The organism is Bacteroides faecium (assembly GCF_012113595.1).
Taxonomy (GTDB): domain Bacteria; phylum Bacteroidota; class Bacteroidia; order Bacteroidales; family Bacteroidaceae; genus Bacteroides; species Bacteroides faecium.
This window is the reverse complement of sequence record NZ_CP050831.1, coordinates 2,768,225-2,825,895: the sequence shown is the minus strand read 5'-3', so window position 1 is coordinate 2,825,895 and position 57,671 is coordinate 2,768,225. Positions and strand designations below refer to the sequence as shown.

At 44.6% G+C, this 57,671-nt stretch carries 42 protein-coding genes, 1 tRNA gene and 1 pseudogene (2 of these 44 running past the window's edge); 19 read left to right on the top strand and 25 right to left on the bottom strand.

Annotated features, from left to right (window positions below; all coding sequences use genetic code 11):
* The 12 genes from BacF7301_RS10100 to BacF7301_RS10045 all read left to right on the top strand — a co-directional run.
* On the top strand, nucleotides 1-585 hold the end of the coding sequence (locus BacF7301_RS10100; protein ID WP_209319520.1) for a TrkH family potassium uptake protein. Its footprint begins 867 nt before the window's first position; the window shows 585 of its 1,452 coding nt (coding positions 868-1,452); the start codon falls outside the window, past its left edge; its stop codon occupies nucleotides 583-585.
* 111 nt (nucleotides 586-696) lie between these two features.
* The gene (locus BacF7301_RS10095) at nucleotides 697-1,074 is read left to right on the top strand and encodes a hypothetical protein (RefSeq protein WP_167962433.1); all 378 of its coding nucleotides are present in this window, start codon (nucleotides 697-699) and stop codon (nucleotides 1,072-1,074) included.
* A gap of 118 nt (nucleotides 1,075-1,192) precedes the next feature.
* On the top strand, nucleotides 1,193-1,543 hold the full coding sequence (locus tag BacF7301_RS10090; RefSeq protein ID WP_167962431.1) for an NADH-quinone oxidoreductase subunit A: 351 nt from the start codon (nucleotides 1,193-1,195) through the stop codon (nucleotides 1,541-1,543).
* Nucleotides 1,534-2,136 (top strand): NADH-quinone oxidoreductase subunit B, encoded by a 603-nt coding sequence (locus BacF7301_RS10085; RefSeq protein ID WP_005677205.1) that lies wholly within the window; start codon nucleotides 1,534-1,536, stop codon nucleotides 2,134-2,136. The genes BacF7301_RS10090 and BacF7301_RS10085 overlap by 10 nt, the downstream gene beginning before the upstream one ends.
* A 27-nt stretch (nucleotides 2,137-2,163) precedes the next feature.
* Nucleotides 2,164-3,756, top strand: coding sequence for an NADH-quinone oxidoreductase subunit D (locus BacF7301_RS10080; RefSeq protein WP_167962429.1), 1,593 nt, complete (start codon nucleotides 2,164-2,166; stop codon nucleotides 3,754-3,756).
* Nucleotides 3,757-3,849: 93 nt separating this feature from the next.
* Nucleotides 3,850-4,926 (top strand): NADH-quinone oxidoreductase subunit NuoH, encoded by a 1,077-nt coding sequence (gene nuoH, locus BacF7301_RS10075; protein ID WP_167962427.1) that lies wholly within the window; start codon nucleotides 3,850-3,852, stop codon nucleotides 4,924-4,926.
* 84 nt (nucleotides 4,927-5,010) lie between these two features.
* Nucleotides 5,011-5,499, top strand: a complete 489-nt coding sequence (locus BacF7301_RS10070; RefSeq protein ID WP_167962425.1) for a 4Fe-4S binding protein — start codon at nucleotides 5,011-5,013, stop codon at nucleotides 5,497-5,499.
* Nucleotides 5,500-5,501: 2 nt separating this feature from the next.
* The gene (locus BacF7301_RS10065; RefSeq protein WP_024986401.1) at nucleotides 5,502-6,014 is read left to right on the top strand and encodes an NADH-quinone oxidoreductase subunit J family protein; all 513 of its coding nucleotides are present in this window, start codon (nucleotides 5,502-5,504) and stop codon (nucleotides 6,012-6,014) included.
* A 36-nt stretch (nucleotides 6,015-6,050) separates the two neighbouring features.
* On the top strand, nucleotides 6,051-6,359 hold the full coding sequence (gene nuoK / locus BacF7301_RS10060; RefSeq protein WP_007764713.1) for an NADH-quinone oxidoreductase subunit NuoK: 309 nt from the start codon (nucleotides 6,051-6,053) through the stop codon (nucleotides 6,357-6,359).
* A 108-nt stretch (nucleotides 6,360-6,467) separates the two neighbouring features.
* Nucleotides 6,468-8,357, top strand: coding sequence for an NADH-quinone oxidoreductase subunit L (nuoL, locus tag BacF7301_RS10055; protein ID WP_167962423.1), 1,890 nt, complete (start codon nucleotides 6,468-6,470; stop codon nucleotides 8,355-8,357).
* Between the two features lie 13 nt (nucleotides 8,358-8,370).
* Entirely contained in the window at nucleotides 8,371-9,855 is a 1,485-nt protein-coding gene (locus tag BacF7301_RS10050) for a complex I subunit 4 family protein (RefSeq protein ID WP_167962421.1), read from the top strand.
* A 38-nt stretch (nucleotides 9,856-9,893) separates the two neighbouring features.
* Nucleotides 9,894-11,333 carry an NADH-quinone oxidoreductase subunit N gene (locus BacF7301_RS10045; protein WP_167962419.1) on the top strand — a complete coding sequence of 480 codons (1,440 nt, stop codon included), beginning with the start codon at nucleotides 9,894-9,896 and terminating at the stop codon, nucleotides 11,331-11,333.
* A gap of 142 nt (nucleotides 11,334-11,475) precedes the next feature.
* Here the strand turns inward: BacF7301_RS10045 and BacF7301_RS10040 are convergent, their stop codons facing one another.
* The 16 genes from BacF7301_RS10040 to BacF7301_RS09960 form a co-directional block, all read right to left on the bottom strand.
* Complete coding sequence (locus tag BacF7301_RS10040) at nucleotides 11,476-14,268, bottom strand: sensor histidine kinase (RefSeq protein ID WP_167962417.1); 2,793 nt, start codon at nucleotides 14,266-14,268, stop codon at nucleotides 11,476-11,478.
* 190 nt (nucleotides 14,269-14,458) lie between these two features.
* Nucleotides 14,459-15,670 (bottom strand): beta-helix domain-containing protein, encoded by a 1,212-nt coding sequence (locus BacF7301_RS10035; protein ID WP_167962415.1) that lies wholly within the window; start codon nucleotides 15,668-15,670, stop codon nucleotides 14,459-14,461.
* 93 nt (nucleotides 15,671-15,763) lie between these two features.
* Nucleotides 15,764-18,478: a TonB-dependent receptor gene (locus tag BacF7301_RS10030; RefSeq protein ID WP_167962413.1), complete on the bottom strand. Its 2,715-nt coding sequence runs from the start codon at nucleotides 18,476-18,478 to the stop codon at nucleotides 15,764-15,766.
* 122 nt (nucleotides 18,479-18,600) lie between these two features.
* On the bottom strand, nucleotides 18,601-18,780 hold the full coding sequence (locus BacF7301_RS10025) for a hypothetical protein (protein ID WP_167962411.1): 180 nt from the start codon (nucleotides 18,778-18,780) through the stop codon (nucleotides 18,601-18,603).
* Between the two features lie 158 nt (nucleotides 18,781-18,938).
* On the bottom strand, nucleotides 18,939-19,835 hold the full coding sequence (locus BacF7301_RS10020; RefSeq protein WP_167962409.1) for an AraC family transcriptional regulator: 897 nt from the start codon (nucleotides 19,833-19,835) through the stop codon (nucleotides 18,939-18,941).
* Between the two features lie 55 nt (nucleotides 19,836-19,890).
* Nucleotides 19,891-21,231, bottom strand: a complete 1,341-nt coding sequence (locus tag BacF7301_RS10015) for a mechanosensitive ion channel family protein (RefSeq protein ID WP_209319519.1) — start codon at nucleotides 21,229-21,231, stop codon at nucleotides 19,891-19,893.
* A 30-nt stretch (nucleotides 21,232-21,261) separates the two neighbouring features.
* The gene (locus BacF7301_RS10010) at nucleotides 21,262-22,263 is read right to left on the bottom strand and encodes a DUF4435 domain-containing protein (RefSeq protein WP_167962407.1); all 1,002 of its coding nucleotides are present in this window, start codon (nucleotides 22,261-22,263) and stop codon (nucleotides 21,262-21,264) included.
* 55 nt (nucleotides 22,264-22,318) lie between these two features.
* Nucleotides 22,319-23,170, bottom strand: coding sequence for an AAA family ATPase (locus BacF7301_RS10005; protein ID WP_167962405.1), 852 nt, complete (start codon nucleotides 23,168-23,170; stop codon nucleotides 22,319-22,321).
* Nucleotides 23,171-23,371: 201 nt separating this feature from the next.
* A complete protein-coding gene (locus tag BacF7301_RS10000) occupies nucleotides 23,372-24,223 on the bottom strand; it encodes a hypothetical protein (protein WP_167962403.1) in 852 nt (283 codons plus the stop codon).
* A 39-nt stretch (nucleotides 24,224-24,262) separates the two neighbouring features.
* The gene (locus tag BacF7301_RS09995) at nucleotides 24,263-25,636 is read right to left on the bottom strand and encodes a hypothetical protein (RefSeq protein ID WP_245208428.1); all 1,374 of its coding nucleotides are present in this window, start codon (nucleotides 25,634-25,636) and stop codon (nucleotides 24,263-24,265) included.
* A 14-nt stretch (nucleotides 25,637-25,650) separates the two neighbouring features.
* Nucleotides 25,651-26,652 (bottom strand): hypothetical protein, encoded by a 1,002-nt coding sequence (locus BacF7301_RS09990; protein WP_167962401.1) that lies wholly within the window; start codon nucleotides 26,650-26,652, stop codon nucleotides 25,651-25,653.
* A gap of 25 nt (nucleotides 26,653-26,677) precedes the next feature.
* The gene (locus BacF7301_RS09985) at nucleotides 26,678-27,442 is read right to left on the bottom strand and encodes a hypothetical protein (protein WP_167962399.1); all 765 of its coding nucleotides are present in this window, start codon (nucleotides 27,440-27,442) and stop codon (nucleotides 26,678-26,680) included.
* Nucleotides 27,439-28,443, bottom strand: a complete 1,005-nt coding sequence (locus BacF7301_RS09980) for a hypothetical protein (protein WP_167962397.1) — start codon at nucleotides 28,441-28,443, stop codon at nucleotides 27,439-27,441. Before BacF7301_RS09980 ends, BacF7301_RS09985 begins: the two co-directional genes overlap by 4 nt.
* Nucleotides 28,443-29,339, bottom strand: coding sequence for an Ig-like domain-containing protein (locus BacF7301_RS09975; protein ID WP_245208427.1), 897 nt, complete (start codon nucleotides 29,337-29,339; stop codon nucleotides 28,443-28,445). The genes BacF7301_RS09980 and BacF7301_RS09975 overlap by 1 nt, the downstream gene beginning before the upstream one ends.
* A gap of 7 nt (nucleotides 29,340-29,346) precedes the next feature.
* Nucleotides 29,347-32,424, bottom strand: a complete 3,078-nt coding sequence (locus tag BacF7301_RS09965; RefSeq protein WP_167962395.1) for a tubulin-like doman-containing protein — start codon at nucleotides 32,422-32,424, stop codon at nucleotides 29,347-29,349.
* 35 nt (nucleotides 32,425-32,459) lie between these two features.
* Nucleotides 32,460-33,008: a hypothetical protein gene (locus BacF7301_RS09960; protein ID WP_167962393.1), complete on the bottom strand. Its 549-nt coding sequence runs from the start codon at nucleotides 33,006-33,008 to the stop codon at nucleotides 32,460-32,462.
* A gap of 355 nt (nucleotides 33,009-33,363) precedes the next feature.
* Here BacF7301_RS09960 and BacF7301_RS09955 point away from each other — a divergent pair, with 355 nt between their 5' ends.
* Complete coding sequence (locus BacF7301_RS09955) at nucleotides 33,364-34,281, top strand: DMT family transporter (RefSeq protein WP_167962391.1); 918 nt, start codon at nucleotides 33,364-33,366, stop codon at nucleotides 34,279-34,281.
* 104 nt (nucleotides 34,282-34,385) lie between these two features.
* Here the strand turns inward: BacF7301_RS09955 and BacF7301_RS09950 are convergent.
* The 5 genes and pseudogenes from BacF7301_RS09950 to BacF7301_RS09930 all read right to left on the bottom strand — a co-directional run.
* Nucleotides 34,386-38,345: pseudogene (locus tag BacF7301_RS09950) on the bottom strand (glycoside hydrolase family 2 TIM barrel-domain containing protein); the annotation flags it as partial.
* 193 nt (nucleotides 38,346-38,538) lie between these two features.
* Nucleotides 38,539-39,636 (bottom strand): methylmalonyl Co-A mutase-associated GTPase MeaB, encoded by a 1,098-nt coding sequence (gene meaB, locus BacF7301_RS09945; protein WP_167962387.1) that lies wholly within the window; start codon nucleotides 39,634-39,636, stop codon nucleotides 38,539-38,541.
* Nucleotides 39,637-39,647: 11 nt separating this feature from the next.
* On the bottom strand, nucleotides 39,648-40,715 hold the full coding sequence (locus BacF7301_RS09940) for a DUF1573 domain-containing protein (RefSeq protein WP_167962385.1): 1,068 nt from the start codon (nucleotides 40,713-40,715) through the stop codon (nucleotides 39,648-39,650).
* 108 nt (nucleotides 40,716-40,823) lie between these two features.
* On the bottom strand, nucleotides 40,824-46,556 hold the full coding sequence (locus tag BacF7301_RS09935; protein ID WP_167962383.1) for an alpha-2-macroglobulin family protein: 5,733 nt from the start codon (nucleotides 46,554-46,556) through the stop codon (nucleotides 40,824-40,826).
* Between the two features lie 976 nt (nucleotides 46,557-47,532).
* On the bottom strand, nucleotides 47,533-47,730 hold the full coding sequence (locus tag BacF7301_RS09930; protein WP_167962381.1) for a hypothetical protein: 198 nt from the start codon (nucleotides 47,728-47,730) through the stop codon (nucleotides 47,533-47,535).
* Nucleotides 47,731-47,881: 151 nt separating this feature from the next.
* On the opposite strand from BacF7301_RS09930, the gene BacF7301_RS09925 reads away from it, so the two are divergent.
* On the top strand, nucleotides 47,882-48,313 hold the full coding sequence (locus BacF7301_RS09925; RefSeq protein WP_167962379.1) for a hypothetical protein: 432 nt from the start codon (nucleotides 47,882-47,884) through the stop codon (nucleotides 48,311-48,313).
* 651 nt (nucleotides 48,314-48,964) lie between these two features.
* Here the strand turns inward: BacF7301_RS09925 and BacF7301_RS09920 are convergent.
* The 3 genes from BacF7301_RS09920 to BacF7301_RS09910 all read right to left on the bottom strand — a co-directional run bounded on the left by BacF7301_RS09920 (nucleotide 48,965) and on the right by BacF7301_RS09910 (nucleotide 52,298).
* The gene (locus tag BacF7301_RS09920) at nucleotides 48,965-50,422 is read right to left on the bottom strand and encodes an aminoacyl-histidine dipeptidase (protein WP_167962377.1); all 1,458 of its coding nucleotides are present in this window, start codon (nucleotides 50,420-50,422) and stop codon (nucleotides 48,965-48,967) included.
* A 93-nt stretch (nucleotides 50,423-50,515) separates the two neighbouring features.
* On the bottom strand, nucleotides 50,516-51,205 hold the full coding sequence (locus tag BacF7301_RS09915) for a DUF1349 domain-containing protein (protein ID WP_167962375.1): 690 nt from the start codon (nucleotides 51,203-51,205) through the stop codon (nucleotides 50,516-50,518).
* A gap of 106 nt (nucleotides 51,206-51,311) precedes the next feature.
* A complete protein-coding gene (locus tag BacF7301_RS09910) occupies nucleotides 51,312-52,298 on the bottom strand; it encodes a lysylphosphatidylglycerol synthase transmembrane domain-containing protein (RefSeq protein ID WP_167962373.1) in 987 nt (328 codons plus the stop codon).
* A gap of 114 nt (nucleotides 52,299-52,412) precedes the next feature.
* Here BacF7301_RS09910 and rsmA point away from each other — a divergent pair, with 114 nt between their 5' ends.
* From rsmA to BacF7301_RS09895, 3 genes are all read left to right on the top strand, one after another.
* A complete protein-coding gene (gene rsmA / locus BacF7301_RS09905) occupies nucleotides 52,413-53,201 on the top strand; it encodes a 16S rRNA (adenine(1518)-N(6)/adenine(1519)-N(6))-dimethyltransferase RsmA (RefSeq protein ID WP_167962371.1) in 789 nt (262 codons plus the stop codon).
* Between the two features lie 9 nt (nucleotides 53,202-53,210).
* Nucleotides 53,211-54,551: a magnesium transporter gene (gene mgtE, locus BacF7301_RS09900; RefSeq protein WP_167962369.1), complete on the top strand. Its 1,341-nt coding sequence runs from the start codon at nucleotides 53,211-53,213 to the stop codon at nucleotides 54,549-54,551.
* 85 nt (nucleotides 54,552-54,636) lie between these two features.
* On the top strand, nucleotides 54,637-56,490 hold the full coding sequence (locus tag BacF7301_RS09895; protein WP_167962367.1) for a DUF349 domain-containing protein: 1,854 nt from the start codon (nucleotides 54,637-54,639) through the stop codon (nucleotides 56,488-56,490).
* A 214-nt stretch (nucleotides 56,491-56,704) separates the two neighbouring features.
* Here the strand turns inward: BacF7301_RS09895 and BacF7301_RS09890 are convergent.
* A tRNA-Gln gene (locus BacF7301_RS09890) sits at nucleotides 56,705-56,775 on the bottom strand.
* A gap of 262 nt (nucleotides 56,776-57,037) precedes the next feature.
* Here BacF7301_RS09890 and rsfS point away from each other — a divergent pair.
* Both rsfS and ftsH read left to right on the top strand, forming a co-directional pair.
* Nucleotides 57,038-57,397 carry a ribosome silencing factor gene (gene rsfS, locus BacF7301_RS09885; protein WP_167962365.1) on the top strand — a complete coding sequence of 120 codons (360 nt, stop codon included), beginning with the start codon at nucleotides 57,038-57,040 and terminating at the stop codon, nucleotides 57,395-57,397.
* Between the two features lie 9 nt (nucleotides 57,398-57,406).
* Nucleotides 57,407-57,671, top strand: the start of a protein-coding gene (ftsH, locus tag BacF7301_RS09880; RefSeq protein WP_167962363.1) for an ATP-dependent zinc metalloprotease FtsH. It continues 1,871 nt past the right edge of the window; the window shows 265 of its 2,136 coding nt (coding positions 1-265); the start codon lies at nucleotides 57,407-57,409; its stop codon lies off the right edge, out of view.

Genomic DNA, 57,671 nt, shown 5'->3' with positions numbered 1-57,671 from the left:
CTCCACCTGACTTCTACAGTGGGTGTGGAAGAAGCATTCCGCAAATCACTCTTCCAAGTGATTTCGTTGCAGACTTCCACCGGATTCGCCACAGCCGACTATATGCTTTGGCCTTCCATCCTTTGGGGCTGCCTTCTCATTGTAATGATTATCGGAGCTTGTGCCGGTAGTACGACAGGTGGTATCAAGTGTATCCGTATGGTGATCTTATTTAAGGTAGTGAAAAATGAATTCAAACATATCCTGCATCCTAATGCCGTGCTTCCGGTACGGGTTAACAAGCAGGTTATCTCCCCTTCCATCCAGTCTACGGTATTGGCTTTCACCTTTTTGTATGCGGTGATTGCCCTTATCAGTATACTTATTATGATGGGACTTGGGGTAGGTTTTCTGGAATCAATCGGAACAGTTATCTCAAGTATGGGTAATATGGGACCGGGACTCGGCACATGCGGTCCTGCTTTCTCCTGGAGCGAATTACCGATTCTTGCCAAATGGCTGCTTTCTTTCTTAATGCTTCTGGGACGTTTGGAATTGTTTACGGTACTGTTGCTCTTTACTTCCGATTTTTGGAAGAAAAACTAGGCGAAGAGTTGACACAAATCAAGTCGAGTGCTAAAAAAACCTTTTTTGCTACCCGGAGTTTGCAAAAAGTATAAATATTAGTCCTATATTTGCAGCCGTTAAAAGGAAAAGATGAAACAAAGCTTAAAATTCGGACTACTTTTGGTACTGACCTTGCTTATTCATTGCACTACAAACGGAGCAATGGAAAATATTTGCAAGGTTTCTTCCCCGGCTTACCGGCAGGAGAAGTGCTATGTATCCCAAGACCATCCGGTACACAATGCTTTGGAACGCCTTTATAACTTCTATTCTACCCAATCCTGCGATATGAGTCATACGGAAGTTGCACATGTTCCGGCAGATAAAAGTATGCTATTGCTGATAGCCTATTTCTGCGAGCATTACAAACTTCAAAGTCCGCCTTACCCTATATCGCTTCACACTCCTACCTATTTCTACGATCCGATCTCCTATTATATATATGGGTTAAGAAAGATTGTGGTTTAGACGACAGTACAGTCGACTTTTTTGCTCGTCACTTATATTACAGTTGGTTTCATCCCCCAGAGGGTGGAAAAGCCAGTTGTTTATTTCTATAATATTCAATCTAAACAGCTATTGAATTATGAATTTTACATTTTTAGTTGTTGTTTTACTGACAGCGCTTGCTTTTGTCGGTGTAGTGATAGCCCTTTCACGTGCTATTTCACCCCGTTCGTACAATGTGCAAAAGTTTGAAGCTTACGAATGTGGTATCCCGACACGTGGTAAATCATGGATGCAGTTCCGTGTAGGTTATTACTTGTTTGCTATCTTGTTCCTAATGTTCGACGTTGAAACAGCTTTTCTGTTTCCGTGGGCGGTGGTCATGCGTGAAATGGGACCGCAGGGACTTATCAGTATTCTCTTCTTCTTTATTATTCTAGTTCTGGGTCTTGCTTATGCCTGGAGGAAAGGAGCTTTGGAATGGAAATAACCAAAAAGCCAAAAATAAAATCAATTCCGTATGAGGAGTTCATCGACAATGAATCATTGGAAAAGTTGGTCAGGGAACTTAATGCAGGAGGGGCAAACGTCGCTCTCGGAGTTCTCGATGACTTTATCAACTGGGGACGCAGCAATTCGCTGTGGCCGCTTACTTTCGCTACCAGTTGTTGCGGTATCGAATTCATGGCACTGGGTGCCGCGCGTTATGACATGGCCCGCTTCGGGTTTGAAGTAGCCCGTGCCAGTCCGCGCCAGGCCGATATGATTATGGTATGCGGAACTATCACTAATAAAATGGCTCCGGTATTAAAGCGGCTTTACGACCAAATGCCCGACCCGAAATATGTGGTTGCCGTAGGCGGATGTGCTGTCAGCGGCGGTCCTTTCAAGAAGTCCTACCATGTGGTGAACGGAGTGGACAAGATTCTTCCGGTAGATGTATATATTCCCGGATGCCCGCCGCGTCCCGAAGCTTTCTATTATGGCATGATGCAGTTGCAACGCAAAGTGAAAATAGAAAAGTTCTTTGGTGGAGTGAACAGGAAAGAGAAGAAACCGGATTATATAAAAAATGAAGAATGACTCTACGTTCTTAATTTAATTTGATTTATGCAAGAAATACAATTTATAGCCCCTGCAGCATTACACGACGAGATGCTGCGCTTGCGCAATGAAAAACAGATGGACTTTCTCGAAAGCCTCACCGGTATGGACTGGGGAGCAGCGGATGAGAAAGACGCTCCGGAGAAACTCCGCGGTTTAGGCGTAGTCTATCATCTGGAATCTACCGTCACGGGCGAACGGGTGGCGCTGAAAACTGCGACAACCAACCGTGACCTGCCGGAAATTCCGTCTGTCAGCGATATATGGAAGATAGCGGACTTCTACGAACGCGAAGTTTTCGATTATTACGGCATCACCTTTATCGGTCATCCCGATATGCGTCGTCTGTATCTGCGTAACGACTGGATAGGTTATCCGATGCGCAAAGACAATGATCCGGAAAAAGATAATCCGCTCTGCATGACCAATGAGGAAACGTTCGACACGACTCAGGAAATAGAACTCAACCCGGACGGAACAATCAAAAACAAAGAAACAAAACTCTTCGGAGAAGAAGAATACGTAGTCAATATCGGCCCGCAACACCCTGCAACTCACGGTGTAATGCGTTTCCGTGTTTCTCTCGAAGGTGAAATCATCCGTAAGATTGACGCAAACTGCGGATATATCCATCGGGGTATCGAGAAGATGAACGAGAGTCTTACCTATCCTCAGACATTGGCTCTTACAGATCGTCTCGATTATCTGGGCGCACATCAGAATCGTCATGCATTGTGCATGTGTATCGAGAAAGCGATGGGTGTCGAAGTCAGCGAGCGTGTGCAGTATATCCGTACGATTATGGATGAGTTGCAACGTATCGACTCTCACCTGTTATTCTTTTCCGCCCTTGCCATGGACCTCGGAGCACTGACAGCTTTCTTCTACGGATTCCGTGACCGCGAAAAGATTCTCGATATTTTTGAGGAGACTTGTGGCGGACGCTTGATTATGAACTACAATACGATTGGCGGTGTACAGGCTGACCTTCACCCGAACTTCGTCAAACGGGTGAAAGAATTTATTCCGTATATGAGAGGTATCATTCACGAATATCACGATATATTCACAGGCAATATCATTGCTCAAAGCCGTATGAAAGGCGTGGGTGTACTAAGTCGCGAGGATGCTATTTCTTTCGGTTGTACCGGTGGTACAGGCCGTGCTTCGGGCTGGGCCTGCGACGTGCGCAAGCGGATACCGTACGGTGTATATGACAAAGTGGATTTCAAAGAAATCGTTTATACGGAAGGCGACTGCTTCGCCCGCTATCTGGTGCGCATGGACGAAATCATGGAAAGTCTGAACATTATTGAGCAATTAATAGACAATATCCCCGAAGGGCCGTATCAGGAGAAGATGAAACCAATCATCCGTGTTCCCGAAGGTAGCTACTATGCTGCTGTGGAAGGAAGCCGCGGTGAATTCGGTGTTTTCCTCGAAAGCCAGGGTGACAAGATGCCGTATCGCCTGCACTATCGTGCCACAGGACTGCCACTTGTAGCCGCCATCGACACGATCTGTCGTGGAGCGAAGATTGCCGACCTGATTGCCATTGGCGGAACGCTGGACTATGTGGTTCCGGATATAGACCGGTAAGTTAACGATTAACGTTTAGTGATGAACGATTAACGGAAAAGAATGCATCAATATGTTAATTACTAATCATTAAACACTAAACACTAATTAAATATGTTCGACTTTAGTATAGTAACAAATTGGATACATGAGCTGCTTCTCTCCATTATGCCTGAGGGAGTGGCTGTATTTATAGAATGTGTGGCTGTCGGCGTGTGCATTGTTGCATTGTATGCCATCCTCGCTATCATATTGATTTACATGGAGCGCAAGGTCTGCGGGTTCTTCCAGTGTCGTCTCGGTCCGAACCGGGTGGGCAAATGGGGTTCTATCCAAGTGGTATGCGACGTGCTCAAAATGATGACCAAGGAAATCTTCATGCCGAAAGGCGCTGACCATTTCCTCTACAACCTGGCCCCATTCATGGTGATTATCGCCTCGTTCCTTACTTTCGCTTGTATTCCTTTTAATAAGGGAGCGGAGATTCTGAATTTTAATGTCGGGGTATTCTTCCTGTTAGCTGCTTCCAGCATCGGAGTGGTTGGTATCCTGCTTGCCGGTTGGGGTAGTAACAATAAGTTCTCCCTGATTGGTGCCATGAGAAGCGGCGCGCAGATTATCAGTTATGAACTCTCCGTTGGTATGAGCATTATGACAATGGTCGTACTGATGGGAACCATGCAGTTTTCTGAAATTGTGGAAGGACAAGCCAACGGCTGGTTTATCTTCAAGGGACATATCCCGGCTGTGATTGCTTTCATCATCTACCTGATTGCCGGAAACGCTGAATGTAACCGTGGCCCGTTCGACCTTCCCGAAGCGGAAAGTGAGCTGACTGCCGGATACCACACCGAATATTCCGGTATGGGTTTCGGTTTCTTCTATCTGGCAGAATACTTGAACCTGTTTATCGTAGCCAGTGTTGCCGCCACTATCTTCCTGGGAGGATGGATGCCGTTGCACATCGTCGGTCTGGACGGATTTAATGCCGTAATGGATTATATCCCCGGATTTATCTGGTTCTTCGGCAAAGCGTTCTTTGTGGTATTCCTGCTGATGTGGATTAAATGGACGTTCCCTCGTCTGCGTATCGACCAGATTCTGAACTTGGAATGGAAGTACCTGGTTCCTATTTCTATGGTAAATCTATTATTAATGGCATGTTGCGTAGCCTTCGGCTTTCACTTCTAGCGGCAAGGTGCCGCACCCAGGTTTCCATTCGGGCAGCAAGGTGCTGCACCCAGGTTTCCATTCGGAATAAATAATTATTAGATTATGGAATATAAAGATAAAAAATATACGTACTTAGGTGGTCTGGTGCATGGCATCAGCACACTGGCAACGGGTATGAAAACCAGCATCAAGGTTTACTTCCGCAAGAAAGTGACCGAGCAATATCCCGAGAACCGGAAGGAACTGAAGATGTTCGACCGATTCCGCGGAACACTGAACATGCCCCACAATGAGAATAATGAACATCGCTGTGTAGCCTGCGGATTATGTCAGATGGCTTGTCCGAACGACACAATCAAAGTGACCAGCGAAACGATTGAAACAGAAGACGGCAAGAAGAAGAAAATCCTGGCGACCTATGAATATGACCTGGGCGCTTGTATGTTCTGCCAACTTTGTGTAAATGCTTGTCCGCACGATGCTATCACGTTCGACCAGAACTTCGAGCATGCAGTATTCGACCGTTCCAAGCTCGTCTTGAAACTTAATCGTGACGGTAGTAAAGTAATAGAAAAGAAAAAAGAAGTTTAGATATGGGATCAACACTTGAAACAGTAGTATTCTACTTTTTGGCAGCATTTATTATTGCTATGTCCATCATGACGGTGACTACCCAACGTATTGTCCGCTCGGCTACTTACCTGCTCTTCGTGCTCTTCGGCACGGCCGGCATCTACTTCTTGCTGGGCTACACCTTTTTGGGCTCCGTCCAGATTATGGTTTACGCCGGTGGTATCGTTGTGCTTTATGTATTCTCCATCCTGCTGACCAGTGGCGAGGGCGACCGAGCCGAGAAACTAAAACGAAGCAGGTTCCTGGCAGGACTTTTTACAATGGTTGCCGGCTTGGCAATTATCCTGTTTATCACGCTGAAACATAACTTTATGCAGACAGCGAACCTTGCCCCGCAAGAGATAAACATCCATGCCATCGGACACGCCTTGCTTAGTAGTGACAAATATGGCTATGTATTGCCTTTCGAAGCTGTCAGTATCCTGTTGCTGGCTTGTATCATCGGTGGTATCATGATTGCCCGAAAAAGATAAGAACGAAAGTATTAACTATCAAACATTGAATTGAATATGATACACATGGAATATTACCTGGTAGTCTCTACCATCATGATGTTTGCAGGAATCTATGGATTCTTTACCCGCCGTAACACGCTGGCTATCCTGATTTCAGTAGAGTTAATGCTGAACGCCACGGACATCAACTTCGCCGTGTTCAACCGTTTTCTCTTCCCGGGAGGAATGGAAGGTTATTTCTTTGCACTGTTCTCCATCGCCATCTCAGCCGCGGAAACTGCAATAGCTATCGCCATCATGATCAATATCTACCGTAATCTCCGAAGCATCCAAGTCCGCAACCTCGACGACCTGAAATGGTAGTGGCAAGGTGCCACTTCCAGGTTTCCATTCGGATGAATAGACGGACGGATGAATTTGTGAGATATTATAGTATAAGTAATAATAAAACAAGTAATTAAATAAAACTGTATGGAACTAACAATTCTAATACTCCTTCTTCCTTTCTTCTCCTTTCTCATATTGGGAATCGGGGGAAAATGGATGTCGCATCGGACGGCGGGTATCATCGGTACTCTGGTACTGGGTACGGTAGCAGTACTGTCTTATGTGACTGCTTTCCAATATTTCTCCGCCCCACGGCTGGAAGACGGAACATTTGCCACATTGATACCTTATAATTTCACGTGGCTTCCTTTTACAGAGATATTACACTTCGACCTGGGCATCCTGCTCGATCCTATATCTGTGATGATGTTGATTGTCATCTCCACCGTATCGCTGATGGTGCATATCTACTCCTTCGGCTACATGAAAGGCGAGACTGGTTTTCAACGTTACTACGCTTTCCTCTCCTTGTTTACCATGTCAATGCTGGGACTGGTAGTAGCGACAAACATCTTCCAAATGTATCTCTTTTGGGAATTGGTGGGTGTAAGTTCTTATTTGTTAATCGGATTCTACTATACAAAACCTGCTGCAATCTCCGCTTCAAAGAAAGCATTTATTGTCACTCGTTTTGCCGACTTGGGCTTCCTGATCGGTATCCTGATTTACGGATATTATGGCGGAACGTTCGGTTTCACTCCGGATACGGTATCGTTGGTCAGCGGTGGAGCTGCCATGCTTCCGTTAGCTCTCGGATTGATGTTCGTGGGCGGTGCCGGTAAGAGTGCGATGTTCCCATTGCATATATGGTTGCCCGACGCAATGGAAGGCCCTACTCCGGTCAGTGCTTTGATTCATGCGGCTACGATGGTAGTTGCCGGAGTTTATCTGGTGGCGCGTATGTTCCCGCTTTTCATCGCTTATGCTCCGGATACATTACATATGGTAGCTTGGGTAGGTGCATTCACCGCTTTCTATGCAGCAAGTGTAGCTTGTGTACAATCGGATATCAAGCGGGTACTCGCTTTCTCCACTATCTCTCAGATTGGTTTTATGATGGTAGCTTTGGGTGTTTGTACTTCGATGAACCCGCACGAAGGCGGATTGGGATATATGGCATCCATGTTCCACCTTTTCACACACGCCATGTTCAAAGCATTGCTCTTCCTGGGTGCAGGTAGCATTATCCATGCGGTACACTCCAATGAAATGTCGGCTATGGGCGGATTACGCAAATATATGCCTGTCACTCACTGGACATTCCTGATTGCCTGTCTGGCCATTGCGGGTATTCCCCCGTTCTCCGGTTTCTTCTCGAAAGATGAGATTTTGGCTGCCTGCTTCCAATACAGTCCTGTAATGGGTTGGGTGATGACGGTAATTGCCGCAATGACTGCTTTCTATATGTTCCGCCTTTACTACGGCATCTTCTGGGGCAAGGAAAATAAAGAGCTTCATGCTCACCACACGCCCCATGAAAGTCCGTTGGCTATGACATTCCCATTGATGTTCCTGGCAGCCGTTACCTGTGGAGCCGGATTTATTCCTTTCGGACATTTCATCAGTTCGAACGGTGAGTCTTACTCAATCCATCTCGACCCGTCGGTAGCTATCACAAGCGTTGTTATTGCCATTATTTCTATTGCAATCGCGACTTGGATGTATAAGAATGCCAAACAGCCTGTTGCCGATTCACTGGCAAAGCAGTTCAAGGGATTGCACAAGGCTGCTTATAATCGTTTCTATATTGATGATATATACCAGTTCATTACGCATAAGATTATCTTCCGCTGCATCTCCACTCCTATCGCTTGGTGGGATCGTCATGTAGTAGATGGATTCTTCAACTTCCTGGCATGGGCAACCAACACTACAAGCGACGAAATTCGTGGTTTGCAAAGCGGTCAGGTACAGCAATATGCGTATGTGTTCCTTTGTGGTGCACTGGCACTTATCTTACTATTAATCTTATAAAGCACAGAACGATATGAATTTCTTATCAATATTCGTACTTATCCCCATCCTGATGCTGGCCGGACTTTGGGCAGCACGAGGAATAAAAGCCATCCGGGGGGTTATGGTTACTGGCGCATCGGCACTCCTGATTGCCTCTGTCGTACTGACATTCATGTATTTGGGAGAACGTAGCGCCGGAAACACAGCAGAAATGCTTTTCCGTGCAGACACTCTTTGGTATGCACCACTTCATATCTCATACTCGGTAGGCGTAGACGGAATCTCAGTAGCCATGCTGTTACTGTCCGCCATCATCGTATTCACCGGAACATTTGCTTCCTGGCGTCTGCAACCGCTGACAAAAGAGTATTTCCTTTGGTTCACCCTATTGTCAATGGGAGTGTTCGGATTCTTTATATCCGTGGACTTGTTCACCATGTTTATGTTCTACGAAATAGCCTTGATACCTATGTACCTGCTGATTGGCGTATGGGGTTCGGGACGCAAGGAATACGCAGCCATGAAGCTGACACTGATGCTGATGGGCGGTTCCGCCTTCCTGCTGATTGGAATCCTCGGAATCTACTTCGGTTCGGGAGCGACGACAATGAACCTGCTCGAAATCGCACAGTTGCACAACATACCTTTTGCACAACAATGCATCTGGTTCCCACTGACTTTCCTCGGTTTTGGCGTACTGGGTGCTCTCTTCCCGTTCCATACTTGGAGTCCCGACGGTCACGCTTCCGCCCCGACAGCAGTATCCATGCTCCATGCAGGAGTCTTAATGAAACTGGGCGGTTACGGATGTTTCCGCATTGCCATGTATCTGATGCCGGAAGCCGCTAACGAACTTTCGTGGATATTCTTGATACTGACAGGTATCTCTGTGGTCTACGGAGCTTTCTCCGCTTGTGTACAGACAGACTTGAAATATATCAATGCCTACTCTTCCGTATCCCACTGCGGACTGGTTCTCTTCGCTATCCTGATGCTGAACCAGACGGCTGCGACGGGAGCTATCCTTCAGATGCTTTCGCACGGATTGATGACAGCCCTGTTCTTCGCCCTTATCGGTATGATTTACGGACGTACGCACACCCGTGACGTTCGCGAGCTTGCCGGTCTGATGAAGATTATGCCGTTCCTCAGCGTATGTTACGTGATTGCCGGTCTTGCCAACCTCGGCCTGCCGGGACTGAGTGGTTTCATTGCCGAGATGACTATCTTCGTAGGTTCTTTCCAGAACAACGATGTATTCCATCGCACGCTGACTATCATCGCCTGCTCTTCGATTGTGATTACAGCAGTCTATATCCTGCGCCTGGTAGGTAAGATTCTGTATGGTACCTGCACCAACAAGCACCACCTCGAACTGACCGACGCAACATGGGACGAACGTGTAGCAGTCATCTGCCTCATCGTTTGTGTAGCCGGACTGGGTATGGCTCCTTTCTGGGTCAGCCACATGATTGGTGAAAGCGTATTGCCGGTTGTCTCACAACTGATACCCTAAATAGTAAATTGTAAATCGTTAAATAGTAAATTAACAATATGGATTATTCACAATTTCTACATATGCGAGAAGAGCTGTCGCTCGTAGTTGTCCTGATACTACTGTTTTTGGCCGACCTCTTCATGAGTCCGGACGCACACAAGAACGATGGGAAGGCACGGCTGAACACCATGCTACCTGTCATTCTGATGGCGATTCATACAGCTATCAACCTCGTTCCGGGAACTGCTGCCGACGTATTCGGTGGTATGTATCACTATGTACCCATGCATACGGTTGTCAAATCAATCCTGAATATAGGTACTCTTATTGTCTTTCTGATGGCACACGAATGGATGAAACGTGAAGACACCTCATTCAAACAAGGAGAATTTTATGTACTGACACTTTCCACCCTGTTTGGTATGTATCTTATGATTTCCGCCGGACATTTCCTGATGTTCTTTATCGGACTGGAAACGGCATCTATCCCGATGGCCGCTCTGATTGCCTTCGACAAATACCGCCACAACTCTGCCGAAGCGGGAGCCAAATATATCCTTACCGCCCTCTTCTCCAGCGCATTGTTACTGTTCGGTCTGTCTATGATTTACGGCTCTACTGGAACATTGTACTTTGACGACCTTCCCGCTCATATCGACGGAAATCCGTTGCAAATTATGGCATTCGTGTTCTTCTTCACGGGTATGGCATTCAAGCTGTCACTCGTTCCGTTCCACCTGTGGACAGCGGACGTATATGAAGGTGCGCCGAGTACAGTCACCGCTTATCTGAGTGTCGTTTCAAAAGGTTCGGCAGCTTTCGTTCTGCTGGCTATCCTTATCAAAGTATTCGCACCGATGATAAACGACTGGCAGGAAGTACTTTATTGGGTGACTATCGCCTCTATCACTATCGCCAATATATTCGCCATCCGCCAACAGAACCTAAAACGTCTGATGGCATTCTCCAGTATCTCACAAGCTGGATATATCATGCTTGGCGTTATCGGCGGGACGGCACAGGGAATGACAGCATTAGTGTATTACGTGCTTGTATATGCTGCCGCCAACCTCGGTGTATTTGCCGTAATCACCATCGTAGCACTACGCAGCCAGAAGTTCACGCTTGAAGACTATGCAGGACTTTATAAGACGAATCCGAAAATAGCTTTCCTGATGACTTTATCCCTGTTCTCATTGGCAGGTATCCCACCGTTTGCCGGATTCTTCTCCAAGTTCTTTATCTTCATGGCAGCTTTCAATGCAGGATTCCATCTGTTGGTATTCATCGCACTGGTCAATACAGTGATTTCATTGTACTACTACCTGCTGATTGTGAAGGCAATGTATATCACCCCTTCCGACAATCCGATTCCTACTTTCCGCAGCGACCGCTGTACAAAATGGGGACTGGCTCTTTGTACGCTGGGTATTATCGGACTGGGTATCGCAAGCATCGTCTATCAATCTATTGATAAACTCTCGTTCGGGATATAATAAACAAGAACCGGTCGAGACTGCACAACTGGAAAAAGGCAGTAGCCTCTCATCACTGAGAGCAGCTACTGCCTTTTCATTTATTATTATTGTGAAGCCTGAATGCTTAAACAATTACGCCCATTCTTAATATATGGACAACTTATTCCACCGCAATCGCCCCCGGAAGCCTGAACCAGAACCGTGAGCCCTTGCCCGGTTCGGAATCAACGCCTATCCGTCCGCCCAGTTGTTCTACGATACTCTGGCAAATAGAAAGTCCTAATCCCGTGCCGGGCACGAAAGAGTTGAGCTTGACAAAACGTTCGAAGATATGCGACTGATGTTCCTCATCAATTCCCATTCCCGTATCTTGCACATAGAATTCCAGTTCTTCACCTTTCACGCAGTATCCCACACAGATACTTCCCTGCGAAGTAAACTTAATGGCATTGTTCACGAAATTGGATATTACCTGATGCAGGCGGTTGCGGTCGCTGATGATATGACATTGTGAAAGATGCGAACCGAACAGCAGTTCGACTCCCTCCTTCACCTTCATCTGCATACAACGGACAATATCCTCACATAGCGCATTCACATCCACTTCTCCGTATGAAAACTCAAACGTACCGGCTTCAATCTTCGAAAGGTCGAGTATGTCCGTAATCAGTTGCAGCAACAATTCGTTATTGTCGCGGACTATCTTAATGTATTCCTTCCGCTCTTCGAAATTTTCCGCCTCAACCAACAAGTCGGAGAAGCCGACAATAGCATTCAGCGGAGTACGGATTTCGTGGCTCATATTGGCAAGGAAAGCACTTTTCAGACGGTCCGCCATTTCTGCTTTGTCACGTGCCAGAATAAGTTCCGCTTCCGTTTCTTTCAGTTCCGTAATGTCGTAGTTGATACCTATGATTTCTATTTCATTCTCTTCAGGCTTGTAGGTAGTCACCATAATATTAGAACGTACCCAGTTCCATTGGTCGGCCGTACCCACACGGCGGACACGCATTTCTTTCTGGAAATGACGTCTGTTGCCTTTCTTCACTTCCTCGTAGAAGTCAAGAATATACTGGCGGTCGTCCGGATGAACGTGGCGGTAGACACCTACGACTTCGCTCAATGGAGTATCTTCCTCTTCTCCCACATTCTTATACCACTGCTTAATGGCATATCCCTTCCGGTTCATAAGATTCAGTTTGGCATATCCCACTTTGGCATAATCCGAAATCAGCAGGAAGAAATTTTCGAAATCACGGATACGGTTTATTGCATCAATGCGCTCGGTATTGTCTATATTAATCAATATATATCCGTTGAAGTTTCCTTCATTGTCATATAGTTTGCTGACTTTCGTATATAACTCTATTATGGACGAACGGTTCGTCTGATAATATCCTTCGGCACGTTCGAAAGAGTAGTTGAGACGAAAATCCACCAAATCTTCATTCCGTACACGGTCGCGGATTTGCTGGGGAACATTCGGATTCTCAAAGAAATTCACCCCTATCACTTCCGATTTGTCCATGACTCCGAATATCTCCAGATTCATGTTGTTCATATCAATCAGATAACCGTCCTTGTCATAGATTTCCACTCCTGCCGGAATATTGGCAAAGATATTCTGAAATAGCTTCTCGCTGCGATCCATCGCCTTGTTGGCTTTCACAGCCTGGGTGGTGTCGAGGAACAGCGCAACCACTTCATCTTCCTCCGGCGAATAAACAATCCAATGGGTATAAACACCTGTTTTGGCGAAGTATTCATCTCCCTCCCTATAAGTGTTATCCTCCATCACTCGAGCCAAAAGGTCAAGTTTAGATACATAGTCGGGATGTATATCCGAAGCCAGGCAACCCTTATATTCTTCTATTGAATTGCCGAAAATCTTAGCAATCAGACTATTCCCGTCCGTTATCCTATAATCGCAAGGCTGGTTATTCTCATCCCGGATTATCGACAACCGGATATAGCCCATCGGCATAAAACGGAACAGATTGTTCAGGAATACCTGTTCACGGACTACATTGTCTTTTGCTTTCCGCAATTCTATGCAAATGCCTATAATATTCGCTAATGAGGAAAACCATTGGTAATCTTCATTGCTCCATTCATGATAGGACTTGACTAAGTCAATGCCCATATACCCCCAGATGCGGTCGTTTGCCATTAAAGGAGTCACCATCATCGACAGTATGCCCTGCGCGTTGAGGAAATGATATTCTTCTTCCGCCTCTTCGGGCAACTGATTCAATGAGTTGAGCAGGATAGGCGTGCCGGAAAGAATCTGCCTGCTCCACCATTTCGCCTGGTCGATAGGAAGATGCTGCTGACTGTCTTTTTCCGACGACACTCCTTCGGAAACAACTTCGTACGTACAACTCTGGTGAGTGTGATTTTCGTCATATTCGAAGATATAGACGCGTCCTTCTCCGTAATATAGATTCAGGATATCATTCAATATCTCTATGACGCAAGAGCCTACTTCTTCGTCACGAAGGAAACGAAGCAAAGACTGGGAAATAAAGTTCTGCCGACGAAGCAGGCTGTTTACCCTTCGCAACGAGTCCCTTTGCCCGGTTTCTTTAGGAGCTTCCACCCACTGGATGACTCCAAAGGATTTGTCACCACCATTAGTTCCCGTACCCTTCTCACGATTGGCCAGACGGGTATGCAACCAGATTTCACCATACCTGGAATGGACAGGGAAAGTCTGCTCATAAAAGTTGCGATGTATATGCGCATTCGCACGAAACTCCTGAATAATTTGCTCACGATAATCTTCGCGTATCAAATTCTGAAATTCTTGAAAAGAAATGGTATCTCCTTCCAACCCGAGAAGGTTACAAAGAAAATCCGAACACAAATAATGTCCTGCCGCAAAATCCGCTTCCCACCATCCTATCTGGGCTAGAGAAGACATCTTGATATATCGCTCGTAGTCTGTTTGCATATTTTATTTCATTACACGAAAGTGAATAGCAAAGATAATAAAAAGAAAATCAGAGCAGATATATAATATACGAAATAATTGCTAATCACAGAGGAATTGGCAAGAAGAAGCAAATGCAAAGAGAAGGAGAGCTTACAACTGCAAGCTCTCCTCTTAACTTTCCTAAAACCAGACTTTATAATCTGAGGAATCAGAGTGAAGAGAAATCATATCCTGTCCAGGTGAATAAGGAAGCGTCCGCACCTGTATTATCTGCCGGTTCGGTAAATGTATTTAATGTACCGTTCAGTTTCTTTCCTGTCAGGCTCAGTGAGTTTGTGATACTAACACTGGAATCTGCGTTGCCCGCACCCTTGCTGTCGGACATATCAACGAGGTCGATTGAGCCGCCCGTACCTTTCACCAACGCATTGACGATAGTAGCTTTCGCGCCGCGACGAATCTTTATCACATCCTGCATACGGTCTACGTTATCGGCTTTATTAGCTGCATTATTCACAATCGTCATGTTTTCCACCCGAAAGTCGGACTGACGCAGATGGGTAGGATACAATCCGTCGAGATTACCGTCCGCTTCAATGCCGCGAGGGTCGGCTTCTGTGCTGGTATAACCGCTTTCCCATACGCCATAGCAGTTTTTCAGCGTGCCGCTATATCCTTGTGTGAAGTCGAACATATCGTCATCCGGATTTACTGCCAACAGGTTGGTCACATTGACCGTTCCACCGAAAAATTCGATGGCGTCATCCGCACTTTCAAGTACATAGATGTTTTCAATCTTCGTACCGTTACCCACACCGTTCAGCGTCAGGCCGTTATGCTCGATATCAGCAGTAGAACGGGCTCCGGCATAGCAGATTTGCACGTAAGTCAACGAACCGGAGTTATCATTGTCCACGCTGCCGCCGTATTTATAGCTGTTGTCGATTTCCGTCAAGCCTGTATCGCTCTTGTCAGCACTCTGACCGGAAATAGGAGCTTTACCGTTGATGATGATACCGCCCCAGTATCCGGACACGGGTGAAGTCGTGTTTGCGGTGAAGATAATCGGCTTCTCTGCTGTCCCGTCGGCATAGAGTTTACCGCCTTGCGCTACCAGAAGATAACTGCTGAAACCTTCGCGGGCTTTAATCGTTGTTCCGGCAGGGATATTGAGACGGCCGCCGTCTGCAATAACTACCGTTCCGTTCAGGATATATTCTTTAGATTCCAGCGTCTGTTCTCCGGTCAGAGTTCCGGACAGGATGTTGTCGCCCACTACAATAGAGCTGCCTGTCCCACCTCCGTTTCCACCGTTACCGTTTCCATTACCATCTCCGTCGCTATCACTGCTACATGCAGTCAGCGTAAGTGCAGTTGCCATAGCGGCACATGTCATAAAGTTCACAAACAATCTTTTCATTTTGCTTCAATAATTGGTTAATAATTCTATTCAGTAATTGGTTAATAATCTTATTCTTTGATTAGTTAATAATCTTATTCGAATACTTGGGAGTTAGAATGTACACGCTACTCCCAGGCTGATATTGATTCCTTTTTTATAGTCGCCCAGCACTATCTTTTCTCCGCCTTCATTCGCTTTGCGACTCAATTTATAAGAGGGGTTCAGCAGGTTGCGGGCTTTCAGGTTCAAGGAGACATGTTTGTTCAGGCGGGCTTGCGACACAAAGTCGAGCGTGACACATCCTCGTTCCATGATGTCCTGATAGCCTTGCGTTCCGATGGTATAAATTTTATCGCTCACATAGTTGAGAACCAGCGTATTGATAAAGCTGCGTTCACCCCGGGTGAAGTTATGAGACAGGTCGAAGTTTGCAATCCACGGGGCAGCGCCTTCCAGTTGCGAACCAGTGGTGATGGTTGCCAAAGGCATTTTAGCGTTCGTATAAATATAAGAGCCGTTCAGCCCGAAGGAGAGCTTGTTCATGCCGTTTGCGGCACTGCCCACTGGACGGACAAAGAGGTTCTTGCGTATCTCTACCTCTACTCCGGCAACTGTCGCCTTATCCGCAATATTCTCATAAGAGAGATACCCGCCGGCACTAGCTACTTCGATGCGCGAAATAGGGTCTTTGATATGTTTATAGAAAGCTGTAAGCGAAATCAGTTCCGACGGGCTGGGATTAAAATCCCATTTCAAGTCGAGGTTATAGTTGTCCGAAGGTTTCAAGTCCGGATTACCCTGGCTGTTGAAGTTCACACCTACATAACGGTAAGGTGATATTTCCTTGGCTTGCGGCAACGTATAGGTCTTGCTTGCTCCCAGACGGAGAGAATGTTTCTCATTCAGGTTGTATTTCAGGTTAAGGCTGGGCAGGAAATAATCTTTCCGGATGGTGTTGCTTCCTTCGGAGCCACCCCTGTTCACATTATAGTCTACATTGATGTCTACATTATCATACTTCAATCCCAAGTTGGCAATCCAGTGCGAAGTGAACTGGTAAGTAGCTTCGGCATAAGCCGAATGGATATTCTTTTTAACCGTATATTTATCTACATTCTTCTGAATCTTGAACCAGTCGGAAGAGAAGTTTTCCTGGTTGTAATAATCGTCGAGCGAGAAACCGTCCAGCGAGGGGAAGTCGGAAGCATGCCCTACGGTCAGGTTATATTCCGTAGCCTTGAAGTTATCGTCTACAAACCGGCCTGTATAGCCGAGACGGATATTGGATATTTCTTCCACATCATCTTTCAGACGGTAGACCAAGCCTGCCTTTACATTGATATCATCTTCGTTCAGGGAGGAGAAATACCGTTGCTGCGAATTCCCCCGCAACAGGGTGTATCCGTTTTCCGCTTTCGTAATATTGTTGATGCGACGGTCCGGTTCGTATCCTTTCACTATGTTGTAGGAAGCGCCGGCGTCCAGGCTTAATGATTTTGTCAGTCCCCAGTTGGTCATCAACTGATTGACGATTAACAGGTTGTCATTGGATTGTTGGCGACGGGTAAGTCCCAGGTTTTCATAATCATCGCTAAAGATAGAGTTCTTGCCGTTATAATCGCCTACCGACTGCGTATTGGCATGTACCATCATAAAGTTATAGCTGACATGGTGACGGTTGTTCATATCGTAGTCTACGTTGGCAAGCGCCAGTTGGCTGATATTCTCCGCATATTTCTTTCCCTGCATGTCTTTGTAGACCGTACCGCTGGTGGTAGTGTTGCGTATCACTTCGTCCGTGTACTGATAATCCGTTGTATGCCCGGCGGTCAGGAAGAAAGAAAGCGGGTTCTTGTCCTTTCCTACATAGAAACGTTTTCCACCGGAAATGCTGTAACTGCGGTTTATCTGGAGATGCTTTTCGGAAGGGTCGAGCTTATTCTTGAATCCCCAGGTGTTTTCGTCAGCGGGTTCGGTGCGGTTGGAAAAGCCCATAAAGTTCACTCCGTCCATTTTGAGAAAGTCGGCAGTCAAGGTCTGTGTATTCAATCCGCCGGAAATGCCGAAGCCTAGGTTTCCGCTGCCTATCAGTTCTTTAGAGACGATGTCAATCGTCGCGCCGCCGACATCACTGCTGCCGCCTGCATGAAAAGCCTTATTGGCGCCTACGGACTGGATGACGTCCGTTCCAAAAAAGTCGAGAGAGATATTCTTATATTCGGGGTCTTCGGAAGGAAGGGAGAAACCGTTGAAGGTGGTAGCGTTATAGCGGTCGCCCAGCCCGCGGACAAAGACGTTCTTCACTCCGTCTTGCTTGGATACTCCGGAAACTTTGGTTACAGCACCTTCCGCGTCGGAAACGCCTTTGCGGGAGAGTTCTTTCACGCTGACGGACTGTACGGCAATTACTGCTTTCTGCTGTTCGAGCAAAAGCATATTCTCGTTTTCACGATTCTTTTTCGCCACGACCACAACGTCAGAAAGTTCTTGCGCGTCCGTTTCAAGTTCGAGGTTCAGTATCACCAATTTCCCGTTTTCCACACGGACTTTGCGGCGTACTTCTGTCTTATATCCTATATACTTTATTTCTACATCATACATTCCTTCCAGCAGCCCTCTGTCGTTCAATTCGAAATTACCATCCATATCGGTAACTGCACCGGTCTGAGTTCCTATCAAGCGGATGGTAGCTCCTATCAAAGGTTCTTTGGAAAGCTTGTCTTTCACAGCTCCTTTAATCTTGATATTGGCAGCCGATGCGGGAAGTACACACAACAGGCAGAAGAAGGCTGCCACTGAGAATTTAATAAGAAATTGTTTTTTCATCTAACTTTACTCTACGTTTTTAAATCCGTGGGCAAAGGTAGGGGGTGGGTATTACAATGATAAGACGAAGAAAAGACAATCGGTTGAAAGATAGGTTGCAAGCGTATTACATGCTTGTCTCTTTACCGGAATTTCTCCTCTCCGCCAGTTCCAAAATTTGTTTCATCAGTTGAAACACTTTGTTTCTCGGTGTGAAACACTTCGTTTCCCGGTGTGAAACTGTTTGTTTCTCGGTGTGAAACAGTTTGTTTCAACGCATGAAAAACATTTAGTTTCAGCATGGCAGAAACTACTTCAGGCATGGTTTTCCCAATTACTCCCTGCGGAGATTTAAATCTAGGCACGGATTACGCGGATTACACTGTTGCTTTGTACAATCATATTTCAGTAAACCGTGAAATTCGTGTAATCCGTGCCTAAATTATAATCATCATTTAATTGTAAGATAGCACTCGATTTGTTAAACCAGCTTCTTCTTTTTCCGGTAATTCTCACGGAATTCTTTAGGCGAGCAAGCCTTTTTCTTCTTGAAGATACGGTTGAAATTGGAAAGGTTATTGAATCCGCACTCATAGCAGATTTCGGCTATCGACATGGTGGAATCCACCAACAGGCGGGAAGCGAAACCAAGACGGATATCAATGATATAATCGGAAAGATTCTTTCCCGTACGCAGTTTGAAGAACCTGCTGAATGATACGTCCGTCATTCCGACCATATCTGCCAACTGCCCTAAACGAATCTCTTCCTGATAATGGGAGTTGATATACTCCTGCACTTTCTGCACACGTCGGCTGTCGGAATGAATATCTATCTTGGCAAACGACGAACTGGACAACGTGCGGGATTCTTCTTCGAAAAGGGAGAGTTCGTAGAGAATCGTCATAAACTTGATGACTGCATAGAATCCCTGTTTCTCGGAAGCAAGCGTATCCAATAACGGATATATTTTAAGAATCGCGGACATCGGAAAACAAAGTCCTTTCTGCGCCTTATCCAGCATCCGGCGGATGGAGTCGAATTGATTCTTATTGATGAAACTCTTGAAGAAGAGGTCGGAAGAGAACTGAATCGTTATCTCCCGTATCTCCTTCGAACGGCACTCGTTCTGCTCCCATACGTGTTCGAGGTCTTTACCTGTTATCAAGACCAGGTCATAGTCACTTATCACTTCGGAAGAATCTCCGACCACTCTTCTCACTCCCGCCGCTTTCTCCGTAAAGTTCAGTTCGAACTCGGAATGGTTGTGAATGGGATAAGTGAATTCCGTCTTATAACGTTCCGCGATATAAAAACAGTCCTTGTCTGATAAAGGAGTAATCTCACGGATAATTTGGTTAGGTAAAGGTGCGTTCATAATATACGTAGTTTATTGTGATTTTATTGGAATATTATTTGTTTTATTGTGCTTTTCAATTTTCTATCTTTACTCCTATCCGGTGCAAGTCCGCACCCGACAGGTTTTGGAATACGCGCAGGTCGAATTCAGAGATAATGGCAAGCACATGGTCGAATACATCTGCCTGTATGCCTTCATAGGCAACCCACGCTTTATTGGCGGAAAAGAAATAAAGTTCCAACGGGATACCGGTTTCAGTAGGCTGGAGCTGGCGTACCATACAAGTCAAATCCTGATTAACGGTAGGCAGACTTTTCAGATAATTAGTCAGATAGGCGCGGAAAACTCCCAAATTGGTTTGCCGGCGGCCGTTTACTAACACTGAGTTGTCAATATTATGTTCTTTATTATAGTCTTCCACCACTTTCTCCGTTTCGTCCACGTAGTCTTTCAATATTTGTATCTTCCGATACTTTGCCAACATTTCAGGTGTGCAGAAGTGTACGCTGGTCATGTCGATATTGATGGAACGTTTCACACGACGACCGCCGGATTCCTGCATCCCTTGCCAGTTCTGGAAAGAGTCGCTGACCAGCAGGTAAGGGGGAAGGGTGGTGATGGTATTGTCGAAGTTGCGTACCTTTACCGTATTCAATGAAACTTCTATCACTGTTCCGTCCGCACCATATTTCGGCATCGTAATCCAGTCTCCTACTTTCAACATATTATTGGCGGAAAGCTGAATGCCGGAAACAAAGCCCATGATACTGTCTTTGAAAACCAACATCAGGACGGCGGCGGAAGCGCCGAGGCCGGTCAGCAATACCGCAGGATTCTGCTTTATCAGGATACTGATGATAATGATAGCTCCTATAAAGAAAAGAATGCCTTGCGCTGTTTGCAAAAGTCCTTTCAGAGGTTTGTCTCTATATTGCTCGCGGGCACTGTATACCAGGTAGATGGCAGTAAACAGGGCACTTACGAAGCGCAGGAATACGGCAAGTATGTAAATCATACAAAGCCGGCGTAGGAAGTCGAGCAAGGCGGAATCCGCATGGTCGGGGAATGCAATAGGGATGGCAATATAAATTAATATCGGCGCGACCATCCGACTAAGGTTCGCCATCACTTTATCATTGAATACGATGTCGTCCCAGGTGGCTTTCGTTTGTTTCACCAGTCTGGCTACTGTACGCAAGATAATCTTACGGCAAATCAGATTAGCCAACAGGGCTACACCTATGATAATCAATAATATGACAAAATTATCAATCTTATCCGCCCAGACTTCATCCACTCCCATTGACAACAAGGTATTGTTCACTCCCTGCATCATTGCGTCACCTGCATTCTCCGTCTCACCATTTACCAATGTAACGGGTGCTATGTCAATCACTTCTTTTACTTCATCCATAAGCAGTTTCTCTCTTTTTCTTTTTAGTTTTTATTTCCCTTTTTCTAAATATTCATGTATATCTTGTCTCAGCCAGTCGTAGTGGAACAGCCGTTTGTAAGCTACGTTCTTCTTCAGCATGATTTCTACATTCACCTGACTGTTCTGATAACAAGTTAATTCGTTCTTGAATTGTTCATTATGTTCCGCCAATCGTTTGATTTCCTGTTCACGCTCCCGGCGCAGCACCGTACACACCGGGGTGAGGAGTTTCATTACCACATTGTCTATCACATGATGCCCCTGCATATATAAGTAGGTGGTTTCCGGCATCAATCCCAATTCTCTCAGTTCGGTACGCAACGCATTCACTTGGTTAATACTGCGGGAAAAGCGTTTTTTCAGTTCCGCCAGTTTTTGGTTGACACGCTGTTGCAATGCTTCCAGACTCTTTTCCGGATGTTTGAGACTTATTTCACGCAAGGAAGTATAGGTGTGGAAGTCGTACATCGGAAAGGTGTAGGTATCCCGTTGGCGGTAGAACCATATATTCCACAGGAAAAGAGGATACACGATTTCGGAATACCTCCTTAGGTAAGCATTGAAATCAAGGATGAAGCGGTCGTTCAATGTGGCTTGCACACATACTTCATGCAGGCTTTCGGCAAAGCAATGGTAGTTTTCAATAGCATACGTGTAGGTTTGGAAAATGTATTTGTTCCGGTTGATTTTGCGGGAAGTGTTGGTCGCTCCCTGCAACAGGAAATCATAGTCGCTGTCTACGCAGGCTATCAGGCTTCTTCCCAGTTCGGCTGTATTGAGGGTGTTCATGAGTACCATCTTTTTCCCTTTTGCGAGGGAGTTGGCCGAAGGTAGCATCACCTGGAAATAGTGTTCGTCATCTTCAAACTCTTCAAGCAGGGTACGCCAGAAAGCAATGTCGTCATAGCTTTCTACATAAGCTATGATACGCCGGCGGGCTTTCTTCGAGTAGAGCTTGTGGGCTGCGTTGAAGTATGAAGAAGTCAGGTTATCTCGTAGTGAAGTTGCCATGTAGCTAATGATTAACGGGTGAGTAGCTAGTGATTAACGGTTTAATGATTAGTGATTAATGAACGGGAGACACTTTAAATCCATCTGTTTCCGTTGATATATCGCTTACTTCCGTCACGGCATCCAGCCAGCCTTCCATGATGACGGCGGGCGAATGGGTGGTCAGGATGATTTGCACATTCGGATTCAGTTCACGTATCATGGCAATCAATTTCTGTTGCCATTCGATGTGGAGCGAGGCTTCCGGTTCGTCCATAAAGAGTACGCAGTGGTCATTGTCCTGCACGAGTACGGTGAGCAGGATGACGAGCATTTGCTTTTCGCCGGAAGACAGTTTGTAGGGGAACAGCAGTTCACCGTCCTGATAGAAGGCGATGTCGTTCCGTTTACGGTCTATCTTCTTGCGGGTGTAGCTGAAAAGTTCGTCAATCATATCTTGGAAACGACGCTTGGCTATGGACAGGGTAGCTGCCCTGCGGCGTTCTTCTTCATCGGTACTGGAAAGCATTTCTATCATTTTGTTACCGATGTTGACTTGATAGTCGAGGTAGCGGCGTTGCAGGAGATAGAGTTGCCAGTCCAGTTCGGACTTTACGTTCTTATCGGCCATGCGGGCGGTGAAGTCGCCCATAATCAGGGGGCGGTCGTAGCTCCGGATAACGTCGTAGCGGATATAAGTTGCTTCGGGATTGTCGAAGAAAAGGCGCACACCGTTCTTTTCGTCACTTTTCATTTCGCCGGAAAGTTCTTCGAGGTATCCTACCGAACGGTTCAGAATGGTGGTCTTCCCCACCCCGTTGATGCCGGAAAGGATGTTCACATCGGGACGCAAATCCCATCCTATATTAAAGCGTTCCCATAGTCCGTGGATTTCGATACGACGGATATAATTAGCCTGTTGTTCCATAATATTCAGTATTAATCAAGGCAAATATAAATAAATCATCCGACAATCGGGTCACATTTACAGCAGTTTTCAGTAAAGGTAACAAATAAAAAGAATGACGCACGTTATATGGATTTCTTATTTCATCCATATTACTGCGCCATTCGTATTGTTTTCGTTGTTCTTTATGACTGGGTCATAAGAACAATTCTCCGGTTCGGATTAGCTCAATAAGTTCATTTCTTCCTCTTCTGACGGTTCGGCTTGTCCTTCCGGCAGGTCGGCAACTCCGAAGTTCTTATAATCGGTCAGTTTGTTGCCGGCGTCTTTTTCTTCGTCCGTCTTTTCTACAACTTGGTTTTCTGTGCCTTCGGCGGCTTCTTGTATATCTTCGTTGACGAAGATATATTTGCCATACCATTTATCAAAGGTGCTATTGTCGATGCCAAGTTCGGCAATCAGATGTTCGCGGACAGCAACGTCCAAATTTTCGGGAAGGATGGCTGCTTTCTTTGCGTTGCCATACTTACGCATAGTGTTCTGACATTCTTTCTTGATAGCAGGAATTTCTTTCAGACCCATACCAATCACGTGAGGGCCTAAATCTTTCACGGGTTTGAAGTATTTGATTGCTTTCAGTCCCAAATTAGGGAGAGACAGAGCAGCCGTAGCTGTTTTCAGACTAAGGGTAGTAGCGTCGAGAACAATATTTGCTCCTGCCATAATACCTTGTGCCACTTGCCAGCGTCCCATACCGTAACTCAGGAACTGATTGTTGACAGAGTCAATCATACATTTGAAGAGATAATTCTTGCCGTTTACGGTAAAAGCGGCTTCCTGATACTTGTAATGTGACAAACTGTCCTTGTAGGTCGTAATCTTGTTATACAAGGTATCGCAAGAGAGAAGATAGTTGTCTATGTTCTCATCACCCGAGGGATCCGGCAGTTCCCACACAAATTCTTTCTTTTCCTTTTTCTTCTTCTCTTTTTTCTGAGCACTTAATGAATTAGGAAACACAAAAGCCAATCCAAGAATAGCTGCGAAAGCTAATAACAGATGTTTGTTTTTCATTGCAACAAAGTTTAAAATGTTTAATTATAGTAGATTTGATTAGAAATTGATTTCAGTTGTCGTGCTGTCTATTGCGTAAGACTTTTTGTCTCCATAGAAATAGAGATAAGGTGGCGGCGTAGTCTTGAATACCAGACGGAATGAGCCATCGCCACGCGTAGTTCCGAGAGGTTTATCGTCACTGCTTGCCTTTGGCTTTTCAGATGTATAAGAAGCATAGATAGGTATTCCCCCACCATTCGGATGGGTTCCGGTGATTTCCTGATATTTCACAGTAACAGTTGTTACTTTATTGTTCATCGGGTGGTCTTTCAGTTTACTTTCCAGTGCTTCTTCACGTTGTGCATATACAGTTGCGCCGGGAGCGTATTCAAGGACTTTCTTATAGCTGCGGATAGCGCCACGGTAGTAGATGAACACGCTGTCGGCCGTAAAACCTTCCTTGCGTTCCACTCTTGCGCCTTGTCTTTCAAATTTCTCGGCATAGTGCAGGAATCTGCGGGCGGAATTCATTCTGCCCAGTTGGGATTCGAGTTCACTTCTCCGGTCTGCCGGACAGTCTATATGGCTGCGCGCATCCTGATAGGCATTGGCGGCTGCAAAGAAGTCGGATTCTTTCTCCTTGGCCTGCGCCCTGGCGAGCACTTCTTCGAAGGATGCTTCTTTTTCAACAACCTTTATATTGCTGACAACCGTATAGCTGTATGACTTTTTATATTGCAAGTCTCCGCCAAGGTCGACTCCAATCTCATTGGAGAAGCTTGACTTGATTTTGAAAACCGGATGTTTGATAAAGGTTGGTGTCTTCTTTTCTTCGTCCAGTGAAAATACGATGCTATATGCGTTCATCACACCGCTTTCATTACTCACTGCGGCAGTCATGTTGCATCCGTCCGCGGGAACGGCTTTTCCTTCTACAAAACAGGGTTTGCCGTTACACTCGATATTGAGCTTCTTCATATCCGACAGGAAGGTAACCTTTGCTGCCTTGGATTCTGGAAAAAGTCCGTCGTTGTTCTTTTCGGCTGTAATGGTGAAGTTTTCGTTGAAAGTTCCGGAGAATCCTTTGCCTTTCCGCAAAATGAGCATAAACTCCTTCTGCCCGCCAGGGAGTCTGACGAGAAAGGTGGATTTCATAAAATCTTCATCATAATCTTCGGGGAAATTATAGTCGATGGTATAAGAGTAAGTTCCGTCGTCATTGCCCGTTCTTACTCCTCTTTCTTCACCCATGTTGTGCGACATTTCCATCTTGTCGCTGTTGGAATGAACGACTATTTTTACCCGATTGGGGCTGACGGTGAGAGATGCGTCTTCTTTAGGCTCAACAAAAGATACTCTTTGTGCATTTGCCTTCACACCTATCACCAGTGCAAAGCCCAGCAATAATAAAAAACGATATAATTGTTTCATTTGTCTGATTAAGTTTATAAGTCAATTACAAAATCGCCGGGAGTGAAGATTTCTTCCTGGGCGATTTCTTCTGTTTTTGCTGTATTCATCCAACGAGGCTGCCAGGTACGTACATGAATCTGCACCTGATTCTTGTCGCGGAAATCCCACAACATGAACAGATAACCGTCATCATTATATCCGCTACTGTTGGCATAAAGTTGATGTACGGTTACTCCATAGAAACCTTCCATCTTCGGATTAGGGTGTTTTACCACTTTCACTTCGTCGAAGCGGACGTTAATCCACTTGTTTGCGGCAAAGCTTCTTTTCAGGTTGTTGATGTATTCCTGCTTGCCCTGTTTCTTGTAGGTCACTTTATTATAGGTAATTCCTGCGCCATCAGTTTTCTTGACTTTGGTTACGGTACCTGTAATAATCAATGCATCTTCGCTGAAGATGTTTTTTAAAAATGTGGTATCCTTTTCATTATAAGCCGTACGGAACTGCTCTACATAGGAAAGAATTTCCTGGCGGCGGGCAATCTCAGTCACTGTCTTCCCTTTCTTCATCACATTCTGATAGACTGTGGTGCTGAGGGTAAAGTTGAAGCGAGTGATACTTCCGTTAGCGTCGTAATTAATCACTGCTTCCTGATATTCATCGTCCAGTGTATCGCCTATCGGTTTTATCATCAGAGGTATCTGACGAATCTGATAGCCGTTTCCGTTGCGGATACATGACTGCACCACTTCGGAATCATCGCAGTAAAAGTGTGTATTCTCCCACAAAGCACTAAGTCCCCGTTCAGCCGAATCGGTCAGTCCCAACGGCGCCAGGTTCAACGCTCTGTTTTCTTTGAATGCCTTGTTTATTTCTGTCAACAGTGCACCGGTGTTTCTTTCCATCTTGGCTTTCAAACCGTCATTATACAAACCGTCGACAATTTCCAGGCTCACAGCATCCTGGGCTTGCACGGATAGTGTCGTCAGTGTACAAACCGCTACCAGTGCCCAACTCAAAATTATACTTTTCATCTTCTTCTCTTTCTACTTATGTTTGTTACTTTAGAATGAACCAGTAGGCTCCGCAACCGCTGAAAGCCACCATGTCCGTAGCTTCTTTCGTCTGAACATTGTTCAGTTCTTTGCCGTCTTTCTTCACCACTCCTTTCACTTCACCCGTGCGGGTATAGAATAACAGATAGCATTGCTCGGCCACAGTGTCCGGAGCGTATACGCCATACGAGATTCTGTCCTGCTCTTTGAGCGACGCGAAAACCTGTTTCATATCCGTCATGTTTTGTGCTGCCAGTATTTGATTCAAGCTTTCCTGTTCGGGATTGATTTTCTCTACAGTCGAAACCATCTTTTCGTCTTTAGAGGATTTCTTCACAGGTTCTATTTTTATCGGTTCCGATATTTCAGACAAGGGTTGTAAATCGGCTCCTTTTTCTTCTTCACTCAGCATGATTTGACCTTCACCGTAGATGAGGACAATCTCATTCTTCTTCACGTATACGAATGCACGTGTTCTCACCCCGCGCTTCATATCCATCCGCTGGGTACATGTATTGATATCTTGTAAAACGACTTGTTTTACTTCGCCACCTTTTCGCTTGCCGGCTACCCAGTCGTTGATTTCACTCACCAGCAATTCTTTAGCCTGCTGGATGGCCTCGGCTTCGGTAGGCATGGTGGCCTCAGCAGAGAGGTACGACTGCGAGCGCTTTATCTTGTTGATTTGCGCTTTTGTTTCGGCTTCACTCTGTGCCATCAGGCCGCAATATGCTCCGCAAAACAATAACAAAGTAATTATCTTTCTCATTTTACTTTAATTTGCCTTTTTGGGGTAGTGTTTACCCAATTAAGTTCTTCAAATAGTGATGATATGTTATGCGTAGGGACAAACAGGGTGATATCGCCCTCTATCTTTCCTTTTCCTTCACTAAGAAGGGAATAGGGTACTTCCACACTCATCACATGATTATACTTCAACACAGTATTTACCGCAAATACGTAAGCCTTCACCACGTTGGTTTCCAAAGCCTCGATACCGACATAAAGAGCGCATCCCTGATTTCTCATATAAGCTATCAATGAATGGACGGGCAGTTCCATCTGTTCTCTTTTCAGTCCGTACTGTCGCACGGTCAGGTTTACAGGGGCGTTGCAGGAAGTATCTTCACTCAGGAAAAGATTGAATACGCTCTCAGCCGGGTGATTCATGCTGAATACCGGACGCAGCGCGCGGTTCTTTTCTTCAAAGTAAAGGTTTCCGTTGATTTCCTCTATATAATAGGTATCGCCTACTCTTACATAATAGTCTCCTGCCAGCTTTTTAAGTTCCTTCCGGTCGGGTTGAGAAATGGAAGGTTTATAGCTGTAAGAAGCCAGTCCCTTCACAAATCCGTCTTCCAGTTCTTTCAAGTTCTTTCCGGTCAGCAGTTGGCATGACGCAGGAAAAGAGAGCTCAATCAGAAGGAAGGATTCATTCGCCAACGACACGATATAACGGTTTTCTTTTTCGGAGAAGTTCATGGCGGTCTGTTCGCTGATGAGGTTCAGCAGGTCGAATCCGCCTTGCCGAATCTGCACATTGTCGCGCTCCATCTTGGATTTGCGCTCAGCAACGGACATTCCTTGCAATTCCGTCAGATAGCGTTCGGTGAAATCGTAAGCTGCCGTGGCAAAAGGAACATCGGAAGAAATGGAAACTACCGTTTGGCGGAGTTTCCCGTTTCCCCATTTTCCAGTTTGCTGTCCCCACATGGTGAGTGGGAACAGCAAAAGAACTGCATAGACTATTTGAGTAGCCGGATTCCTCATTACGGGATGATTACTTCTTTGTTTCCATCACTCTTATACCACGTACCGGTAGTGAGATGACCGTCTTCGAAGATACCAACCACCTTTTCACCTGCTTTAGCTTCACGCTTCTTCACGTCGCGCGGCTCTATGATATGGGTTGTTTTAAATGTCAGCACACCGCTTTCGTCGTTCATCAAGCCATTTTTCATACGGCCTTTGTAGACTGCATAACCCAGGTCTTTCGTTACGATACCGCCGGTTGCGCCGCCGTCTGTTACGGTGCTGGTGCTGCCGCCATCGGATACTGTAACTTCTATCTCGGTTTTCGTCTGCGAACGGTCTGCCACGGCTGTGATAGTAGCTTTACCTGCTGCAACGGCTGTCACGAGACCATTTGGAGATACTGTCGCCACTGCTTCGTTTCCCGATTTCCAAGTAACGGTTTCATTCGCATTGCCGGGGTTACAGTCTATATTCAACTGTTTGGTTTCGCTCTTCTTCAGTTTCATATCCTGTGCAGTTTCCATAAACGTCATGTCGGTCACGTTTACTTCTTCTACTTCCATGCCGTCACCATCGGTTGCTCCATCTACTTGTTCAATGCCACCTGTCGTGTCGTCAACCAGTTGTTCTTCGGTTTTGTCACCACCACTAAGGGCGATTCCGATACCCGCGCCACCAAGTACCACCACAGCAGCAATAATACCGCCAATCAACTTCATATTCGGGCCAGTTGGTGGTGGCGGAACCATACGCAATGGTTCTTTACATTCGTCGCACACGAAATCTTGTCCACCCCTTACTTTCTGTACTTCTTTACTTTCACATTTAGGACAAGGGGCTCCTTCGCCGCCTTTGTCACGATTCGTGCAGATACCATATTTGTATCTGTCACGGTCACTGGGTCTTGCCATAATTATTTTATTTCTTATTGATTAATTCCAATGCTTTCTTTGCTTCAGCGCTATATTGCTGATATTTGGGTGATGTAGGGCTGGAGCATTCTTTACTTACGTAATCACGCATCACGACTTTCACACCTTCTACCATAGCGGCACGGTCACTCATCTTCAGGTCAGGGTTCTTCAGAATGTCGTCCACCTTCTCCTTGATAGTATCCAAGACTTCTTCCGTCAGTTCTTCACTTGTCAGTATCTCGGTGAATTGAGGTGAAATAAGTGTAACCATTTCGGCACCCCATTCATCAGCAGTTACAGTACACCAGCCTTTTTCTTCCCGCTCGTTCTCGCGTACTGCAAGAATGTCATTAGCAGCAGCTACGAAGAAATAAGGGATGAAGTCTTTCGGCGCAATCTTCTTTTCGCCCATCAATTCCGGCAATTCTGTACCGTCTCCCTCGCAATGAAGCAGGATACGTGCTTCTTTAGCAGCCAGTTCGTTCTTGTTGTTTACCATGTCATTGTATGCACGGTCATAAGACGGCAACCAGGCAATGGCACGCATCGGGAAACAGTAGCGGATAGAAATCACAGTGATTTCATTCATGCGCTCATCCGAAGTATTGAAGTTAATGGTACTTCCCGGCGTAGCATTTCCAAAAGCACCTTGCAAAGCAGCTTTCAGCTTATTGGAAAACGCTTTGAGAGAGTCGTTTCCTTCATCGGTAGGCATAGAAATCAAAATCGTCTTGCGATTGATTGATTCGGGATGAGATACCGGATTCTCATTGTTGTTCAATGCTTTCGAAAGCTGCCCGTCATCCAGTTTCAGGAATGTACCGCTCTGATTAATAACGGAAGAAGCGAAATTACGAATATCAGTATCAGTCAATAACACCTTCTGTAATTGCTGAAGAACGTTCAAGCCCAAAATCTTATCATTTTGGTAATCCTGGTCGTGTTTTTCACGTACCTTCGGACTGAGTTCGGCATCAAATACATCAAATATCGTATCTTCGGAAGTAGTAGCCGCCAATTCATTGAAGTGAGCATAGGAACGATTTCCTGCAATGGCTTTACGGATATTTCCCGCCCAAGTTTCCTGTTGGTTCTTATCCAGAATCAATGTCTGCTCAAGTTTAAGCATTTTATCATCTTCGCTGACTTCTACGATAGCACTTGACAAATCCGCAATACCTTTAGTGTTCTTGTTACGGTCGGCAATACGCTTTTCAGCAGCATCCATTGATAGCAGCAACACACCGATAAATTGGCTGACTTCTGCACTGAACTGTTCGAATGCCGCACGTAATTTACCTAATAATTTACCTTCAAATTCGTAAGCCACACGTTGGGTACGCAGTGTATAAAGATCCTTCATGATCATTTGATGGTCAGAGTACAGACGAGGTGAACGTCCGGTAGCACGTTGCAACAATGACAAGTGATTGTAGTCATAGTTGTTGGCATCAGCATCGTCCTCGTTTACCTTTATTTTATCATCTACACCGGCAATGTCATTTTCTATCTTTTCCTTACGGTTCTTGATGTATGTCAGCACTGCGTCACAGATATTCAGCAGGTCTTCCAATGAAAGGGAACCCTCATACCATTTAGTATACAAGTTCTTTTCTATACGCTCGATAATATATTGCGCCTGTTCTTTCAGTAACAAGTCATTACCCTTATCCAGATAGTAGGCTTCTACCCCCTGTTTGTTACGGAAAGCAGTCTTGTAAGTATCCGAACAGATGCTTTCGAGGAATCTCAATGGTTCCGGATCTACTGCCTTTGCATCGTCATAAGAATAACTGTTTGTTATGTCACTCCAGAAATTCTCTATCTTACTGCAATATTTGTCCGTATCGAAAATCTTTTCTTCCAGCATCAGATGGCTATCATCCAACATCCAGTCGCGCAGATTCTTATCATTGATATATAACTCACGGTAATCTTTACGAAGCGATTCCTGTACGAAACCGAAATCATCCTTGAAGTTATTGTATTGCATCTGCCATAGTATTCTCTCACCTATGGTATAAGTAATATGTTCCAGGATACGTTTCTCCGGATAGATAATACGTTTGATTCCGAAAGTATTGATAGCCTTTGTGCGGGCACGTTCCTTATCTGTGCCTTTCGACTTCTCACTGTATTCTACACAAAAATCATTGATATTTTCCAAACTGAAGGAGCGCAGAAGGTCATCGGTCGTACCATGTTTTTCTTCCAGAAAGAGACGGAAGTAAACCGTATCCGCCAACAGTTGAGGCAATTCCGTAAAGGAGTTGACTACCACCCCATTCTCATTTACATTAGAATAAAGCATCAATCCGAACTGTTTGTTAGGAGTAAGATCCAGTTCTATATGTTCATCGCCCCGAATAACGTCTGACGGCAGGAAGCGTCCGATATTAAGCGCACTTAACTCTTTCAATGCCGCATACCCATTCTGATGATAACGTCCTGCCTGACATCCTGAAGGGATATCCAATTCGGGCACCATGGCATAGACCATGATATTGGCATGTTTGTAAGTCTCTTGTGCACGTGTCTGGGCAATCACGTCAATGATAGCTCCTGACCCTGTGCCACCGGCCAAACCGGTAAAAATATGAATATTAACCTCGTCTTTGTTGGTAATAGACTTTACTTTATTGTATTGTCCCTTCAAAGCCGAAAGATACTTATTGCAATTAGCAGCAAAAAGAATACGCCCTGCACGGCGTTTCTGTCCGGCAGCCTGCCCTACTTCACCCAAGGTATTTTTCATGGAAGCACCATTCTTCACGATACCTTTCAATCCGGGATAGTTGGATACATTATCGAGTATCTGCTTCAAATCTACAGACTTAATATCGACAAATTCGCTTTCTGTAAACGAAGCATCTTTCCCCATCACACGGAACGAGGGGTCGCCCGGTGTCATCATCTCACGTGTAGAGTCTACATACACAAAACCAATAGACAAATTATCACGTTCTTCATCATTGGGGAACTCCTGATAAAGACGTTTGCGAATGGCTTTCAGCACCTTGCCACCTGTACCGCCTAACCCCACCAAGATGTGGTTAGGACTTTTCGGGTCTAATGTTTCCATAATATCATTTAGTATTTATAATTGTTTTATTCTCTTTATCTCCGCCGTGGACGATGCGAACGATTCACAGGTGCAGAGGCTCGATAATGGGCAGAGGCACCGCGTCGTCCTTGTTGCCGCCCACGTCCATTTCCTGTCATCCCCGGCACAGCAGCCAGCACGAAGCACACAACTACCCCGCCTAACGCCCAAGCTGCACGTCGCCACATAAATCCATTGATTATTTTGTTAACGAGTGAAAGTGCCGAAGTTTTCTTGTCCGTCACTTCACCCAATTTCATACCTACTTTATCGAGATAAGGTTTTAAAACAGGATAATTGGTTTCAATAGCACTCCAGTCCGTCTTTTCACTAACAGTATTGCCCAATACAGTAATATCCGCCATTGCCCCTTTTACCTTAGCAGCACCAACAATCGCCGTAAACTGGAAAGAGAGAAAAAAGAAAAGAAAAATGCCTAGTAATCCTGTCAACCATTTGGGAGTACCCATCAGTTCATTTATCAAATACATGACGAGCACAGCAATGATAATCCCCGCCAGTATTCCCCAAAAGAGCGTAGCAATGAAGCTCAGTATTCCCATAGGTGTTTTTCCGGTCTATAAATCCCCCTGATTCGACCCTTACTATTAGATATATGAAAAGCGGGGAATCTGTTTTATTATTCATCTTTACCCTTTATCTGAATCTACAAAATTCAAAAGATGTTAAAGATTACCTATTAAAAACGCTTTTCAAAAACTCCACTGCCCCCCCTTGAAAGCGGCAGCACACTGCAAAAGTAATTATTTTATTAAAAGTGTCAAACTTTCAAAGAGTTTTTTAATCATTTATCAAAAGCTTGTGATTTTTAATACGAGAATTAAAACTACCTTTGCAATCATTTTCTCTATTCGAATGTTATTCTTATAAGAAAATCGTAAAACAAATCTTATCAACATGGACAATAGCAAGAATCTGCACGGTCATCTATTTGCACTTACAGCTAACATTATGTGGGGATTGATGGCTCCTATAGGGAAATCAGCTCTCCAAGAGTTTTCCGCTCTTTCCGTTACCACTTTTCGTATGGTGGGAGCAGCAGCAGCTTTTTGGATACTTTCTATATTTTGCAAACAGGAGCATGTGAATCACCGGGATATGCTGAAAATCTTCTTCGCTTCCCTATTTGCTTTGGTGTTCAATCAGGGAGTATTTATTTTCGGGTTGTCTATGACTTCGCCTATCGACGCTTCGATTGTTACAACGACTTTACCGATTGTAACCATGATTGTAGCTGCTATTTATCTGAAAGAGCCGGTTACAAATAAAAAAGTGCTGGGGATTTTCGTCGGTGCTATGGGAGCACTTATTCTTATCATGAGCAGTCAGGCAGGAAGTAATGGCAACGGAAGCCTGATTGGTGACTTGCTTTGCCTGATTGCACAAATCAGCTTTTCTATTTACTTAACCGTATTCAAGGGGTTGACTCAGCAATATTCGGCAGTGACCATCAATAAGTGGATGTTCGTTTATGCTTCAATGTGCTATATACCGTTCTCTTATTACGATATTTCCACTATCCAGTGGGCTTCTATTTCTACTGTCGCTATCATTCAAGTGCTTTATGTAGTGCTAGGGGGAAGTTTCCTTGCCTATCTCTGCATCATGACGGCACAAAAACTGCTTCGTCCTACGGTTGTCAGCATGTATAATTATATGCAACCGATTGTGGCTACGATTGCCGCCATTATTATGGGAATCGGTAGTTTTGGCTGGCAGAAAGGACTTGCCATTGCGCTTGTATTTCTTGGGGTATATATCGTGACGCAAAGTAAGTCGAAAGCTGATTTCGAGAAAGCGGGAAGGGAGTTATAATAGTCTATAATCATTATTTTAGACACAAATTACGCGGATTTCACGGTTTTAGTAAATCAAAGAACCGTGTAATCCGCGTAATTCCGTGCCTGAATAGTTTTATTCTAATTTGCCAGAATCGTCACTTCCGCACCGGATGCAAAGTCCTGTCCGTTCTGCGAACTCAAAGCAGTGAAGCGAATATAACGAGCCTTTACCGGCTTGTCAAACACGACTCTCTTTTCCTTTGAATTATTGGCAAAAGTTCCTTTCTTGACAGGCTCGCCCCATTCTTTGCCATCCATGCTGACTTGAATAGAGTAATCCTTAATGTTACCGTTATTTCCATTCTGACGCGGTAAATATGTAAATCCTTTGATTTCCTTCACTTCACCCGCATCAAGATCTACCCAGTGTGGATACTTGGCAACGGTTACAGAATACATCGTATGCCATATCGTACTTGGGTCACCGTCAACCAAGTTAGCAGCATCCCCATCACCCGACTCCTGACTGCTGGCATATACTACCTGCATCTGGATACTTTCTATCTTTTCAAACTTCATTACGGCACTGATATCCTGATTGTCCTTGTACCATGCTCTCACAGTGCCGCCATTACGAAGAGGAATAGGTTCCGTATATTCCTGTACTTTCTTACTGCCGTCAATCGTGTAACAGAACACAACATCTTTCCTAGCCGATGTCAGCTCTACTATTCCGGCAGGAGTACGTGTAATAGACAAAGGAATATCTCCTGCAGGAGCAACATTGGCAACAGCAGCCAAGTCCTTTCCACGAACAGGACGAATAATGAATCCCATATTATGCTGACCGGCAAATACCCTGTCCTGAACGAGAGGACCACCCTGACCGCAACTGTTACCACCCAAACCGGTAACAGCACAATCCAGATGCAGATAGGTATCACCCGCTTCGGGCAATTGGTAAGGATGAGAAGCCAGTATTAAATCAAGAGCAGAATACTGAAGAGCCGAAACAGATAAACGGTCGGTAGCTATAAAGCTAGCTCCCTGTCCTGCCTGATTGGTCAACGCACACCAGCGGACATCTTCATGGTTACCCATATCCTGCGGTTTCGGGAAATTCACAAACTCGCCCGCCACCGTATTGGTATGCTGTTCGATAAACTGACCGCTTTTACGATCTGCATAGTTATCAATCGGACCGCGACCATAATAAGTAAAGTTGGCATATTGTTGAGGTACTTTCATCACATAGCCAAGACGGGGCAAAGTCAGAGTGGGACGATTGGAAGTGATGCCCGACTGCAATTCGACAGAACCATCCGGATATACTGTCCACACTTGATTAGTGATAAACTTAAAGTCGTTGCTTCCAAATTCCCTGTCTGTCAGTTCCACAATACTATTCTTACCAGAACTTGTGCCACCTTTGATACTTGCAGCATTCGGTGCCTGAGATTCTATGGTAAAGCTCAAGACCATCTTATCGTCCTTATCGCGAACAGTAAACTCTATCAGCTTATGCTTCAGGTTATGCAAACCATATTCGAACCAGGGAGCATAGAACCAGTTATCATTGTTGGTAAAAGCGCGAAGCGCGTCCAGTTTCGGTCCGTTTCCATCCGCAATAATCGTTTCATCGCCATATTTCAGACTATAAAGACTTCCGGTTTGCAAATCGAACTTCATATCAAACGCCTCTCCCTTTATCTCGATTTTCTTTGTATCCGGATTCATGTGAGTCTTCAAAGTCCCGGTAGCAGTAGCAGCAGCCACTTCGCTGATTAACGGACGGTCGGTAGCCGCTTTGACTTGAATCTGTTCTTCCGCCATCACAAAATCCTTAGCAGCCCAAGGCATCTTGTCCTTCAGGACAAACTGCACTTTTACAAAGTATTCGGCATCCTTTTTAAGAGTTTGGTTATAAGGCAGCGTGATCTGCATACGTTGACGAGGTGCTACATTAATATCCATCGGTTGACTGGTTTGCACAGGTTTTCCATCCTCGTACAATGACCACACCAATTGATAATCATCCGCCAAGTTCTTGAAATAATACTTATTGAAGACTTCGAACACACCTTTTTCAAGGTTCACCGCTTTTACATCTATATTCTGATATACTTTCTTCACTTCATAATATTGTGGTTTCGGTTCCAAATCACCGAATACAATTCCGTTCATTACAAACTGCCCGTCATTAGGAGTATCCCCGAAGTCACCGCCATAAGCCAAGTAACGAGTACCCGTCTTCGGGTCATAATTATACATAGACTGGTCTACCCAATCCCAAATAGCGCCGCCACAGAAGAAATTGGTAGACTCCATCGCGTCCCAGTAATCCACCAGATTACCGCAGGCATTACCCATCGAATGAGCATATTCCGAAATATGGAACGGATACTTAATATCATATTTTCCCTTCACCGCACCACGTACCCAGCCGATAGACGGATACTGGTTAGAGCCCATATCCACAATATCATTATTACGTTCATACTGCACAGGACGGGACAAATCAAACTTCTTCAACGCATCATAAGCAGCCACAAAGTTCTTACCCGGCCCGGCTTCGTTACCCAGCGACCAAATAACGATAGACGGATTATTCACATTAGCATGCACCATTTCCATCACACGGGCTACGTGCGCATTCTTCCATTCTACCGGATGAGAAAGTGAAGCAGCACCATAATAATATTCATGTGACTCGATATTCGCCTCATCTTCCAGGTAAATACCGTACTTATTACATAAGAAATACCAGTAAGGGTCATCCGGATAATGCGAATTACGTACATGATTGATATTCGCACGTTTCATCAACATAATCTCCTTCTCCATCATCTCACGGGTGATGGCATGTCCCACTGCCGGATTCGATTCATGACGGTTCACCCCTTTCAGCTTGACCGTTTTTCCATTGATATAATAATAACGTCCCGCAAGTCCGAATTCATCCGCCGATGCGGGCGTATCCTTGATTTCCACCTTACGGAATCCCACAATCGTAGAAACCATCTCAATCGTCTTGTTCTTCTTATCCTTCAACTCGGCTACCAACGTATAGCGATAAGGAAATTCTGCCGACCATTTATTCGGAGCTTTTACGTTAAAGACAGTCTGAATCCTGCCTGTTCCGTTCGGTTCTATTTTCTCTATCACAGGAGACAAGACACCATCCACCAACGTATTCTCGTCAGAGTAGAGCTTATTGGCATACAAAGAATAATACACTTTATAATTCTTGGCCGCTTTCTTATCCAAATTACGAATATCGGCATTGATAGTCAGAGAACCGTCCGTATAAGTCGCGTCCAAATCAGGAGTAGCAACCAAGTCACGGAAATGAACTTTGGGAACCGAATACAGAGCTACCGTACGGAAGATACCCGGCAAACGGAACATATCCTGTGCTTCCAGAAACGAACCGTCCGAACTGCGATAGACTTCGGCAGCCACCGTGTTCTTACCCTTTTGCAGATACGGGGTGATATTAAAATTAGCGGTATTGCGCGAATTCTTGGAGAAACCCACATACTTGCCGTTAATCCATAGATAGAAGAAAGAATCCACCCCATCGAAACTGATAAAGATTTCCCGTCCATCCCAATCCTGCGGTATATCAAAATCGCGGCGGAACGAACCCACTTCATTGCGGTCTTTGTACGTAGTCCAGTTGGTAGGCGGCGTTCGCATCACTCCCCCACGCCAATCGTCCACCTTCACACTATGCTGGAAGATAACCGGTTGATTGACATAAATAGGCGTTCCATACTTCTGGCTTCCATCTTTCTGAATACCATAAATATTCCAACTGGACGGCACCGGGATTACATCCCATGAAGTAACATCAAAATCAGTCTGATAAAAATCTTTCGGACGGGCATCGGGATTAGATGCCCAATGGAATTTCCAGTCGCCATCCAACGATTGCCAAAACTTACTGTTCTCGGGCAACACTTTACGAGCATTTTCCAAATTTTGGAATGAAAAGAAATAAGCATGCGGCTGTTCCTTATTCAATGCCAGATTTTCGGGAGATTCCCACTCATTTCCTGCCGGAGCGTTCACCGAAGCATACGTGAAGCCCTCTAATGGTTGGCCTGCAAAACTTTGCGCTGTCAGGGTACAGCACAAAAGACCGGTTAACAAGGTTTTGTTCATAAGGTATTTAAGTCGATAAAAATTATTCATGTCATGTACTTATATCTCTGCCTTTCGCTTTATAGTAAATACACGCAAAAAGCACAGAGTCCTACATGAGAATAAAATTTTTAACGTATTTTCTCTAGATTAAAGATAAATCTTCAAAATAAGTATCGAGCAAACTCTTGGCAGCAATAAATGAAGTCAGATTACCACTCAACACCTGGCGTTCTTTTTCCAGAAGCATCGCTTCAATCTTCGGATTATGATAGAAACTGTCGCGCAATTGCTCGTTGATGCTTTCATACATCCAATATTTGCTCTGTTCGTTGCGACGATATTCAAAATAGCCGTTCGCTTTCACAAAGTCCATATATGCGTAGACCATGTCCCACACTTCCTTGACACCTAAATTATAAAAGCCGGAATACGTCAGCACCTGCGGCGTCCAGCCCGATTCGGGTGCAGGAAACAGATGCAGTGCACTACGGAATTGCGTAGCCGCCAACTTGGCACGTTCCAAATTATCGCCATCCGCCTTGTTAATCACAATGCCGTCCGCCATCTCCATAATACCGCGCTTGATACCCTGCAATTCATCCCCCGTTCCCGACAATTGAATCAACAGGAAGAAATCAACCATAGAATGAACAGCCGTTTCGCTCTGCCCCACTCCGACGGTTTCCACAAAAATCTTATCGAATCCCGCAGCCTCACAAAGAATAATCGTCTCACGGGTCTTACGTGCCACGCCGCCTAATGAACCCGCTGACGGGCTAGGGCGTATAAATGACTTAGGATGTACGGAAAGCTGCTCCATACGGGTCTTGTCTCCCAGGATGCTCCCTTTACTGCGCTCACTACTCGGGTCGATAGCCAATACAGCCAGCTTTCCCCCTTTTTCGAGTACATGCAAGCCGAACACATCAATCGAAGTACTCTTTCCCGCACCGGGAACGCCACTGATACCTACCCGGATAGAATTGCCGGAGAACGGCAAACACTTCTCTATCACTTCCTGAGCGACAGCCTGATGTTCGGGTTTCACACTTTCCACCAGTGTCACAGCCTGACTCAATATAGTGACATCACCTTTTGTTATACCTTCCACAAACTCAGCTACCGAAAGCTGGCGTTTCTTAGGTTTCCGTTTCAAGTAAGGATTCACAGACGAAGGTTGTTCGATGCCTTTGTTGACAACGAGTCCTTTGTATTCTTCACCATTTTCAGGATGTTCCATGACAATAAGATTTAGCGTTTGATATTGATTTCGACTTTCGGGCGCATCGGGTCGTTTGTTATCATCAAAATACGTAAATGATGTTTCTTATTACCTACATCACGCTTGCGAATAGTCACTTTCAGCTTCGTCATTCCATCCGGCGGAAGTACCGTTTTCTTCAGGCTCACTCCTACCGATGAATTAAAGACTTGCAATTTACTAATAATCAGCGGAGTTTTTCCCGCATTAGCAATCAATATCTCATAGCTTGCCTTTTTCTTCTTAATCAACGGCACACTAAGGTCAATATCCGTTTCCGAAATACGCATGGCAGGAGCATTCAGCGAATCAGCAGCCGTCATACGTGAGAAATCGGGAAGAAGAATGGCCGAAACAGGGATTTCATTTTCTTCGCTCACCTTATCGCCGGAGAAGCGGGAAAGATAAACAGAAGTCTGCGTCAAACCGTAATCTTTCAACTGGCTGGCATCCAACGTCAATTTGACAGTTCCTTTCTTTCCTTTCAACAGGACTTTCGGTTCGGCTTCCATTTTAAGATAAGGGGGCAGATGCATCAATACCGGTTCATACGGACGGTCGGACAAGTTAGCTATATTGAAAGTGAATGAAGGCTGCTGACCATGATATACATCAGGGAAAGCAAACTCGTCACGGTCCAGACGTATATTCCCGATAGCATACGGAAGAATCTTTGTAAAATCCTTCACTTCCTGCACCACCTCTCCGGTAAACTTCAGATAAACCAGATTCGGAGTAGCATTGCTGTATATCCCAACTGACTTTTCAAAACGTCCCAACGCCTTCGCGTCAAAAGAAGCCTTTACTGTTCCTTTCGCTCCCGGAGCAATCGGCTCTTTCGTCCAGTCGGCTACGGAGCAGGCACAGGAAGTAGTGACATTGGTAAGAACCAATGGCTGGTTACCGGTATTAGTGATTGTATATTCCACTGTCACCGGGCGTTTCCACTCTATTTGTCCAAAGTTGTGCGTCTCTTTATTCGAAGAGATACGGGGTTGGGCAACGGCTGCCAAAGCGACAGAAAGCAGAAAAAATATAGATAGTAAACTACGTTTCATGCGATACATTTTATTTTGGTGCACAAATGTAGCTGTTTTAGATGAGATATTGATTGGATTGAAAGGATTATTAACGGTGAACGCCAAACGTTCACCGTTAATAAATAATTATTTCACTTCTACTGTCATTGAAGCGGAATGTGAAGCATATTCCGGTGCATAAGCACATTGCATGGTCGCCAGACCCGTTTCGTAGGTTCCTGCGCGGCTCACACGATAGCTATATTCCAACACATACACTCCTTTTCCTAAATGGTCGAAGAAGAAGTTGGTAGAAGCGTCTTTGATGTCTACATAATAACCGATTCCGTTGTTCCAGCGGTAGCCGGATACGCTACCGATGGGTTCGAAACAAGCGCCACGCTGGTCTTTCAACTGTACGAAGTCCATTGCACGGTCTACGCGGATGCTCAGGCGCGAAACGACTTTATCCCCCACTTGAAGCACCGTCTTTGACGTAACCGGTTGCAGTTGCGGCGTGTTGTCCACCATACGTTCCACATACAGTTGCTTCTGTACATTCAACTCACCGCCCTGTTGTTTCACATCACTTATCGGCGATTCGTATTCCGCATAAACAGCTCCCCAGGCAATACCCGGATTTCTCTTTTCCACTTCAATCTTGCGGGCGTCCACTACATTCTTCTGTATAAACGAACGTTTGATGTATCCCAGTCCCGGAACGGTAGTCTTGCCCGGTGAAACCGTTTCCATCACTTCATTGGCAATCACGATACGTACGTCGCCCTGGTTATCAAGCAGGTTAGTACCTTTCATCAGCAACGCATATACCGCGTCGGCAGTAGCTACCGGAGAGTTCCACTGCTGCGTCTGCTTCTGCTTCAGCAACCAGAGTTTCATTTCTTCTACCGTCTCCGTGTTGCCGCCAATCAATTCCAACGCTTCCATCACATCTACGTGGGCTTGCATCTTCATTCCGCCCCATGCATAAGGATTCTCGTTGAAAGCGAAGAACATACCCTGTTCATCCGTTTTCGTCAGATGTTCTTTCAGGGAAGCGACAAACTCCTGCGCTTCTTTCTTATGCCCGGCTTTATCAAGCACGATAGCTGCGATAGCTTTAGTATCCATCGAAGCTGACGGAAGCAGTTCTTTTACCTTGGAGAGATAATAAGCGTAAGCTGCCTTATTAACCGCAGGAACCTGTTCGCCGGAAATAGCGATAATATACAGATATTGCAGGATACCGCTTGAAACTCCTGTGAACTTCGCCCCTTCTTTCTGTGCTTTAAGAATATTCTTATACTCTTCCAAAGCCGACTGATGGAGATACTTCAACGCATTAGTCTGCAAAGAAAGCGCAGTTCCGCTCAACTTCTCGCCTGTCAGTAAAGCAAGACGGGCGTTCAGTTCCGCAATATAGGCCGTGACATAACTGCTGCCGTTCATCCCTTTATACCATGACCATGCACCGTCAGAACTCTGTAATTCCTGCAATCTTGTCAAGGCAGCGATATTGTTGCTGCGGATATTATTCAAATCAAACAGCGTAGCGATACGTTCTTTCTGCTGTTCTTCGGTCTGCGCTTCGAGCACCCACGGCGATTCGGACAGCAGGATATTCTTCACTTCCTGGTTCTTCTGCAGATTGCTGAGGAAAGTTTCTTTTGTACCACCTTGAAGTTTCCAGCTATCGAATACCGCCTTGATGCGTGGCTGACTGTTCATTATATATGAAGCCAACGTGTTCGCATAATAGGCGGTAGCCCATGAAATAGCATTATTATTCACCGGAAGGCTCAAAGAAGGCAACGCCTGAATAGCATACCAGGCAGGATTTCCGGTAAATTCAATCGTCAGTTTACGGTCGGTTGCCGTTTTGCTATGCTGGTTGAACAGGCTGTCAAGGGAGAACGTACGGGTTTCTTCTCCACGTACAGGCATCGGAAGTGTCTCGACCAAATGCTCTTTATCACTCAATACCGGAAGTAACTGTTGTTCACCGTCACTGAACGTGCCACTATCGGCTATCATCCGGCAACCCAGTATTTCGTATTTATCACTCACGATAAACATAAAATTCACGCCAATCGTCTTTCCCGCTTCAACGGAGAATTTCTGTTTCTGCGTACTGACCACCTTTTCCGTCATCGGGTCGAAAAGAATCATGCTTACTGTTCCGGCTTGCGGCTTGCCTGTCATATTGGAGATAGAAGCTGCAATTGAAGTCTTATCGCCCACACGTACGAAACGCGGCAGATTAGGAGTCAGCATAAATTCCTTGCTCGTCGTAGCTTCACCGTCCAATGTACCCATCAACATTCCCTTTGTATGAGAATATCCGCGGAAGTTCCAACGTGTCAGACTTTCGGGCATGGTGAATGAGAAGGATATCTCTCCTTGCTCGTTAGTGCGAAGCTGCGGATAGAAGAAGGCTGTTTCGGCAAGATTTGTACGCAGGTCGGCAGGGGCTTCGGGAAGTGTTTCCTCTTCAGAGACTGTATCCAATTTACCCAGTATTCCTGTTTGTCCCCATCCTGCTGAGAATTCCACATCTTCAGCAGCATCGGCTGCCATAGCCGGTGAAGCCATCTCCTTCTTCACACTCCGGCTCGCCATTCCCCGTATCATAATCCTTCCTTGTGCCGATGCACCATATATTGCCGCATCGTTCGTTACTTCAAGCAATTCTTCAATACGGAATCCGGGCTGCACGACAAATCTGTCATACAACATCCCCGGCACTTTAAGAGCCTTATTATTCCACCAATAATTAAATGAATTATTTCCGGAATACCCGCTCATCCAATTGGAATAAGGAAGTATCTGATTATAATAAATCTGGAAATCCTGACGGCGGTTCCATATCTTATCCAACGAAGCATCATACATCGTTGCCAGCATTTCCGCATTGGCAGCTTGTCCCTGTGGCGTCTTAATCGTCAGTTTCCATTCTTCCTTCTGTCCCGGACGCAATTTATCACGGAATACTTCCCACTTCATCGCCAGCGTCTTGTCCGGCAACCGCTTCTTTACCTGAACCTGTTCCTGATAAACCTGTCCATCCCTTACCATGCAGAAGTTCACAAATATACCGTCGCCATAACTTTCCTGATACGGATAGGTAAAGCGCATAATCGTATCGGACAAATTCAGCGCCTTGCTTTCCAACAGCTTATCACCGCAGAATACGTTCATCATCACATAAGCATCCTTTTCCGAAGTTCCGAAACAGAACACCGCCGGATGCGCGGCATCAAATTCCGTATTCGGCGCATAGAACCATACGGTAGACTGCACAGGCGGACGTTTATCTTCCCGTGAAAAAAGAACGGTGTTAGCATCTGCCGTCACTTCCTTTCCCTGATTATCTTTCACCGATGCTTTCAGCACATAAGCTCCCGACGGAATATTCTTCCAGTCGAGCGTCATTTCCTCATTGGAAGTAAATGTTCCCGTCGCTACCGGAGTTTCACCCGATACCTTGAAATCCTTTTCATTCGCAGGATACAACGCATAGTTCCCTTTCACTTCCACAGGTTGCCCGTTCAGGTTCTGCGCCTTAAACACGATGCTGAACGGTTTATCCTTACAAGTCTTTTCTTTCAATTCCGTCTGCAAGACCAAAGAACGACTGCCCGCCGAAATCACATCCGTAGATGATTGTGTCTCACCCGCCACATTGGTAACAGTGGCTTCAACAGAATAGCGGTAATAGACTTTATCATTATTCTTATAAGCGTCGCTCTCTTCCAGGCGAACTGGGATTGTAAATTCCCCATTCCCGCCGGCAGTCACTTCGCCCGAAGCAATCTGCGTAGATTCAGAGATTCTCCAAAAACTATAGGTAGAACGCTTTACCGTATATTTCACCGGAAGGTCTTGAAGCAGCACACCACTATAAGATTGTATCTTACCTTTCACCTGTACTTCATCTCCGAGTTTATAACTTTCCGTTTGTTTCTCAAAAGTTATGTCGAATGTCGGACGTTTATAATCTTCCACACGGATATTCGTCCTGCCGTCTCCTGCCGTCAAAGAGAACATTCCGTTCAAGCAAGCCGAAGGCAATGCAAAATCAGCGGTAAACGAACCGAAGTCATTGGTACGTACGGACTTCTGCCCCACTTCCTGATTGTTTGCGTCCAATAAGACGACTGTATAGTTCTTGTTCGGAAGCACGTTTGCCGTATCCGAATTCTGTGTATAAGCAATCCCTTTCACATATACCGTCTGACCGGGACGATACAGGGAACGGTCGGTCAGCAGTGTCATGCTTTCGGTCGCTTTATTTTCATCACCGTAATATCCGAAACTTCCGCCGTAAATACCCTGTTTCGGCATGGCTGTATCCGTTCCTTTCGATGCCTTCAGAAAGCGGTATTCGGATTTCCAGGGGAATACGACTTTACCATTTTCTCCGGTCGTGAACTCCTGCAACACTTTTTCGTCATTACTATACAGCGTAACTTTCGCATTCGGTATAGGATGCCCGGTCTGTCCGTCCAGCGTCGCCACTTCATATTGCTTTTCAGGCAGACGGCACGTCAGCACTTTGAAACGTGTCACGTCAAAGAAACTCTCGCTATCCCTCTTGGCACGAATATCGGGCACGATACGCATCACATAAGAGCCTAAGTCGGGAGACTTGAAAGTGAATACCGTATCTTGCGAGCGGTAGTCCTTCGGACGAAGAAGCGAATAATGTTGTTCTTTAACCAGTTTTTTCGCCTGATACAACCGCACGGTGAAACCGTCCAGATTCTTATGTGAAACATTCAACTTTATTTCTTCATTCGGGAAAGCCTGTCTTGCCGCCGCGACATTCAAGTAAGGTGCTAAAATATCCTCTCGAAGATTCTTTAACGCATTTATCCTGCGATAATTCGGATAAAGGCGAATCGCTTCATCACAAAGTTGCAAGGCATTGACTTGCTGTTGTTTTTGGATGGCATAGCGGGCTTGCGCTAAATAGACTTCCGCAGTGACGGGTTCTGACGCAAACCTGCTTTTCAGTGTATTCAATGCAGTCAGAAACGTATCTTCCGTCAATCCCAGAAGTCCTTCGTGTGCTTTGAAAGGTACAAAATCTCTATCCGCATTGCGTCTCCATTCCAAATAGTTGAGTGTAGTCAGTATATACCCTTCTTTCAGGTCGGCAGCTTTATAAGCAGCAATCATGCTTCCGTAGATGTTTATAATATCTTGCTTCACAAGGGAAGGCGTGTTATCATTGAAACCGTTGTTGCGCACCAGCCCTTCTATCTGATTTAGTGCCGTTATGGCACGGGAAGCCAGCAGATGATACATATCGTGGTGATAGTACTCACTGGTTTCGCCCAGTTCTACAAAAGGAATATAAGTACGCGAGGAAGTTTTGAGCAGCAGTACTGAGTCTGCCAAGGCTTCTTTTACATTTGTCCGTACTTTCTCAACGAACATATTTGCTGTCCATTCACGCATATCGGCTGAAGGGTTTTCCCCTACGATTTCTGTTCTTTGCCGGAGCTGCCACTGATTTTGGGCAGCGTAGTCTGCATAGATTCCTGCTATCAAAGAGTGTAATATAAAACGGTCCATGGGTTTGTCCGTCTGCTTTGCCCATTGTTCCAAGCCTTTCAGACCGACATAAAAACTATCAGGTGTCAGTGCTTCCTGATTTTTCATCCGCCACATATATGCTTTCAGCATCTGTGCGGAATTCTTCTCTTTCTCTCCCTTCTGATAAATCTCATCAGTCAGTTTTATTACCGTTTTGGGCAAGCTCTTCTTTTCTGCCTGCTCTACATCTTTCCATAATTTGTCGAAAGTTTGTGCTTGCGCTGCCGGAATCACTCCCAGCCATAACAGCACCATCATACAAATCTGTCTTACTTTCATAATCACTCTAGTTTAAGTTTGATAGTTGTCACATACTATAAACAACAAAGTAAGGAAATAAAGTTTAAAGATTTGTACTTTTTAGATTAAAAAACTCTTTTCAGCAATTATTGTTTTTACTCTGTATGATACAAAATCTGCTTCTTTTCAGCCTACATAAGAATAAAATAAAAATAAAAAACTGTCACCTGTCACAGATTACCACTTAACATACTGAGTATAAAACAGTAAGAGCGTGACAGCAGCAGGTGACGGCACTGTGACAACAAAAATGCTGTCACACTCTGTCTCACAAGAAACAGAAAATAAAGCAAAGTTAAAACTTTATCAATCGGCAATATATTTCCCGGCATCCCAAGTTACTAAAATCATACCTCCTGCATATATGATTCGTTGCGTGCCTTGAAACAAATCGTTTCCCCACTTGAAACTACCAGTTTCAATACGCGAAACTCTAGTTTCATCAGCGTGAAACTTTAGTTTCTATTGCTTGAAACCAAAGTTTCTGTTATTTGAAACTAGAGTTTCATAGGCTTGAAACTTTAGTTTCACCAGCTTGAAACTATTGGTTTCAAAGCATTGGAACTAGAGTTTCACACCGAGGAAACTATGGTTCCAAAGAATGGAACCAAAACACATAAACCGAGACTAATATGATGTGACAGCATTTCTTCTGTCACAGTGCCGTCACATCCTGCTGTCACGTCATTACTATTTCACAATCAGCGCATTAAGTGGTAATCTGTGACAGATGACAGCAAATTATCAAATATAAATCATATGTAGTAAAGTTTCGTCCCATATGAATTAATACAAAACTTCTTGCATTTCTTTCCTTATTTCCAATATATTTCAAATAAATCATTTATCTTTGTCATACGCTTTCCGCTCATCGGCGTGATGAATAGGCAGAAAGCGGTTTTTATTTCTTAATGAAGTAAAAGTGTATTATCTCTCATGACTGAAAATAGCAAATCTAAGCAGAGGGAGATGATACGGCAGATACTTCACGTGAACGGCTGTATATCAACATATCCGTAAAAGATGTGTTATATATAAACGATTGACGTGGATGTCTGTCGTTATCATTATCTTCTGCGATGGTATTGCTAGCCTCAGTCATGGATAATGGTGCGACAGCATTCACGTCTTTCTTGTATCCGGTCGGTTTCATAATCCGCAATATTCCCTAAATTGTCCCCACTCACCGGACAACAAGAAGTGTGAATGCTCGTTGTACTAATATAAATGAATAAAGCATTTATAGATAAATAGATGCATTGTTCACCCTTATTGTATAACACATAAAAAAAAAGCAAACATTTATGGCACAATGGATTACCATAGAAGAAGCAGCCGAGAAATACGGATTTGAAAAAGAATACGTTTGGATTCTAATAGAAATGAGAGAAATCACCGTATGCTACGAACGACCCGGTGTCGACATCATAGACGATGGAAGTGTTCAGGACTTTAAAAACCGGAACAAACACGGGCTTACATTAATGTATATTGAGAAGCTGGAGCGATTTTGCATAGACAAATCGAAACTTTGCTCCATATATATGTCACTTTTGGGCAAACAAGACAAGGAAATCGGAATGTATGAAGAAACAAAAAGTCAATGTGACACACTACAAACGAAATGCCGGGAACAGTACAAGTGGATACGTAAATTAGAAAAAGAACTGTCACTGGAACAGACAAACTGCCGCAACTGTTGGCTACGAAGAATATGTTTGAAGATTTGGGGATAATCGTATCTGAGATTGGAATTGTTAGTCTACTAGAGATATTATAGATACAAAAAAGTGGGGATATCGTTTTCAATAACGTATCCCCACTATAAACTTAGTTAATGCACTTTTTCTCATTTCTCAATTCTGTACCCCCATGCAAGCATTTCGTTACGACCTACTTCACTGAGGATTTTTCTTACTAAAGAACTCATTTTCTTTGCCATAATCTTTAAACCTTTAAAATTACTAATTCCTGAAAACTAAAAACTACTTTTCTTCGTTCGGGAGAGTATTAATTGTTGAATATCCCCAAACATGTACGTCGGCTTCGCCGAACTTTCTAAACAATCTTTTTAACCTTTTCATTTTGTTATCCTTTCATTTACATGTTTTATAACACAAAAATACAGCCTTTGTTTATAGGTTGTATCTAAAAAAGGCGGAATTTTATGTTTTATAGCATATTAATTGATTTGCATCAATTAATTTAATTATTAAGAAACTATTTCGTAACACAAGTGGAAGTAAACCGATAACAAAGTGGCAGCAAATAAGACAAAAAGGCACGGAAGAAATATCATCCGTGCCTTTTTCTATACGATACCTATTATATAATAGAAATAAATAAGCTATATAATAGGAAAGAATACGTCATATAATACGTTTTTTTTATTTCATTGGAGTCTGTTCCAAAGTAGCTACGAGGAAGTCATAGAACTTCTGTACGGTAGGAATCAATGCTCTTTCGTCCGGTGAGTGCGGCGAGCGCAATGTAGGACCGAAAGAAATCATATCCAATCCCGGAATGATAGCACCAATAATACCGCATTCCAAACCCGCATGGATAACTTTCACTGCGGGTTCTACTCCAAACTGCTGTTTATAAGATGCTTTCATCGCATGCAGAATCGGTGAATTAACATCGGGCTGCCAACCGGAATAGCCGCCTGTCATCTCTACCTTCATTCCTGCCATAGAGAAGCAAGACTCAAGGCTGGTAGTCAGATACTCCTTCATGCTATCACTGGAGCTACGAGCCAAAATCTTAATAGCCGCCTTGCCTTCACCAATCGTTATTATAGCAAGATTGGAAGAAGTTTCCACTGTATCAGGTACAGTAGGAATCATACGCGTCACGCCATTCTGACAAGCAAAGATGGCATCAATCAAGTTATCCTGAATCTCTTCGGGCACTTGACCTGCCGGAAGTTCCACACGCTCCGCCGTGAAACTGATTGGAGTTTCGATAGCCGAATATTCTTCATTGAACAGGTCTTCGCAGTATTTCACCAAGCCCAGCAATTCTTCTTCGTTCTCAGCAGGGATAGTAACGATGGCGTGTGCTTCACGTGGAATGGCATTTCGCATATTGCCACCTTCCCAGCTAGCCAGACGAGCTTCATAACTGGCAACAGCTTCACGGATAAAGCGAACCAGCAATTTATTGGCATTGGCACGGCCTTCATTGATTTCCAATCCGGAATGTCCGCCACGCAAGCCTTTCAATATAACTTGTACAGCGATGTCGCCTGCTTCGGGAGCCACTTCCTTATATTCCAATGTAGCAGTGACGTCCATACCGCCGGCACAACCGATATACAATTCGCCTTCGTCTTCCGAGTCGAGATTCAGAAGAATTTCCCCATTCACCGTACCCGGTTTCAATCCGAATGCACCAAACATTCCGGTTTCTTCGTCTTTGGTAATGAGGGCTTCCAATGGTCCGTGTTTCAGGTCTTTGGCTTCCAGTACGGCCATGATGGCGGCTACGCCAAGTCCGTTGTCAGCGCCCAGGGTAGTACCTTTCGCTTTCACCCAGTCACCATCTATATACGTTTCAATGGGGTCTTTTTCAAAATCGTGCACTGTATCGTTGTTCTTCTGAGGAACCATATCCATATGCGCCTGAAGAATAACACCTTTCCGGTTTTCCATGCCCGGAGTTGCGGGTTTGCGGATAATCACGTTGCCTGCTTCGTCAACAAAAGATTCCAATCCCAAGCCTTTTCCGAAATTAATCAGGAAGTCAGTCACTTTTTCCATATGCCCTGACGGACGAGGAATCTGAGTCAACGAATAAAAATGCTTCCACACGTTCTGTGGAGCTAAAGAAAGAATTGTGCTCATAACAAATATTTTAAAACTGTTTTAAATCTAATAATTAAACAGTGGCAAGTTATGGAAAAGTTTTCAGATGGCAAAGAACGTTCGCAAAAACATTCATTCCAAAGACAACATTCGCATATCGTCCAAGGCTTTCGGCTGATATTTTATCTCGCTGAATATTCCTGTAAAGCCGTCTCCACGAGAGCCGTGTGCCGCAAAACCGACTTTGACTTTTCCTTTCGTTTCCAGGTTGAAATTCCTCACCATCAACCAGTTTTTATTATCAGAGGAATAGAAGAATGAGTATTCCGAGCCACGCTTCACTACCGCCATGTATGCGTAACCGCCTGTCGGCATGGAATTACAATCATCGGAAAAAGTACGGGTAACGACCGAGACGATTGTCGGCTGGAGATTGACCGAGTTCTCATAGCAAAACTTCGCCCAAACGTCATCATCCTGATAAATCACAAGAGCGGCTACATCATAAACAGACTTTAATTTACCTGTAACCCGTGCGCTCATTGTAAAGTCCGCTTCCGGTTCAAACAGGATAAGCGGAGCGTTCGTAACTTTCGATTTCCCGGAAGGACTGTTGAATAGGTTTGTCTTCCCCGCCGCAGTTATACTAATCCGGTCTTTTTCTATTTTATAATCGACAGGGCGATTGTGAAGAACCAGATTGTGGGGAATAGTGGAAACACGTTTATCAAGAATGTCGAAAAAAGCGGATTCGGACTGATTCTGTGCCGACGCAGGGAGAATCCAAAGGAAGAGTAAGACAAGGTAGCTGATTCTTTTCATAAATATATCGTATTTAGTTTCGGACAAAAATAAGCAAGTTTGTCTGTTTTTCTTTGTAATATCGTACTAATTATATAGAAAAGAATACACTCTTTTAGCTCAAACATCACTCCCGATGTCTATTGGCAAACGGCAGCGCTGCCAAACCATAGATGCCCAGCAAAACGACCAGGAAGGTTTGAATGCCGTGCACAATAAGGGCAAATATTCCGGCATCCATCTCATTTACTCCATAAAACATCATCATGGAAATGACGGCGAAGTGCCACGGACCTGCTCCATTGGGCGTAGGTACAATTACCGCAAATGTACCGCTTACAAACATGACTAATGCTGCCATCACACCCAAGTGAGCAGTGAAAGCAAAACAGTAGAACGTAAAATAGAAATGGAAAAAGTAACACGCCCAGATAGCTAATGTATAGAATATGAAGAGGGGAATATTGCGCACACTTTTCAATGACATGACGCCTTCCCAAATATTGAGTACAAAACCTTTCACTCTTTCATAAAAAAACAGTGTCTTCCTCAAATAATAAAGAAGTATCACTACTCCGATGAAGCAGAACAGGACAATATAGAACCAAACAGATGTCAGGAGATGAAGCAGAGAAGGAATCTTTGTACCCGTCTGTTGAAGGAAAGTGACAAATACCGGCATTTGCAGCAATACGGTAATTCCTGTTATCAGAAGGATTGTCAGTGTATCGACCAGCCGTTCGGTAACTACCGTACCCAGTGATTTGGCGAATGATACATTATCGTATTTGGCTAATATACCGCAACGGCTCACTTCACCAATCCTGGGGATGACCAGACTGGCAGCATAGGAGACAAAGATGGCATTCACACAATCACTTCTCCGCGGAAAAGCATCCAGCGGCTCCAGTGTCTGCCGCCACCGCCAACCACGAAACACCTGGGCAAAGACTCCGAACAACAGCGAAAAAAGCATCCACCACCAGTTTGTGCCATGCAGCAATACATCGCCCGCCTTTGTAAAATCAAAGCCACGATATACCCAAAACAAAATAAAGCCGCCCAAAACAACCGGCAATATAAGCTTCAGCGTCTTTTTTAATAGTTTCTCCATTCTTTATTATTCGATTAGCTGCGCTGGCACATCATTTATTTTTTAAATAGTGGCACGTTCTTCATTTAAAAGAATTACCTTTGTCGGCTGCAAAAGTAATTATTTAGTTGGTAAATGAAATTAGTAAAGCCTAAAAAGTTTCTCGGACAGCACTTTCTGAAAGATTTGAAAGTTGCGCAGGATATTGCCGATACAGTCGACACTTTCCCCGAATTGCCTGTTCTCGAAGTAGGACCGGGCATGGGAGTACTGACTCAGTTTCTGGTGAAAAAAGACCGGTTGGTGAAAGTCGTAGAAGTTGACTATGAATCGGTTGCCTATCTCCGCGAAGCCTATCCGTCACTGGAAGACCATATCATCGAAGATGATTTTCTGAAGATGAATCTCAACCGATTGTTCGACGGCAAGCCTTTCGTACTGACCGGCAATTACCCGTATAATATCTCCAGCCAGATTTTTTTCAAGATGCTGGATAATAAGGATATCATACCTTGTTGCACAGGAATGATTCAGAAAGAAGTGGCGGAACGTATCGCTGCCGGACCGGGCAGCAAGACATACGGCATCCTTAGCGTACTGATACAGGCATGGTACAAAGTGGAATATCTGTTCACAGTGAGCGAGCATGTATTCAATCCGCCCCCAAAAGTAAAAAGCGCCGTTATCCGAATGACACGCAACGAGACGAAAGAGTTGGGATGCGACCCGAAACTGTTCAAGCAAGTGGTGAAAACGACTTTCAACCAACGCCGCAAGACATTGCGCAACTCCATCAAGCCGATTTTAGGAAAAGACTGTCCACTGACAGAGGACATCTTATTCAATAAACGCCCGGAACAATTATCGGTAGAAGAATTTATCGACCTGACCAACAAAGTGGAACAAGCATTAACACTTTTGTAACAGACAACAATGAACGAGGAATACATTGACAACGTAAAGCATCTTATCGAACAGAAAGAGGGAGATAAGGTAAAAGCACTTCTCATCGACCTTCATCCGGCCGACATCGCTGAACTATGCAATGACCTGAATCCGGAAGAAGCCAAGGCAGTCTATCGACTGCTCGATAACGAAGTAGCTGCCGACGTATTGGTCGAAATGGACGAGGATGCCCGTAGGGAGCTTCTCGAGATGCTTCCTTCGGAGACTATCGCCAAGCGTTTCGTCGACTACATGGATACGGACGATGCCGTAGACTTGATGCGTGAACTTGACGAGGACAAACAGGAAGAGGTTCTTTCGCACATTGAGGACATCGAACAGGCTGGAGATATTGTCGACTTGCTGAAGTATGACGAGAATACCGCCGGTGGTTTGATGGGTACAGAGATGGTACTTGTCAATGAGAACTGGAGTATGCCCGAATGTCTGAAAGAGATGCGTCAGCAAGCGGAAGATTTGGACGAAATCTATTATGTATATGTTATCGACGATGACGAACGCCTGCGTGGTATTTTTCCATTGAAGAAGATGATTACTTCTCCGTCTGTATCGAAAGTGAAACATGTGATGCAGAAGGACCCGACTTCAGTACATGTGGATACGCCTATTGACGAAGTGGTGCAGGCTATCGAAAAGTATGACTTGGTAGCTATCCCCGTTGTCGACAGTATCGGCAGGCTTGTCGGGCAAATCACCGTCGACGACGTCATGGACGAAGTCCGTGAACAGTCGGAACGTGATTACCAGTTGGCTTCCGGTCTTTCGCAGGACGTAGAAACCGATGATAACGTGCTCAAACAGACCACCGCACGTCTTCCGTGGCTGCTCATCGGTATGATTGGCGGAATCGGGAACTCCATGATATTAGGTAATTTCGACTCTACTTTCGCGGCTCATCCCGAGATGGCATTGTATATACCGCTCATCGGTGGTACGGGTGGAAATGTCGGTACACAATCTTCGGCCATTATCGTTCAGGGATTGGCTAACAGTTCGCTGGACGCTAAAGACACATTCAAACAAATCACGAAGGAAGCAGTGGTGGCTTTAATCAATGCCACTATCATTTCGCTGTTGGTATATACTTACAACTTTATCCGGTTCGGCGCGACGGCTACGGTCACTTACTCCGTATCTATCAGCTTGTTTGCCGTGGTGATGTTTGCTTCTATTTTCGGGACACTGGTACCGATGACGCTTGAGAAATTAAAAATCGACCCTGCCATCGCGACAGGCCCCTTTATAGCCATTACAAATGACATCATCGGCATGATGTTGTACATGGGAATTACGGTTTTATTGTCATAAAAACAAGATAAACAAAAAAAAATAAGCAAAACAGTATGAAGTAATCGTTTTATTTCATTAATTTGTGACCCAAAACTAATATACAATGATGGACGCTCATGACACTAATCAACCCTTGAACCAAGGGGAATTAGAAGAAGAAAAGAAAACAGCCGAGGTTTCTGAACCTATTACAGAGACTCCGACTGAAAAAGTTACTGCCGAAGTTCAACCTGAAGCAGCTCCTAAACCTGCCACGAAGGAAGATGTACTAAACCTGTTGAAAGAGCTTGCGCAAGATGCTGAGAATGCGAACAAGCAGGAAATTGACAATCTGAAACAATCATTCTACAAGTTACATAATGCCGAGCTGGAAGCTGCCAAAAAGGAGTTTACAGACAACGGTGGCGCGGTTGAGGACTTTGTTCCGCAAGAAGATCCGACAGAAGAAGATTTCAAGCGTCTGATGGGAGTCATCAAAGACAGGCGAAGCAAACTGGTTGCCGAGCAGGAACGACAGAAGGAAGAGAATCTGCAAGTTAAACTTTCCATTATCGAAGAACTGAAGGAGTTGGTGGAATCCGGAGACGATGCCAACAAGTCCTATACGGAATTCAAGAAGCTGCAACAGCAATGGAATGAGACGAAGTTGGTTCCGCAAGGCAAAGTGAATGAACTTTGGAAGAATTACCAATTATACGTAGAGAAGTTCTACGATTTGTTGAAACTGAATAACGAATTCCGCGAATATGACTTCAAGAAGAATCTGGAAATAAAGACACATCTCTGCGAAGCTGCCGAAAAGCTGGCTGACGAGGAAGATGTAGTCTCCGCTTTCCACCAGCTTCAGAAGCTACATCAGGAATTCCGTGATACAGGCCCGGTAACGAAAGAACTGCGCGATGAAATATGGAACCGATTCAAGGCTGCGTCTACGGCTGTCAACCGCCGTCACCAACAGCACTTCGAGTCCCTGAAGGAAGTGGAGCAGCATAACTTAGACCAAAAGACCGTTATCTGCGAAATCGTAGAAGCGATAGAGTATGCCGAACTGAAAACATTCTCTGCCTGGGAAAACAAGACACAGGAAGTGATTGCTTTACAGAACAAATGGAAGACCATCGGTTTTGCTCCTCAAAAGATGAATGTGAAGATTTTCGAACGTTTCCGCCATGCCTGCGATGATTTCTTCAAGAAAAAAGGAGAATTCTTCAAGAGCCTGAAAGAGGGAATGAACGAAAACCTGGAAAAAAAGAAAGCGCTCTGCGAACAAGCGGAAGCCCTGAAAGACAGCACCGATTGGAAAGCGACTGCGGACGCGTTGACCAAGCTCCAAAGAGAATGGAAAACGATTGGTCCGGTATCCAAGAAACATTCGGACGCTGTTTGGAAACGTTTCATCTCTGCATGCGACTATTTCTTTGAACAGAAGAACAAGGCCACTTCTTCCCAACGTTCCGTTGAAATAGAGAATATGGAGAAAAAGAAGGCATTGATTGAAAAGCTATCTGCCATCGACGAAAACATGGATACGGAAGAAGCCAACACACTCGTTCGTGATTTAATGAAAGAGTGGAATTCTATCGGTCATGTACCTTTCAAGGAAAAAGACAGACTGTACAAACAGTATCACACGGTCATCGACCAACTGTTTGACCGCTTCAACATCAACGCTTCCAACAAGAAGTTGAGCAATTTCCGTTCGAATATCAGCAACATACAAGGCGGCGGTTCCCAATCTCTGTACAGAGAACGTGAGAAGCTAATGCGTGCCTATGAGAATATGAAGAATGAACTTCAGACATATGAAAATAATCTGGGCTTCCTTACTTCCACTTCCAAGAAAGGCAGCAGCCTGCTGACTGAATTAAACCGTAAGGTGGATAAATTGAAAGCTGATTTGGAATTGGTATTGCAGAAAATCAAGGTAATTGATGAATCTATAAAGGCGGAAGAATAATCTTTCGGTCGATTCAGAGACTTAGTTGATTCGAAGATATAAATAAACAGGTCTTATCACTTTTATAGATGATAAGACCTGTTTTTCTGTTGTTTAGAGCATGATTCAGACTGAGCCTTCAATATTTCTTGAATTGTAACTTTCTAAAAACGGAAAACCCTGCAAGAAGTGACTCCTTACAGGGTATTATTTCCTTTATTGACATTTTTTCCAGTTGGGCTACCTGGACTCGAACCAGGAACGTCAGGACCAGAATCTGATGTGTTACCATTACACCATAGCCCAATCATTTTCGATTGCGGGTGCAAAGATACAAATAATTTGGGAATTCAAAACATTTCTGCTGTTTTTTTTGCTAAAATCCTCAAATTAGCTTTCTATAGGCAAGTATCTCCACTAAAAAACACAAAAATTGGGGTATAACTTTCTTGTATCCAATAAATCAGCGTATATTTGTCAAAAATATCACGTTTATAATCAGAAACAAAGGACAGTCTTTTTTTGTTATAAACTAAAAGAACATGAATTATTAATTTCAATTGCAAGAATGAACGATACTAAAGTATTAATTGAAAAGATAAAAGAAGGAATTCAAGAGAAAAAAGGTAAAAACATAATTATTGCCGATTTAACCAGTATAGAAGATACCATCTGTAAATATTTCGTTATCTGTCAGGGAAACTCTCCCAGCCAAGTTAGTGCCATTGTAGATTCAATCAGAGAATTTACACGTAAAGGTGCTGATACCAAGCCTTTTGCAATTGACGGACTTCGGAATGCAGAATGGGTTGCCATGGACTATTCTGATGTATTGGTACATGTCTTTCTGCCGGAAGTCAGAGGTTTCTACAATCTAGAACACCTTTGGGCGGATGCCAAGCTTACTCAAATCCCTGATTTAGACTAATTTACGATTATGGACAATAATAATAGCAATAATAACAATGGTAATAAACCTAACAATAAGGTTAATTTGCCGAAGTTCAATCTGAACTGGATGTATATGATTATTGCCCTGATGCTTCTCGGCCTCTGGTGGGGCAGTGATTCAAAGGGTGCTGGAAGCAAAGCTGTTACTTACAGCGAGTTACAGGATTACGTTAAAAAAGGATATGTCAGCAAGGTGTTGGGCTATGAAGATAAGTCTATCGAAGCGTATCTGAAACCTACTGCCGTAGGTG

Coding starts and splice junctions, on each gene's coding strand:
- BacF7301_RS10095 (WP_167962433.1), top strand. CDS start 697: ATGAAACAAAGCTTAAAATTCGGACTACTTTTGGTACTGACCTTGCTT.
- BacF7301_RS10090 (WP_167962431.1), top strand. CDS start 1,193: ATGAATTTTACATTTTTAGTTGTTGTTTTACTGACAGCGCTTGCTTTT.
- BacF7301_RS10085 (WP_005677205.1), top strand. CDS start 1,534: ATGGAAATAACCAAAAAGCCAAAAATAAAATCAATTCCGTATGAGGAG.
- BacF7301_RS10080 (WP_167962429.1), top strand. CDS start 2,164: ATGCAAGAAATACAATTTATAGCCCCTGCAGCATTACACGACGAGATG.
- nuoH (WP_167962427.1), top strand. CDS start 3,850: ATGTTCGACTTTAGTATAGTAACAAATTGGATACATGAGCTGCTTCTC.
- BacF7301_RS10070 (WP_167962425.1), top strand. CDS start 5,011: ATGGAATATAAAGATAAAAAATATACGTACTTAGGTGGTCTGGTGCAT.
- BacF7301_RS10065 (WP_024986401.1), top strand. CDS start 5,502: ATGGGATCAACACTTGAAACAGTAGTATTCTACTTTTTGGCAGCATTT.
- nuoK (WP_007764713.1), top strand. CDS start 6,051: ATGATACACATGGAATATTACCTGGTAGTCTCTACCATCATGATGTTT.
- nuoL (WP_167962423.1), top strand. CDS start 6,468: ATGGAACTAACAATTCTAATACTCCTTCTTCCTTTCTTCTCCTTTCTC.
- BacF7301_RS10050 (WP_167962421.1), top strand. CDS start 8,371: ATGAATTTCTTATCAATATTCGTACTTATCCCCATCCTGATGCTGGCC.
- BacF7301_RS10045 (WP_167962419.1), top strand. CDS start 9,894: ATGGATTATTCACAATTTCTACATATGCGAGAAGAGCTGTCGCTCGTA.
- BacF7301_RS10040 (WP_167962417.1), bottom strand. CDS start 14,268: ATGCAAACAGACTACGAGCGATATATCAAGATGTCTTCTCTAGCCCAG.
- BacF7301_RS10035 (WP_167962415.1), bottom strand. CDS start 15,670: ATGAAAAGATTGTTTGTGAACTTTATGACATGTGCCGCTATGGCAACT.
- BacF7301_RS10030 (WP_167962413.1), bottom strand. CDS start 18,478: ATGAAAAAACAATTTCTTATTAAATTCTCAGTGGCAGCCTTCTTCTGC.
- BacF7301_RS10025 (WP_167962411.1), bottom strand. CDS start 18,780: ATGCCTGAAGTAGTTTCTGCCATGCTGAAACTAAATGTTTTTCATGCG.
- BacF7301_RS10020 (WP_167962409.1), bottom strand. CDS start 19,835: ATGAACGCACCTTTACCTAACCAAATTATCCGTGAGATTACTCCTTTA.
- BacF7301_RS10015 (WP_209319519.1), bottom strand. CDS start 21,231: ATGGATGAAGTAAAAGAAGTGATTGACATAGCACCCGTTACATTGGTA.
- BacF7301_RS10010 (WP_167962407.1), bottom strand. CDS start 22,263: ATGGCAACTTCACTACGAGATAACCTGACTTCTTCATACTTCAACGCA.
- BacF7301_RS10005 (WP_167962405.1), bottom strand. CDS start 23,170: ATGGAACAACAGGCTAATTATATCCGTCGTATCGAAATCCACGGACTA.
- BacF7301_RS10000 (WP_167962403.1), bottom strand. CDS start 24,223: ATGAAAAACAAACATCTGTTATTAGCTTTCGCAGCTATTCTTGGATTG.
- BacF7301_RS09995 (WP_245208428.1), bottom strand. CDS start 25,636: ATGAAACAATTATATCGTTTTTTATTATTGCTGGGCTTTGCACTGGTG.
- BacF7301_RS09990 (WP_167962401.1), bottom strand. CDS start 26,652: ATGAAAAGTATAATTTTGAGTTGGGCACTGGTAGCGGTTTGTACACTG.
- BacF7301_RS09985 (WP_167962399.1), bottom strand. CDS start 27,442: ATGAGAAAGATAATTACTTTGTTATTGTTTTGCGGAGCATATTGCGGC.
- BacF7301_RS09980 (WP_167962397.1), bottom strand. CDS start 28,443: ATGAGGAATCCGGCTACTCAAATAGTCTATGCAGTTCTTTTGCTGTTC.
- BacF7301_RS09975 (WP_245208427.1), bottom strand. CDS start 29,339: ATGGCAAGACCCAGTGACCGTGACAGATACAAATATGGTATCTGCACG.
- BacF7301_RS09965 (WP_167962395.1), bottom strand. CDS start 32,424: ATGGAAACATTAGACCCGAAAAGTCCTAACCACATCTTGGTGGGGTTA.
- BacF7301_RS09960 (WP_167962393.1), bottom strand. CDS start 33,008: ATGGGAATACTGAGCTTCATTGCTACGCTCTTTTGGGGAATACTGGCG.
- BacF7301_RS09955 (WP_167962391.1), top strand. CDS start 33,364: ATGGACAATAGCAAGAATCTGCACGGTCATCTATTTGCACTTACAGCT.
- meaB (WP_167962387.1), bottom strand. CDS start 39,636: ATGGAACATCCTGAAAATGGTGAAGAATACAAAGGACTCGTTGTCAAC.
- BacF7301_RS09940 (WP_167962385.1), bottom strand. CDS start 40,715: ATGAAACGTAGTTTACTATCTATATTTTTTCTGCTTTCTGTCGCTTTG.
- BacF7301_RS09935 (WP_167962383.1), bottom strand. CDS start 46,556: ATGAAAGTAAGACAGATTTGTATGATGGTGCTGTTATGGCTGGGAGTG.
- BacF7301_RS09930 (WP_167962381.1), bottom strand. CDS start 47,730: ATGAAACCGACCGGATACAAGAAAGACGTGAATGCTGTCGCACCATTA.
- BacF7301_RS09925 (WP_167962379.1), top strand. CDS start 47,882: ATGGCACAATGGATTACCATAGAAGAAGCAGCCGAGAAATACGGATTT.
- BacF7301_RS09920 (WP_167962377.1), bottom strand. CDS start 50,422: ATGAGCACAATTCTTTCTTTAGCTCCACAGAACGTGTGGAAGCATTTT.
- BacF7301_RS09915 (WP_167962375.1), bottom strand. CDS start 51,205: ATGAAAAGAATCAGCTACCTTGTCTTACTCTTCCTTTGGATTCTCCCT.
- BacF7301_RS09910 (WP_167962373.1), bottom strand. CDS start 52,298: ATGGAGAAACTATTAAAAAAGACGCTGAAGCTTATATTGCCGGTTGTT.
- rsmA (WP_167962371.1), top strand. CDS start 52,413: ATGAAATTAGTAAAGCCTAAAAAGTTTCTCGGACAGCACTTTCTGAAA.
- mgtE (WP_167962369.1), top strand. CDS start 53,211: ATGAACGAGGAATACATTGACAACGTAAAGCATCTTATCGAACAGAAA.
- BacF7301_RS09895 (WP_167962367.1), top strand. CDS start 54,637: ATGATGGACGCTCATGACACTAATCAACCCTTGAACCAAGGGGAATTA.
- rsfS (WP_167962365.1), top strand. CDS start 57,038: ATGAACGATACTAAAGTATTAATTGAAAAGATAAAAGAAGGAATTCAA.